At 63.3% G+C, this 55,946-nt stretch carries 53 protein-coding genes (2 of these 53 only partly in view); 27 read left to right on the forward strand and 26 right to left on the reverse strand.

All coding sequences use genetic code 11. The features are described from left to right. From gap (AACZ65_RS11400) to AACZ65_RS11430, 7 genes are all read right to left on the reverse strand, one after another. Window positions 1–965, reverse strand: the 5' portion of a protein-coding gene (gap, locus tag AACZ65_RS11400) for a type I glyceraldehyde-3-phosphate dehydrogenase (RefSeq protein ID WP_339670912.1). It extends 88 nt beyond the left edge of the window; the window shows 965 of its 1,053 coding nt (coding positions 1–965); it begins with the start codon at window positions 963–965; its stop codon lies off the left edge, out of view. A 92-nt stretch (window positions 966–1,057) separates the two neighbouring features. After that, entirely contained in the window at window positions 1,058–1,201 is a 144-nt protein-coding gene (locus tag AACZ65_RS11405) for a hypothetical protein (RefSeq protein WP_037268488.1), read from the reverse strand. Between the two features lie 67 nt (window positions 1,202–1,268). After that, window positions 1,269–1,790 carry a response regulator transcription factor gene (locus tag AACZ65_RS11410; RefSeq protein ID WP_037268490.1) on the reverse strand — a complete coding sequence of 174 codons (522 nt, stop codon included), beginning with the start codon at window positions 1,788–1,790 and terminating at the stop codon, window positions 1,269–1,271. Then, the gene (locus tag AACZ65_RS11415; RefSeq protein ID WP_037268491.1) at window positions 1,787–2,326 is read right to left on the reverse strand and encodes a cytochrome b/b6 domain-containing protein; all 540 of its coding nucleotides are present in this window, start codon (window positions 2,324–2,326) and stop codon (window positions 1,787–1,789) included. The genes AACZ65_RS11410 and AACZ65_RS11415 overlap by 4 nt, the downstream gene beginning before the upstream one ends. Before the next feature lie 70 nt (window positions 2,327–2,396). Beyond that, on the reverse strand, window positions 2,397–2,645 hold the full coding sequence (locus AACZ65_RS11420) for a PepSY domain-containing protein (protein WP_339670916.1): 249 nt from the start codon (window positions 2,643–2,645) through the stop codon (window positions 2,397–2,399). Window positions 2,646–2,849: 204 nt separating this feature from the next. Then, window positions 2,850–3,851: a type I glyceraldehyde-3-phosphate dehydrogenase gene (gap, locus tag AACZ65_RS11425; RefSeq protein ID WP_339670918.1), complete on the reverse strand. Its 1,002-nt coding sequence runs from the start codon at window positions 3,849–3,851 to the stop codon at window positions 2,850–2,852. Window positions 3,852–4,093: 242 nt separating this feature from the next. After that, window positions 4,094–6,904 (reverse strand): nidogen-like domain-containing protein, encoded by a 2,811-nt coding sequence (locus AACZ65_RS11430; RefSeq protein WP_339670920.1) that lies wholly within the window; start codon window positions 6,902–6,904, stop codon window positions 4,094–4,096. A gap of 222 nt (window positions 6,905–7,126) precedes the next feature. Here AACZ65_RS11430 and gatB point away from each other — a divergent pair, with 222 nt between their 5' ends. Continuing rightward, window positions 7,127–8,641: an Asp-tRNA(Asn)/Glu-tRNA(Gln) amidotransferase subunit GatB gene (gatB, locus tag AACZ65_RS11435; RefSeq protein WP_339670922.1), complete on the forward strand. Its 1,515-nt coding sequence runs from the start codon at window positions 7,127–7,129 to the stop codon at window positions 8,639–8,641. A gap of 51 nt (window positions 8,642–8,692) precedes the next feature. Here gatB and AACZ65_RS11440 read toward each other — a convergent pair whose 3' ends face one another. Then, entirely contained in the window at window positions 8,693–9,466 is a 774-nt protein-coding gene (locus AACZ65_RS11440; protein WP_339670924.1) for a 2OG-Fe(II) oxygenase, read from the reverse strand. Between the two features lie 36 nt (window positions 9,467–9,502). Then, window positions 9,503–10,345 (reverse strand): FkbM family methyltransferase, encoded by an 843-nt coding sequence (locus AACZ65_RS11445; RefSeq protein WP_339670926.1) that lies wholly within the window; start codon window positions 10,343–10,345, stop codon window positions 9,503–9,505. A 206-nt stretch (window positions 10,346–10,551) separates the two neighbouring features. Between AACZ65_RS11445 and AACZ65_RS11450 the strand changes: the two genes are divergently transcribed. Further along, on the forward strand, window positions 10,552–12,180 hold the full coding sequence (locus tag AACZ65_RS11450; RefSeq protein WP_339670928.1) for an AMP-binding protein: 1,629 nt from the start codon (window positions 10,552–10,554) through the stop codon (window positions 12,178–12,180). A 99-nt stretch (window positions 12,181–12,279) separates the two neighbouring features. After that, window positions 12,280–13,668 carry a bifunctional enoyl-CoA hydratase/phosphate acetyltransferase gene (locus tag AACZ65_RS11455; protein ID WP_339670930.1) on the forward strand — a complete coding sequence of 463 codons (1,389 nt, stop codon included), beginning with the start codon at window positions 12,280–12,282 and terminating at the stop codon, window positions 13,666–13,668. Window positions 13,669–13,672: 4 nt separating this feature from the next. Here AACZ65_RS11455 and AACZ65_RS11460 read toward each other — a convergent pair whose 3' ends face one another. The 5 genes from AACZ65_RS11460 to AACZ65_RS11480 form a co-directional block, all read right to left on the reverse strand. Next, a complete protein-coding gene (locus AACZ65_RS11460) occupies window positions 13,673–15,637 on the reverse strand; it encodes a cache domain-containing protein (protein ID WP_339670932.1) in 1,965 nt (654 codons plus the stop codon). A gap of 87 nt (window positions 15,638–15,724) precedes the next feature. After that, the gene (locus AACZ65_RS11465; protein WP_339670935.1) at window positions 15,725–16,741 is read right to left on the reverse strand and encodes a Fe(3+) ABC transporter substrate-binding protein; all 1,017 of its coding nucleotides are present in this window, start codon (window positions 16,739–16,741) and stop codon (window positions 15,725–15,727) included. Between the two features lie 87 nt (window positions 16,742–16,828). Beyond that, window positions 16,829–17,638: a metal ABC transporter permease gene (locus tag AACZ65_RS11470; RefSeq protein ID WP_339671059.1), complete on the reverse strand. Its 810-nt coding sequence runs from the start codon at window positions 17,636–17,638 to the stop codon at window positions 16,829–16,831. Next, the gene (locus tag AACZ65_RS11475; protein ID WP_339670937.1) at window positions 17,638–18,405 is read right to left on the reverse strand and encodes a metal ABC transporter ATP-binding protein; all 768 of its coding nucleotides are present in this window, start codon (window positions 18,403–18,405) and stop codon (window positions 17,638–17,640) included. Before AACZ65_RS11475 ends, AACZ65_RS11470 begins: the two co-directional genes overlap by 1 nt. After that, on the reverse strand, window positions 18,396–18,884 hold the full coding sequence (locus tag AACZ65_RS11480) for a transcriptional repressor (protein ID WP_339671061.1): 489 nt from the start codon (window positions 18,882–18,884) through the stop codon (window positions 18,396–18,398). Before AACZ65_RS11480 ends, AACZ65_RS11475 begins: the two co-directional genes overlap by 10 nt. 96 nt (window positions 18,885–18,980) lie before the next feature. On the opposite strand from AACZ65_RS11480, the gene AACZ65_RS11485 reads away from it, so the two are divergent. Then, on the forward strand, window positions 18,981–19,991 hold the full coding sequence (locus AACZ65_RS11485; protein ID WP_339670939.1) for a zinc ABC transporter substrate-binding protein: 1,011 nt from the start codon (window positions 18,981–18,983) through the stop codon (window positions 19,989–19,991). Window positions 19,992–20,124: 133 nt separating this feature from the next. Next, on the forward strand, window positions 20,125–22,008 hold the full coding sequence (locus tag AACZ65_RS11490) for an acyl-CoA synthetase (RefSeq protein ID WP_339670941.1): 1,884 nt from the start codon (window positions 20,125–20,127) through the stop codon (window positions 22,006–22,008). 26 nt (window positions 22,009–22,034) lie between these two features. Here the strand turns inward: AACZ65_RS11490 and AACZ65_RS11495 are convergent, their stop codons facing one another. Continuing rightward, window positions 22,035–22,619: a TetR/AcrR family transcriptional regulator gene (locus tag AACZ65_RS11495; protein WP_339670943.1), complete on the reverse strand. Its 585-nt coding sequence runs from the start codon at window positions 22,617–22,619 to the stop codon at window positions 22,035–22,037. Window positions 22,620–22,686: 67 nt separating this feature from the next. On the opposite strand from AACZ65_RS11495, the gene AACZ65_RS11500 reads away from it, so the two are divergent. Both AACZ65_RS11500 and AACZ65_RS11505 read left to right on the forward strand, forming a co-directional pair. Then, complete coding sequence (locus AACZ65_RS11500; RefSeq protein WP_339670945.1) at window positions 22,687–23,268, forward strand: NAD(P)H-dependent oxidoreductase; 582 nt, start codon at window positions 22,687–22,689, stop codon at window positions 23,266–23,268. 34 nt (window positions 23,269–23,302) lie between these two features. Then, window positions 23,303–23,791 (forward strand): anthrone oxygenase family protein, encoded by a 489-nt coding sequence (locus tag AACZ65_RS11505; protein WP_339670947.1) that lies wholly within the window; start codon window positions 23,303–23,305, stop codon window positions 23,789–23,791. A gap of 49 nt (window positions 23,792–23,840) precedes the next feature. Here the strand turns inward: AACZ65_RS11505 and AACZ65_RS11510 are convergent, their stop codons facing one another. Next, window positions 23,841–25,406 carry a 2-isopropylmalate synthase gene (locus AACZ65_RS11510; protein WP_037268531.1) on the reverse strand — a complete coding sequence of 522 codons (1,566 nt, stop codon included), beginning with the start codon at window positions 25,404–25,406 and terminating at the stop codon, window positions 23,841–23,843. Window positions 25,407–25,667: 261 nt separating this feature from the next. On the opposite strand from AACZ65_RS11510, the gene AACZ65_RS11515 reads away from it, so the two are divergent. Together AACZ65_RS11515 and AACZ65_RS11520 are read left to right on the forward strand one after the other, a co-directional pair. Then, window positions 25,668–26,333 carry an SDR family NAD(P)-dependent oxidoreductase gene (locus AACZ65_RS11515; protein WP_339670950.1) on the forward strand — a complete coding sequence of 222 codons (666 nt, stop codon included), beginning with the start codon at window positions 25,668–25,670 and terminating at the stop codon, window positions 26,331–26,333. Beyond that, complete coding sequence (locus tag AACZ65_RS11520) at window positions 26,327–27,856, forward strand: cryptochrome/photolyase family protein (protein WP_339671063.1); 1,530 nt, start codon at window positions 26,327–26,329, stop codon at window positions 27,854–27,856. Before AACZ65_RS11515 ends, AACZ65_RS11520 begins: the two co-directional genes overlap by 7 nt. Here AACZ65_RS11520 and AACZ65_RS11525 read toward each other — a convergent pair whose 3' ends face one another. Then, window positions 27,857–29,269: a 2-isopropylmalate synthase gene (locus AACZ65_RS11525; RefSeq protein ID WP_339670952.1), complete on the reverse strand. Its 1,413-nt coding sequence runs from the start codon at window positions 29,267–29,269 to the stop codon at window positions 27,857–27,859. 153 nt (window positions 29,270–29,422) lie between these two features. Here AACZ65_RS11525 and AACZ65_RS11530 point away from each other — a divergent pair, with 153 nt between their 5' ends. Next, window positions 29,423–31,090 carry an NAD+ synthase gene (locus AACZ65_RS11530; protein ID WP_339670955.1) on the forward strand — a complete coding sequence of 556 codons (1,668 nt, stop codon included), beginning with the start codon at window positions 29,423–29,425 and terminating at the stop codon, window positions 31,088–31,090. Between the two features lie 5 nt (window positions 31,091–31,095). Here the strand turns inward: AACZ65_RS11530 and AACZ65_RS11535 are convergent, their stop codons facing one another. Both AACZ65_RS11535 and AACZ65_RS11540 read right to left on the reverse strand, forming a co-directional pair. Further along, window positions 31,096–33,228 carry an ATP-binding protein gene (locus tag AACZ65_RS11535; RefSeq protein ID WP_339670957.1) on the reverse strand — a complete coding sequence of 711 codons (2,133 nt, stop codon included), beginning with the start codon at window positions 33,226–33,228 and terminating at the stop codon, window positions 31,096–31,098. Window positions 33,229–33,233: 5 nt separating this feature from the next. Beyond that, window positions 33,234–33,629 carry a hypothetical protein gene (locus AACZ65_RS11540; RefSeq protein ID WP_339670959.1) on the reverse strand — a complete coding sequence of 132 codons (396 nt, stop codon included), beginning with the start codon at window positions 33,627–33,629 and terminating at the stop codon, window positions 33,234–33,236. A 179-nt stretch (window positions 33,630–33,808) separates the two neighbouring features. Between AACZ65_RS11540 and AACZ65_RS11545 the strand changes: the two genes are divergently transcribed. The 3 genes from AACZ65_RS11545 to AACZ65_RS11555 all read left to right on the forward strand — a co-directional run bounded on the left by AACZ65_RS11545 (window position 33,809) and on the right by AACZ65_RS11555 (window position 36,055). Then, window positions 33,809–34,612, forward strand: coding sequence for a prolyl oligopeptidase family serine peptidase (locus AACZ65_RS11545; RefSeq protein ID WP_339670961.1), 804 nt, complete (start codon window positions 33,809–33,811; stop codon window positions 34,610–34,612). 70 nt (window positions 34,613–34,682) lie between these two features. Further along, a complete protein-coding gene (locus AACZ65_RS11550; protein ID WP_339670963.1) occupies window positions 34,683–35,462 on the forward strand; it encodes a methyltransferase domain-containing protein in 780 nt (259 codons plus the stop codon). After that, window positions 35,459–36,055, forward strand: a complete 597-nt coding sequence (locus AACZ65_RS11555; protein ID WP_339670965.1) for a GNAT family N-acetyltransferase — start codon at window positions 35,459–35,461, stop codon at window positions 36,053–36,055. The genes AACZ65_RS11550 and AACZ65_RS11555 overlap by 4 nt, the downstream gene beginning before the upstream one ends. On the opposite strand, the gene AACZ65_RS11560 is transcribed toward AACZ65_RS11555, so the two are convergent. The 5 genes from AACZ65_RS11560 to AACZ65_RS11580 are packed head-to-tail and all read right to left on the reverse strand — an operon-like array spanning window position 36,037 to window position 42,602. Further along, window positions 36,037–36,834, reverse strand: coding sequence for a phytanoyl-CoA dioxygenase family protein (locus AACZ65_RS11560; RefSeq protein ID WP_339670966.1), 798 nt, complete (start codon window positions 36,832–36,834; stop codon window positions 36,037–36,039). The two genes, AACZ65_RS11555 and AACZ65_RS11560, sit on opposite strands and share 19 nt — an antisense overlap. Next, complete coding sequence (locus tag AACZ65_RS11565) at window positions 36,827–38,206, reverse strand: aminotransferase (RefSeq protein ID WP_339670967.1); 1,380 nt, start codon at window positions 38,204–38,206, stop codon at window positions 36,827–36,829. Before AACZ65_RS11565 ends, AACZ65_RS11560 begins: the two co-directional genes overlap by 8 nt. Window positions 38,207–38,239: 33 nt before the next feature. Next, window positions 38,240–39,412, reverse strand: coding sequence for an aminomethyltransferase family protein (locus tag AACZ65_RS11570; protein ID WP_339670968.1), 1,173 nt, complete (start codon window positions 39,410–39,412; stop codon window positions 38,240–38,242). Then, a complete protein-coding gene (locus AACZ65_RS11575; protein WP_339670970.1) occupies window positions 39,409–40,968 on the reverse strand; it encodes an NAD(P)/FAD-dependent oxidoreductase in 1,560 nt (519 codons plus the stop codon). Before AACZ65_RS11575 ends, AACZ65_RS11570 begins: the two co-directional genes overlap by 4 nt. Next, a complete protein-coding gene (locus tag AACZ65_RS11580) occupies window positions 40,965–42,602 on the reverse strand; it encodes an NAD(P)/FAD-dependent oxidoreductase (protein WP_339670972.1) in 1,638 nt (545 codons plus the stop codon). Before AACZ65_RS11580 ends, AACZ65_RS11575 begins: the two co-directional genes overlap by 4 nt. 136 nt (window positions 42,603–42,738) lie before the next feature. On the opposite strand from AACZ65_RS11580, the gene AACZ65_RS11585 reads away from it, so the two are divergent. Beyond that, window positions 42,739–43,380, forward strand: coding sequence for a TetR family transcriptional regulator C-terminal domain-containing protein (locus tag AACZ65_RS11585; protein WP_339670974.1), 642 nt, complete (start codon window positions 42,739–42,741; stop codon window positions 43,378–43,380). A 10-nt stretch (window positions 43,381–43,390) separates the two neighbouring features. On the opposite strand, the gene AACZ65_RS11590 is transcribed toward AACZ65_RS11585, so the two are convergent. Continuing rightward, a complete protein-coding gene (locus AACZ65_RS11590) occupies window positions 43,391–44,143 on the reverse strand; it encodes a cupin domain-containing protein (RefSeq protein WP_339670976.1) in 753 nt (250 codons plus the stop codon). A 267-nt stretch (window positions 44,144–44,410) separates the two neighbouring features. On the opposite strand from AACZ65_RS11590, the gene AACZ65_RS11595 reads away from it, so the two are divergent. The 13 genes from AACZ65_RS11595 (at window position 44,411) to AACZ65_RS11655 (ending at window position 55,004) form a co-directional block, all read left to right on the forward strand. After that, on the forward strand, window positions 44,411–45,535 hold the full coding sequence (locus AACZ65_RS11595; protein WP_339670979.1) for an extracellular solute-binding protein: 1,125 nt from the start codon (window positions 44,411–44,413) through the stop codon (window positions 45,533–45,535). Window positions 45,536–45,606: 71 nt separating this feature from the next. After that, window positions 45,607–46,542 carry an ABC transporter permease gene (locus tag AACZ65_RS11600; protein ID WP_339670981.1) on the forward strand — a complete coding sequence of 312 codons (936 nt, stop codon included), beginning with the start codon at window positions 45,607–45,609 and terminating at the stop codon, window positions 46,540–46,542. Next, complete coding sequence (locus tag AACZ65_RS11605) at window positions 46,539–47,339, forward strand: ABC transporter permease (protein WP_339670983.1); 801 nt, start codon at window positions 46,539–46,541, stop codon at window positions 47,337–47,339. The genes AACZ65_RS11600 and AACZ65_RS11605 overlap by 4 nt, the downstream gene beginning before the upstream one ends. 14 nt (window positions 47,340–47,353) lie before the next feature. After that, complete coding sequence (locus AACZ65_RS11610) at window positions 47,354–48,457, forward strand: ABC transporter ATP-binding protein (protein WP_339670985.1); 1,104 nt, start codon at window positions 47,354–47,356, stop codon at window positions 48,455–48,457. A gap of 15 nt (window positions 48,458–48,472) precedes the next feature. Then, window positions 48,473–49,201 carry a TetR family transcriptional regulator C-terminal domain-containing protein gene (locus AACZ65_RS11615; RefSeq protein ID WP_339670987.1) on the forward strand — a complete coding sequence of 243 codons (729 nt, stop codon included), beginning with the start codon at window positions 48,473–48,475 and terminating at the stop codon, window positions 49,199–49,201. Further along, window positions 49,198–51,285 (forward strand): FAD-dependent oxidoreductase, encoded by a 2,088-nt coding sequence (locus AACZ65_RS11620; protein WP_339670989.1) that lies wholly within the window; start codon window positions 49,198–49,200, stop codon window positions 51,283–51,285. The genes AACZ65_RS11615 and AACZ65_RS11620 overlap by 4 nt, the downstream gene beginning before the upstream one ends. Continuing rightward, the gene (locus tag AACZ65_RS11625) at window positions 51,282–51,764 is read left to right on the forward strand and encodes a hypothetical protein (protein WP_339670991.1); all 483 of its coding nucleotides are present in this window, start codon (window positions 51,282–51,284) and stop codon (window positions 51,762–51,764) included. Before AACZ65_RS11620 ends, AACZ65_RS11625 begins: the two co-directional genes overlap by 4 nt. Beyond that, on the forward strand, window positions 51,761–52,000 hold the full coding sequence (locus tag AACZ65_RS11630) for a hypothetical protein (protein ID WP_339670993.1): 240 nt from the start codon (window positions 51,761–51,763) through the stop codon (window positions 51,998–52,000). The genes AACZ65_RS11625 and AACZ65_RS11630 overlap by 4 nt, the downstream gene beginning before the upstream one ends. Before the next feature lie 282 nt (window positions 52,001–52,282). Next, a complete protein-coding gene (locus tag AACZ65_RS11635; RefSeq protein WP_339670995.1) occupies window positions 52,283–52,720 on the forward strand; it encodes a hypothetical protein in 438 nt (145 codons plus the stop codon). Then, window positions 52,717–53,394, forward strand: coding sequence for a MotA/TolQ/ExbB proton channel family protein (locus AACZ65_RS11640; protein ID WP_339670997.1), 678 nt, complete (start codon window positions 52,717–52,719; stop codon window positions 53,392–53,394). Before AACZ65_RS11635 ends, AACZ65_RS11640 begins: the two co-directional genes overlap by 4 nt. Next, a complete protein-coding gene (locus AACZ65_RS11645; protein ID WP_339670999.1) occupies window positions 53,387–53,764 on the forward strand; it encodes a biopolymer transporter ExbD in 378 nt (125 codons plus the stop codon). The genes AACZ65_RS11640 and AACZ65_RS11645 overlap by 8 nt, the downstream gene beginning before the upstream one ends. Continuing rightward, window positions 53,761–54,141 (forward strand): biopolymer transporter ExbD, encoded by a 381-nt coding sequence (locus tag AACZ65_RS11650; RefSeq protein ID WP_297542097.1) that lies wholly within the window; start codon window positions 53,761–53,763, stop codon window positions 54,139–54,141. Before AACZ65_RS11645 ends, AACZ65_RS11650 begins: the two co-directional genes overlap by 4 nt. After that, on the forward strand, window positions 54,138–55,004 hold the full coding sequence (locus tag AACZ65_RS11655) for a TonB family protein (protein WP_339671002.1): 867 nt from the start codon (window positions 54,138–54,140) through the stop codon (window positions 55,002–55,004). Before AACZ65_RS11650 ends, AACZ65_RS11655 begins: the two co-directional genes overlap by 4 nt. Window positions 55,005–55,038: 34 nt before the next feature. Here AACZ65_RS11655 and AACZ65_RS11660 read toward each other — a convergent pair whose 3' ends face one another. After that, window positions 55,039–55,946: the 3' portion of a serine protease gene (locus tag AACZ65_RS11660; protein ID WP_339671004.1), read on the reverse strand. The gene runs 838 nt beyond the window's last position; the window shows 908 of its 1,746 coding nt (coding positions 839–1,746); its start codon lies off the right edge, out of view; it ends in the stop codon at window positions 55,039–55,041.

Genomic DNA, 55,946 nt, shown 5'->3' on the forward strand with positions numbered 1-55,946 from the left:
ATACGGTTCGAAAATCCCCATTCGTTGTCATACCAACTGAGCACGCGACAGAGCCGTCGCTCCATCACTCGTGTCTGATCGGTGGCAAAGATCGAACTGTGCGGATCGTGGTTGAAGTCCGACGAGACCAGCGGGCGGGTGGTGACATCGAGAACGCCCGAGAGCGCGCCCTTGGCCGCCTGGGTCACGGCGGTGTTGATCTCATCCACGCTGGTGTCGCGCGCGGCCTCGAAGGTCAGGTCCACGACGCTGACATTGGGGGTGGGCACGCGGATGGCGGTGCCGTCGAGCCGCCCGGCTAGATCGGGCAGCACAAGACCCACGGCGCGGGCGGCACCGGTGGTGGTGGGAATGATGTTGAGCGCCGCCGCGCGGGCGCGGTAGAGGTCCTTGTGCATGGTGTCGAGTGTCGGCTGGTCGCCGGTGTAGCTGTGGATCGTGGTCATGAAACCGCGGGTGATGCCGATGCTCTCATGCAGCACCTTTGCCAAGGGGGCGAGGCAATTGGTGGTGCAGGAGGCGTTGGACACGATCACATCCTTGGCGGTCAGGTCTGCGTGATTGACGCCGTAAACCACGGTGCGGTCGGCCCCCGCCGAGGGGGCAGAGACCAGCACGCGCCGCGCTCCATTCTTGAGATGGCGGGCGGCACCGTCGCGGTCTGTAAAGATGCCGGTGCATTCGAGCACGATGTCGACATCTGCCCAAGGCAGCGCCTCGGGGTCGCGCAGGGCGGTGACACGCATCGGCCCGCGCCCGGCGTCGATGCTGTCGGCGGTCGTGGTGATCTGGCCTCGAAAGCGGCCATGCACGCTGTCGAATTCGAGCAGGTGGGCGTTGGTTTCGACCGGGGCGAGGTCGTTGATTGCGACAACGGTGATGTCATCGCGGCCCGAGTCGAGCAGCGCGCGCAGCACGTTGCGGCCGATGCGGCCAAATCCGTTGATGGCAAGTTTCAGGGGCATGGCATCCTCCGAGATCAATGTTAGCGCTAACAATTGAAAGCGAACATAAACGAATTTCGAAACGAGTCAATGCCGGGGGATACACAGGAGGTTTATCGCCAGAAGGCGAGATACTCGATCAGATCAATCAGCTTGCGCCCGAGGAACAGGGTTGCGGTGCTGTCGTTCAGCACGGCATCGGCCCCGAGAGCCAGAAGGATAATCCCCCCAAGGCTGATCGCGAGTGTGTTGGTCATGCCGCGCGCTTTCGCTTCGTCCGTTCAGCATGGGTATGCCGCAGAGCCTGTGTCCATGCAAGGCGGATCAGGGGCGGTCCGGCGTTGCCTCGACCAGCGGACCCGCCAATAACTCATCGACCAGCAGCCCAAGGAGCGCACCCCGACCGGAAACTCCGGCCTTGCGATAAACCGCGTTGAGCTGAGCTTTGACCGTGCCGGGGGCCGAGCCGCGCAACTCGGCCGTTTCGGTGACGGAGAATCCCTTGATCGCGAACATGGCTACATCGCGTTCCGCCGGGGTCAGGGTCCAACGGTCGAAATGCGCAAGAATGATGTCGTGAAAGGCGCCGGTTGCAATCGAGACCTGCTCTTCGAGATGCGCCTTGCGTCGCAGAAGGGCCATGAGATAGCGCGCTTCGAACACGATGGCGGACAACAGCGCCAGAGCCGCCCCCGTCTCGATGGCAAGATGCAGATGGGCCAGAGCGCGCACGCCGTCTGGCGCAAGATCCGAGGCCACATCCCAAAGAAAGAACGCGGCGCAGAAACTCTGCACCGCGATCAAGAGGACGAGCGTGACCGGATGGCTGCTGACGGTTTGCTTCATCGGGCGAGTCGAACGTCGTCGGGCACGGATTTCTTGCCCGTAATCATGGCACGCGGCAGGTTGACGCCCGTTCTCCAGCTCTCAAAGACGACCGCCGCGATATGCAGAACGACCGAGATTTCTGCCCAGACAACGAGCATTTCATGTGCCTCTTCAACCCATTCGACACCCCAGTAGGCATCGGTGGTCATCATATAGCCTGTGACGCCGATGGCCAGCATCACAGCCAGCAGATTGAAAATCATCAAGGCCCCCAGCGGGCTATGGCCCAGATGGGCCCGGCGGCGATGCGTGGCGATATCGCCAATCTGTTCCATGACGGCGGTTTGGCTGGGAAAAAAACTGGCAAACCGGGCGCTGAGCGGGCCGACAAAGCCCCAGAGCAACCGTAGCCCGACAAGTGCCACCACCGCATAGCCCACCCATTCATGGACCTTGCTTTCGTCATCGAGTATCAGGGCGTTGGCCGCGAATCCCGCGACAAGCGACCAGTGAAAGAGCCGGATGAACGGGTCCCAGATCTTGTGATCGGTCATGGGAATTTCCTGTGTTCTAAAGGGGAGAGACCGGGCGCTGACGGCCCGGTCCCGGAGGGACGGTCGCGGATCAATTGTCCTGCTTGGTCTTGACCACTTTGAGCGCCTCGTTGAGGTAGATCTCGTATTTCACGCCGTCCTTGATGGCGTAGGCTTCGTACATGCCGTCTTCGGTCTTGATGTTGCGAACCTCGTAGCCTTGTTCAGTCAGCGTGGCCTTGATCTCTTCGGCTTTGGCGCCATCCACGGCCTTGCCATCGGAGGCATGAGCCATGCCACCCAAAGTGAGGGCAAGGGCAAGAGCGATGATACGTGTCATGGGAAGGGTCCTTTTGCTGTAGCAGACCGGGGCGGGACTGCCTCGGTTGGACCTCATATGCAGGGTGCGATTACGCCGGGCCATTGGACTAGAGGTGCAAAATCGCCCTCTATAACCGGAGTTTAGGGCGCAGATCTGGGGGAGGGGCACAGAAAAACCCCCGGCGCATGGCACCGGGGGCGACTGTTGGCGCGTAGGCTGTGATTACTGCAACCGGCCCATGGCTACCGCGACATCGGCCATGCGGCAGGAAAAGCCCCATTCGTTGTCATACCATGCCAGAACACGCACCAGACGGTTGCCGATCACCTTGGTCTGATCGGGCGCGAAAATCGAGCTTTCCTCGGTGTGGTTGAAGTCGATGCTGACCTTGGGTTCGGGATCATAGCCGAGGATTCCCTTCATCGCGCCTGCGGCGGCCTCGGCCACCACGGCGTTGACATCGGCCTTGGTCACGTCGCGCTTGGCGACAAAAGTCAGGTCCACCGCCGAGACATTGGGGGTGGGCACGCGGATGGCAGAGCCGTCGAGTTTGCCCGCCAGTTCCGGCAGCACCTCGCCCAATGCCTTGGCGGCCCCGGTCGAGGTGGGGATCATCGACATGGCGGCAGCACGGGCGCGATAGAGGTCCTTGTGGCGGCGGTCCAGCGTCGGCTGGTCGCCGGTATAGGCGTGGATCGTGGTCATGATGCCGCTCTCGATGCCGATGCTGTCATTCAGGACCTTAGCCAAGGGGGCGAGGCAATTGGTGGTGCAAGAGCCGTTCGAGATCATCCGCTCGGAGGCCAGGAGAGCATCGTGGTTCACGCCGTAGACCACGGTGCGGTCGACATTCTTTGCCGGGGCCGAGATCAGCACCTTGCGTGCGCCGCGCTCCAGATGCGTCTTGGCCTTGGCGCCGTCGTTGAAATTGCCGGTGCATTCCAGCACGACATCGACCCCGTCCCAGTCGAGTTCGTTCATGTCATAGGTCGAGAACATCTGGATCGGGCCGCGCCCAAGGTCCATGGTGTTGCCCTCGACGGTGATCGGATGGGCAAAGCGGCCATGCACGCTGTCATAGCGCATAAGATGTGCCGCCGTTTCGATGGGGCCGGTCGCGTTCACCTTGACGACCTTGATATCATTGCGCAGGCTCTCGGAAATATGGGCAAGCGTGGCGCGACCGATACGGCCGAAACCGTTGATTCCTACGGTGATGGTCATGGGCGACTCCTGATAGCTGAATTGGCGTCCGTATAGACGCGCCAAAGCGGACCGGAAAGCGGTAAAAGTCGGTTTCCAGTTGAAATACAGGATGTTAGCGTTAACCTTTTGGTCCTGTGTGTGGGCGCGCCGGTGATTGCGCTAACGCAGGATGGCGGGCGTGTGCGGGATGGTGGCGCAAACCTGCCCCTAAAACATAGGGGCACCCGAAGGTGCCCCTGTCGTTGATTGGCGCGTCCGTCTCACAGGAACGTAAAATCATCCACGGTCAGCTGCGCCGCCGTGATGCCCTCGACAAGGATCGTGTTGCCGTTCACGGTCATCTGCGCCCCTGCGTCGGTGTCGATGATGTTCATCGCCGTCACGAACCCGGCAAGGCCGTTGCCGCCGTTGGTGATATTGGTCTCGCCCGTATCCGGGTCTACGCGGCGGATGAAGAAGCTGTCGATGCCATCCTCGAAATCGGTGATTACATCGACCTCACCGTCAAAGAAGGACGAGAAGACGAATTGATCCGCGCCGGTGCCGCCGGTGATCTGGTCATTGCCGGCGCCTGCGTTGATCGTATCATTGCCAGCGCCACCGTCGATGATGTCGTCACGGCCACCGCCGGCGAGGAAGTCGTTGCCGTCGCCGCCAAGGATATTGTCATCGCCTTCGCCGCCACCCACGCTGTCGTCGCCCGCGCCTGCGTCAATGGTATCCTGACCAGTGCCGCCGCCAATGTCGTCATTGCCATCGCCCGCGTCGATCAGGTCATTGCCGAAGCTGCCGGACATGCTGTCGTTGCCATCACCGCCCGAGAGCGTGTCATTATCGGCGCCACCCGCGACCACGTCATTGCCTGCGCCGCCCGAGACCGAGTCGTTGCCAAAGCCACCGCCAAGGATGTCATCGCCCTCGCCGCCGTCGAGCGTGTCATCGCCCAGTCCGCCGCCGATGTTGTCATTGCCGGTGCCGCCAATCGCCAGATCGTTGCCATCCGACGAGGAGATCCGGTCATTGCCATCACCCCCGTCGAGCGTATCATTGCCCTCGCTGCCGCTGAGTTGGTCGTTGCCGCCGCGCCCTTCCAGCCGGTCATCGCCGCCCAGACCGCTGAGCGTGTCGTCAAGAGCTGCGCCGAGCAGGGTATCGTTGCCTTCGGTTCCCGTCAGGTTGAGCGACACCGGATCGGCGGTTGTGACGGTCTCGGTCACGGTTGCGGGCACTTCGGCCGCCGAGTCGAAGAACGAGCTGTCGTTCGTCAGGGCAAAGTCGAGCACGGCGTTCTCGAAATTGGGGGTGCCTTCGATCAGGCCCGCATTGAGCGCCGCAGCGATCGCGGCATCCCGAACCGCGGGGTCGAGCGTGTCGAGGCTGACGATCTCGCCCGGGAATTCCGGCAGATAGAAGCCATCGAGACTTTCGCCTGTGTCATAGGTAAAGAGGCTTTGCGCGTTCGAGGTGACGCGCCAATCCTCGCGGTATTGTCCGTAGAGATCGGCAAAGGCAAAGGGACGCGCCAGTACGCTACCATCCGCGCGCGCGACATCGTTGCTGGCGTCGCCGTCGCCATCGCCCAGCAGACCTTCCAGACGCCCCAGCAACTCCTCGTTGAGGCGCACGTCGATATCGACCCGCCCGTCACGCACGATCACGCGCACCTGGCTGTCGCCATCATTGACCACGTTATCCGTACCCGCATAGACGATGATATAAGTATCGCCTTCTCGGAAGATGCGGTCATTGCCGACCGCGACAGAGCCGAAATCCTCAAGCTCGGTGGCCACGCCGTCGATATGCAGCGGGGTGGCATCATTGGCGTCGATCATCACCGCCGTGCCGCCGAGGTTGGTGGCGATGGCCTGATTGATGCTGACGTTGTCGCCCACCGGCACCATCCGCGCCTGAAGCTCGAAATCGCTGTCAGTGCCGCGCAGCAAGACAAATTCGCCCGCCGCCTGGAAATCATAACCGACCCCGTCGAGTGTCGCCAGATGCGGGTCACCCGCAACCCAGCCGCCCGCGCCGACCGGCGGCAGAAGCGGGACGATGGACTCGACCACGCCGCCGTTGCGCACGGCAAAGTTCCAGATGCCGATCAGACCGGTATTGCCGGGGATCACATCCAGGCTGAGGATTTCATCCTGATTGCCGGATTGCGGCAGTTCAAAGAACGTGCCTTCGACGCCTGTGCCCGAGGTATAGCCTGCGCGTGCCACCGTGCCGCCAAGGCCGTTGGTGCCGCCGCTGGCACCACCTGTGGTCCAGTTCACGTCTTCATAGCGGAACTGAATGTCGAAATCGCCGTTGCCGCGATCTGTCAGGATGAGTTGGAAGGCGTTGAGCAGGTCGGTGCTCCTGCTGAAATACCCCACGTCGTCCCAGGTCACGATCAACTGGTCGCCCAGCGTGTTGAAATCCCAATGCACAAGGTTCGAGCCTTGCGAATTGCCGCCCGGGGTGGGGGTGACTGTGGTCCCGCGCGTATCGACATCGGCGAAGAAGGGCGTGATCTCGGGGTTATTTGATACCCCCGTGATGACGTCGGGTGTGAAGGTACTGCGCGCCGCGCCAAAGGTCACCGAGCCGTTGTTGTTGATCCAGAGACCTTGGTAAACGGTGCCAAAGAAATTGAGCCCGTTCTCGAAGATCGGGGTAATGTCGATCTGACCGGTCGAGCCGTCGTCGTTGCGGTCCAGAAAATCCTCGCCAAATCCGGAGTCGCCGCCCAGACCCCGGATCAGGCCGGGGCTGGTGCCGTCGGGATTGAGCAGGACATCGGTGCTGATGTCGTCGAATTGCAGGCGCTGGATGTTGAGCAGGATGTCGGTGTCGCCGGTCGCCGTCTGGGTGATCGTGCGTTGATTGCTCGCGTTCAATCCCACGGTATAATCGGCGGCATTGCCCACGAAGACTGCCGTGTCGAACCCTGCGCCGCCATCCAACAGATCGTTGCCGCCGCCGCCGGTCAGCGTGTCATCGCCGCTATTCGCGGTGATGGTATCGTCATCGGCTGTGCCGAGGAGGTTATCCGCCTCGGTTGTTCCCGGTATATTAAGGCCTTCCATGATGAAAACTCCCCAGTTTTACAATTGCCACCCCTATCAAACAGCATGCTCACGATTCTGTGAAGTGATTTATATTCGGAGTTTCGCATGCAAGTTTTCCTCTGGCTCGACATTCGGTGTCTAACATGCGTGCCGATCCTCGCTCCTGCCCTTGCGCTTTCTCTTGCCCCCTGTGCGCCCCTGTCCTAGAACGCCCCTGATATGTCAGCCGGAGGCAGTGCCATGCTCGATCTCACCTATGAAGCGCCGAAACCTCGCGTGATTGCGGGGGCCAAGCATGATTGGGAGTTGGTGATCGGGATGGAGGTGCATGCGCAGGTGGCCTCGCGCTCCAAGCTCTTTTCCGGGGCCTCGACGCAATTCGGGGCAGAACCCAATTCCAATGTCGCCTTTGTCGATGCGGCGATGCCGGGCATGTTGCCTGTGATCAACGAATTCTGCGTTGAACAGGCGGTGCGCACGGGGCTGGGCCTCAAGGCCAAGATCAACCTTTGGTCGGCCTTTGATCGCAAGAACTATTTCTATCCTGACTTGCCGCAGGGCTATCAGATCAGCCAGCTTTATCATCCGCTGGTGGGCGAGGGCGAAATTTTGGTTGATATGGCCCCCGGCGTGGCGCGGCTGGTCAGGATCGAGCGCATCCATATGGAGCAGGACGCGGGCAAATCCATTCACGATATGGATCCGGCGATGTCCTTTGTGGATCTCAACCGCACTGGCGTCTGCCTGATGGAGATCGTGAGCCGCCCCGATATTCGCGGCCCCGAGGAGGCCGCCGCCTATGTCACCAAGCTGCGCCAAATCCTGCGTTACTTGGGCACCTGCGACGGCAATATGCAGAATGGCAACCTGCGGGCAGATGTGAACGTGTCGATCTGCCGTCCCGGCCAGTATGAGAAATACATGGAAACGCAGGATTTCAGCCATCTCGGCACGCGGTGTGAGATCAAGAACATGAACTCCATGCGTTTCATCCAGATGGCCATTGAATACGAGGCACGCCGCCAGATCGCGATTGTCGAGGCGGGGGGCACGGTGGTGCAAGAAACGCGCCTCTATGATCCGGACAAGAACGAGACCCGCTCCATGCGCTCCAAGGAAGAGGCGCATGATTACCGCTATTTCCCCGATCCTGATCTCTTGCCGCTCGAGATCGAGCAGGCTTGGGTCGATGAGATCGCGGCCAACCTGCCGGAACTGCCCGACGCCAAGAAGGCGCGGTTCGTGCTGGAGTTTGGCCTGAGTGAATATGACGCCAACGTGCTGACCGCCGATCTGGCCAATGCCGCCTATTTCGAGGCCGTGGCCGAGGGCGCGGGCGATGGCAAACTGGCGGCGAATTGGGTGATCAACGAGCTCTTTGGACGGCTCAAGAAAGAGGATCATGCGATCGAGGATAGCCCGGTCAGCCCGGCGCAACTGGCAGGCATCGTGCGCCTGATCAAGTCCGACGCCATTTCCGGCAAGATCGCCAAGGACCTCTTTGAAATTGTCTATACGGAAGGGGGCGACCCCGAGGCCATCGTCGAGGCGCGCGGCATGAAACAGGTAACGGACACCGGCGCGATTGAGCAGGCCGTGGCCGAGATCATCGCCGCCAACCCCGCACAGGTGGAAAAGGCGAGAGAAAATCCCAAGCTGGCGGGCTGGTTTGTGGGGCAGGTGATGAAAGCCACGGGCGGCAAAGCCAATCCCAAGGCCGTCAATGACATCGTGATGGCGAAGCTGGGGTTGTAAGCGCGCCGGGGGCCCCCGGCGCGGTGTAGAGGCCGCGCGGGGGTTAGTTCTTTAATTCTTCGGGACCTCGATATTGATCGTCAGCGACCGGCGGAACATGTCGGGGCGGGGGGCCTTGATCGGCTCAACGGCATGCCAGGAATTGAAGGTCTTGACGAAGATCATGCATTGGTTCGAGTTGAACTCGTAGCAATCGAGCGTGTCCACCTCTTCGAACGGCAAGAAGGTGTTGCGGAAGTTGAAGCTGCGCGTCTTGTCCTTGGGCCAGACGACCGAAGTGCCGCCGCCATATTCCGGCTTCCATTCGCCCGGCGCGACCATCGAGACGACCACGGTGATCAGCTTGGCGGGCGCGTCGGTGTGGGGCAGGATAGAGCCGCCGTCGCCCGGCATCATCGAGAATTCAAAGCGCGAGCGCAGCGGGATCTTGCGCCGCTCGACCAGGGCCGCGCCGCAGAGCGCCTCGGTCAGGCGAAGGCCAAGGCGCGCGCCGGGCGTGTTTGTCAGCACCATCTTGCGGCCAAGGTCCAGGTCAATGTTGTGGCCGGCCAGAAAATCGACGATGCCGCGCACGAAGCGTTCGCTCTTGACCTCGTCGTGAAAGCGTTTCCAGACCGGGGTCGACTTGATGAAGTCGTGGTATTGTTTGGCGTTGTTCACCTCGGAGAGGGAATATTTGTTGCCCAGCTTGGGCATGAACTGAAACCGTTCGGTGTCGGGCCAGTTGTCCAGCATCTCTTGATAGAGGTCTGCGTCAAACACCGGCTTGGCAAAGGCGATGGGAAAGGGATCGTGGCGGACGTCAGCGCCGTCGAGGTTGAACATCATCGGGTGTCTATCCTTGTTCGGGCGGCAAGGGGTTCAGGCTGCGCTCGGTTTATAGATCGCGTTATGCGCAATCAACACCGGATCGGCGCCGCGTGCAAGTTTGCGCAGGCCGATATCGGTGCGATGCCGCTCATGCGCCCGGTAGCCATGCGTGTCCATGAAGGCATCGAGTTCCGCCTCGTAGTGATGGCTGACCTCGACCTGGATCGAGCGGGGGCGTTTGGCCGAGGTCAACAGAATGCGCATGCCGTCAAGCACCAGAAGTTCGTTGCCGTCGACGTCGATCTTGACCACATCGGGCGGAGGCACGACCCCCTCTGCGACAAGGTGATCGAGGGTAAAGGCGGCCTTGCATTCGCGCAGGACCGGCACGAAGGGGCGTTCGTGCCCATCAAGGGTGCGGTCAAGCTGGCTCATGGCCGAGCCTGCCGTGGCCTCGATGATGTTGAAGTCGAAAAATCCGTTGCGGTCGCCAAGCGCGGCCGAAATCACCTTGGTGCGGCGCGCAAGGCCATTCAACGCGATGTTCTGCATCAGGCTGAGCGCATTGGCGGCATGCGGTTCAAACGACAGGATCTGGCCGGTCTCGCCTACAAGAGGGCCGGAAAACACCGAGTAGAGGCCGATATTGGCCCCGATGTCGCAAAAGGTATCGCCGGGGCGCAGGGTATCGCGCAGCCAGCGGATCGTGCCCTCTTCCTTTTGCAGAAGGGTGACGGCGCGTTTGTATTCGGTATAGCTGCGGCATCGAAAGCGGTAGCGGCCGGCGTCGCTGCGCACCTCTATGGTCATGCCGAGGGCCTGCGCGAGGGCAAAGCGCAAACGAAAGAAACGGCTGGTCAGTATATTCGGGCGGCGCGTGCCGGAAACGATCATTCAAATACCTTTCAAAACCACGCCGCTCCGTGCTGAAATACTGCACACGTCGTTTCGTTCTCATAGTGCTGCGATTTGCAGCGGTAAAGGCAGTTTTTCAGCGTGAAAGCGCGCTCTGGCAGGCTTTTCCGTGCATGTTTGGTAATTGCATCGGTGTCGCAATACTTTATTCCTTGGACAGACCAGAGGACAGGAGGAGCCGCGCGATGGGGTGGATGAAGGATGAGACCGGGTTGGAGAAATGCGCCGCAAATTTCGTGGCGCTGACACCGCTGTCGCATCTGCGGCGCGCGGCGCATCTCTTTCCAACCCGTGAGGCGCTGGTTTATCGGGGCACGCGGCGCACTTACGCGGAGTATCACGCGCGGGTATCGCGGCTGGCTTCGGCCTTGGTCAAGCTGGGGATCGAGCCCGGCGATGTGGTGGCCACCCTGCTGCCCAATATCCCCGCCCATTGCGAGGCGCATTTTGGTGTCCCCGCCTGTGGCGCGGTGCTCAACGCGATCAACACGCGGCTCGAGGCCGATACCATCGCCTATATCCTGGACCATGGCGGGGCGCGTGTCGTGCTCTGTGATCCGCAATTCCTGCCCACGCTGGCGCAGGCGATCGAATTGATGGAGGGGCCGCCGCCGGGCGTGGTCGAGGTGGCCGATGATGCGGCGGGGGTCCATGCCCACGGGCATTATATGGAATACGAGGAACTGCTGGCCTCTGGCGATCCCGATTTTCCGTGGATCATGCCTGAGGATGAATGGGAGAGTTTGGCGCTCAACTACACCTCGGGCACCACGGGTCGGCCCAAGGGGGTGGTCTATCACCATCGCGGCGCGTATCTGATGACCATGGGCACGGTCGTGAGCTGGCAATTGCCGCGCTACCCGACCTATCTGACCATCGTGCCGCTCTTTCATTGCAACAACTGGAACCATGTCTGGCTGATGCCGATGCTTGGCGGGCGGGTCGTGTGCTGCCGCGACGTGACGGCGCGCGCGATTTACGATGCGATTGCAGACGAGGGGGTGACACATTTCGGCGGTGCGCCCATCGTGCTCAACATGATCGTCAACGCCAAGGAGAGCGAGCGGCGCAAGTTCGACCATGTGGTGGATGTCTTCACCGCCGGGGCCCCGCCGCCCGCAGCAACGCTGGCGGCGATCGAGCCGTTAGGCTTTACCGTGATGCAGGTCTATGGCCTGACCGAGACCTATGGCCATGTCACCGAATGTCTGTGGCAAGACGACTGGAATACCCTGCCTGAGGATGAGCGCTATACCATCAAGGCGCGCACCGGCGTTCTTATGCCGATGATGGAGGACATCACCGCGATGGACCCCGAAACCATGGCGCAAATCCCCATGGATGGCGCAAGTCTGGGCGAGATCATGATCCGGGGCAATTCAGTGATGAAAGGCTATCTCAAGAACCCGACCGCCACGGAAGAGGCGTTTCGCGGCGGGTATTTTCATTCGGGCGACATCGCGTTCCAGCATCCCGACGGCTATCTCAAGATTGCGGACCGGGCCAAGGACATCATCATCTCAGGGGGCGAGAATATTTCCTCGGTCGAGGTTGAGGGCGTGTTGATGCGGCATCCCGCTGTTATGCTCTGTGCCGTTGTGGCCAAGCCGGACGAAAAATGGGGCGAGGTGCCTTGCGCCTTTGTCGAGTTGAAGGATGGGGCCACGGCGAGCGAGGCCGAGTTGATCGCCTTTGCCCGAGAGCGGTTGGCGGGGTTCAAGACGCCCAAGGCGGTGGTGTTTCAGGAATTGCCCAAGACATCCACCGGCAAGATCCAGAAATTCGAACTGCGCCAGAGTGCCCGCGCGCTCTGAGCAGGCGGGGCGTGTCATCGCCCTGACATCTGCCCGCGCTTGGATGCGGTGACACGGGGTCTGGGACGCGCGCAGGCTGCACGACAGGAGAGTTGCCGGATGAAGATCGAGAACCGCATCTTTGACGAATTGCAGGTGGGCGACAGCCAGAGCCTCCGGCGGCTCTGCACGCAGGATGATCTGTTGGTGTTTGCCAATGTGTCGGGCAATCACAACCCGATGCATCTGTTCGATCTGGATGGCGACGGCGATGGCCAGCCCGAACCCTATGTGCCGGGGATGTTTCTGGGCTCGTTGATTTCGGCCGTTCTGGGCACGCTGTTGCCGGGGGCGGGCACGCTCTACCGCGCGCAGAGCCTTGTGTTTCACAACCATGCCCATGCGGGCGACGAGGTGGAGAGCCGCGTCACGGTGACGGACCGCAACACGCGCGACATGACCGTGACCTTGGCCACCGAGGTGCGGCGGTTGCGCGACGATGCGCTGATCGTGTCGGGTGTGGCGGTGGTCGAGGCCCCGCGCCGCAAGCTGAACTATTCCAGCCACGATCTGCCGGGTCTGATCGTGCAGCGGCACCGGCATTTCGAAAAGCTGCTCAAGCGGGCCGAGCCATTGGCGGCGCTGGTGACGGCGGTGGTCTGCCCGGAAGAGCCCAATTCGCTGGGGGGCGCGCTGCGGGCGCAAGCGCATACGCTGATCGCACCCATCCTGATTGGGAATCCTGTGCGGATCGCTGCGGCGGCGCAGGCGCTGGGCGCGGATTTGACCGGGATCGAGATCATCGCCGAGCCGGACCCAGAAGCCGCCGCGCGGCGCGCTGTGGCCTTGGTGCAGGCGGGGCGGGCAGGGGCGGTGATGAAGGGGCATCTTCACACCGACCAACTCTTGCGCGCGGTGCTGGACAAGGCGGCGGGGCTGCGCACGGGGCGGCGGCTGAGCCATGTATTCGTGATGGATGTGCCGGGGCTGGCGCATCTCTTGCTGGTGACGGATGCGGCGATCAACATCACGCCGGACCTGCGCGCCAAGGTGGATATTGTGCAAAATGCGATTGATCTGGCGCTCAGCCTTGGGATCGAGTTGCCCAAGGTCGGTGTTCTGTCGGCGGTCGAGACCGTCAACCCTGATTTGCCCTCGTCGATTGATGCGGCTCTCTTGTCCAAGATGGCCGAGCGGGGGCAGATCACTGGCGGGTTGGTGGATGGGCCGCTTGCGATGGATAACGCGGTTGATCTGGCGGCAGCACGGACCAAGGGGCTATCCTCGCCCGTAGCAGGTCGGGCGGATATTCTGGTGGTGCCCAACCTCGATGCAGGCAACATGCTGGCCAAGCAACTGACCTATCTTAGCCATGCCGAAGCGGCGGGCGTGGTTCTGGGGGCGCGGGTGCCGATCATCCTCAATTCGCGGGCGGATGACGATATGGCGCGGCTGGCGTCCTGTGCCGTGGCCGCACTCCACCACGCGCGGCTGAACGGGCGGGGATAAGCGCTTAAACCGTCTGCGCGGGTAGCCAGACGGTAAATTCCGCGCCACCCTCGGCCCGGTTGCGCGCGGTGATGCGACCACCCGCCTGCTGGATCAAGGTTTGACTGACGGAGAGGCCAAGCCCGGTGCCCTCGCCCTGTTTGGTGGTGAAGAAGGGATCGAACACCAGCGACAGCTTGTCCTTGGGGATGCCCGGCCCGGTATCGGCCACAATGAGCACGGCACCGGGGTGCCCGTTGCGCAGCGCGGGGCGGGTGGTCAGGGTGAGATGCCCGTCGGTTTGCATGGCTTGGGCCGCGTTGGTCACGAGGTTGATGATCACCTGCTGCAACTCGCCCGGATTGATCCGCACCGGGGGCGTTTCGGCATGGGTGTCGAGCGTCACCTGATGGCCCGCCTTGGTCACCACATGATCCACCAGAACCAGACAATCGCGCAGGACGGCGGCCAGATCGACATCCTCTTCAAACGTGCCAAAGTCGCCGGGGCGGGCGAATTGCAGCAATTTGCCCACAATGGCGGTGATGCGTCCGATCTGACGATCAATCAAGTCGAGTTCGGTTTTTACCGGTTCGCTCTGCGCGCCGAGCGTCTGGCGGATCACATCGAGATTGCCCTGAATGACCGCCGCGGGGTTGTTGATCTCATGCGCGACACCGGCTGTGATCTCGCCTATGGAGGCGAGTTTCTCGGACATCACCAGTTGCTGATAGGTGGTTTCCAGCTTGGCATTGGCTTCGCGCAGCTCGGCGGTGCGGGTCTCGACGCGGGCATTCAGGTCCTCGTTCCAGGCGCGCAAAGCGCGGTCGCGCTCCTGCACCTGATCGAGGAGCGTATCAAGATGGGCGGCCACTGTGCCGATCTCGTCGCGGGCGGCCACCGGGCCGATACGTGCGGTCATGTCGCCGGCCTCGACCTCTTCCATGGTGCGGGTCATGCGTTCGAGGGGGGCAAAGATATTGCGTGCAAGCCGCAGAAAGAGCGGCGCGCTGACCGCCAGAACCACCAGAAAGGCGGCAAGCACCAAGAGATAGGCCCGCCGCTTGGCGGCATCGAACGGGGCCTGGAGAAACCCCACATAGAGCATGCCCACCCGCTTGCCAAAGCTGTCGGTCAGGGGGCGATAGGCCGAGATATACCAGTCATTGACCACGAATGCGCTGTCGAGCCAGGTCTGGCCCTGATCGAGCACGATCGAGCGCACCGCCGCCGACACCCGCGTCCCAAGCGCCCGCTCGCCCGCAAAAAGGCGGACATTGGTCGAGATGCGCACATCTTCGAGAAAGAGCGTGGCGGTGCCTTGGCGGTCGCCCGCGCGACCGGTGTCTCGGTAAACCAGCGCGTTGATGGTGTCGATGAAATCGAGGTTGCGGTTGAGCAGGAGGCCACCCACCAGCACGCCCTCTGCCCCCGGCGTGGTGACGAGCGTGGCGCTGTGAACGACCATACCGCGATCCTCGGTCTGGCGGGTGGTTGGCTGGGCGGCGCGGGTGGCGACCAAGGCCACACGCGCCCGCATCGCAAGGGCCACGCCGGTATCAGGCAGCGCCAAGAGGTCGCGGGGCGTGAAGATGTCGATCTCGGTCGCGGGTTGGCCACGTGTGGCGGTGGCGATCACCGGCCAGTCATTGCCACGCTTGCGGGCCTCGTTGATCGGCATGAAATACAGGAAATCAAGTCCGAGCGCGCGGCGATTTTGGTCCAGAAAGCTGGGCAGATCGGCGGGGGCTGTGCGTGCCACCTCATCAAACCGCAGCGAGCGCGCAAGGCTTGTGACCTCAGATCCGGTGCTGGTCAGCAGGCGCTGCAGATATTGATCAGCGATACGCAGATCGCTTGCCACATTGGTGATGAGCAGGTTGTCATAATTGGCCGACCAGCGATTGATCGCCACCAGCAACAAGAGCGGCATCAGCACCGCCAGTGGCAAGAGTGCGAGGATCAGCAATCGTAGCCGGACGGATGTCATGAAAAAGCCGGACCCCTGTTGAGGAGCCCGACCTTAGGTCAATCCCGCAGTCCGCGCAATCGCGCAGAGCCGCTGATGGGGGCTGGATCAGTTCCAGCCGACGTCGTTGAATATCGCCTGCGCCTTGGCGGCATTTTCGCCAAAGGAGGCGGTGGGTGTGGTGCTATCCGGCTTGAATTCACCCAGCTTGGCCACGTTCTCGCCAATGTCGACCCCGGCCAGAACCGGGTATTCGTTGTTGCCATTTGCGAATTGCGCCTGCGCGGTTTCGCTGGCAAGGAATTCGAGCAGGGCGAGCGCCTCTTCGGGATTGGGCGCGTTCACGGCGATCCCGGCGGCGACGAGGTTCATATGCGCGCCGCGGTCGTCCTGGTTCGGCCAGACCCAGCCGATGCTGTCGATGTCGCTGCTCAGACCGTCGACGTCCCCGGCAAGGCCACGGGCGAAGTAATAGGTGTTGGACACGGCGATATCACACTCGCCCGACACGATGCCGCGCAACTGGTCGGTATCTCCGCCCTCGGGGGCACGGGCCATGTTGGCGACGACGCCCGCTGCCCAATCCTTGGCCACGTCTTCGCCATGCACTTCGATGATCGAGGCCAGCAGCGATTGGTTGTAGACGTTTGACGAGGAGCGGATGCAGATTTGCCCCTTGTATTTGGGGTCAGCCAGATCTTCGTAGGTCTGGGGCGGGTTCTCGACCCGGTCCTTGGCATAGAAAATGATGCGCGAGCGCTGCGAGAGACCGGTCCAGAGATTGTCCGGGTGGCGCAGGTTGGCCGCGACATTGCTCTCGATCAATTCCGACGAAAAGGGTTGCAACAGGCCCTCATCCACCGCGCGCGAGACATTGCCGACGTCCACGGTCATGAACACATCCGCCGGGCTGTTGGTGCCTTCGGCCTTCATCCGTTCGATCAATTCGGCCTCTTTGCCTTCGATCCGGTTCACCTTGATGCCGGTTTCCTTGGTGAAGGCCTCGTAGAGCGCATCATCCGAATCGTAATGACGGCTGGAGTAGAGATTGACCTCTTGCGCCAAAGCGGGGGCTGTCAGGGCAAGCAGAGCGGTCAGGCTCAGGGCGGCTTTGATCGGGTGCATCGAGGATCCTTTCGAGAAGTCCGAGTGATTTGGTGGGGTATCTCTCGTATTTCCGACAAAAAGAGTCAATAGATTATTCTGACCATTTTAGTCGGATGTCTGGCCGCGGTGCCGCAGCCCGCTGCCAATCAGCGCGGTCGCGGCAAAGATCAGCGCCGCGACGCAGACAATGGTGGGGCCTGTGGGCGTGTCCGCGTGAAAGGAAAGCTGCAAACCGCCCAAGGCAGAGGCCCCGGCGATCAGCGTGGCGATGGCGGCCATGCGTTCGGGCGTCGTGGCAAGAGGCCGCGCGGCGGCGGCGGGCACGATCAGCATGGCGGCAATGAGCAGAACGCCCACCACCTTGATCGCCACTGCCACCACGACCGCGAGCGCCAGGGTGAGCACAAGCTGTTCGCGGCGCGGATCGATCCCTGCGGACCATGCCAGATCGGGGCTGAGAGTCGTGGTCAAGAGCGCCTGCCAACGCCAGGCCAAGAGGCTGAGCACAAGCGCCGCACCGCCCCAGATCACCAGCAGGTCGCCCCGGCTGACCGCCAGAATGTCGCCAAAGAGATAGGCCATGAGATCAATCCGCACGCCCGAAAGAAACGACACCGCGACAAGACCAAAGGCCAGCGCGGAATGCGCCAGAACGCCCAGCATCGTATCCATGGCAAAGCCGCGCCCCGAGAGGGTCGAGACCGTGGTCGCCATGATCAGCGACATGGCCAGCGCGCCGACAAAGACCGATATGGAAAACGCCAGCGCCATCGCGACGCCCAGGATGGCCGCATGGGCCGTGGCGTCACCGAAATAGGCCATGCGCCGCCAGACGACAAAGCTGCCCAAAGGAGCGGCGGCGAGCGCCACACCGAGACCGGCAAGGGCAGCGCGGACCATGAAATCATCCAGCATCATTCGGCGGCCTCGTGGCTGTGTTTGTGGTCGTGGTCATGATCGTGATCGTGATCGTGATCATGGGCGTGGTTGTGTTCATGCCGGTAGAGCGCCAGCGCACCTTGGGTGCCGGTGCCGAAAATCGCGCGGTATTCCTCGGCCTGGGCCACCACCTCGGGGTGGCCTTCGCAGCAGATATGCCCATTGAGACAGATCACCCGGTCCGACGCGCTCATCACGACATGAAGCTCATGGCTGACCATCAGCACGCCGCAGTTCAACTCGCGCCGCACCTCTTCGATGCGGCGGTAAAAGGCGGCAGAGCCGGGTTGATCAAGGCCCTGCGTGGCCTCGTCGAGAATGAGCAGATCCGGCTTTTCCAAAAGCGCACGGGCAAGCAGCACACGCTGAAACTGTCCACCAGAGAGGTCGCCCATCTGCCGGTCGCGCAGGTCAGGCAACCCCGCCTGTTCGAGCGCGGCGCGCGTGGCCTCTTTCGGGTGCCGACGGGGCAGGCTGAGAAAGCGGGTAACGGTCAGCGGCAGCGTCGGGTCGATATGCAGTTTCTGTGGCACATAGCCGATGCGCAGGCCGGGGCGGCGGATGATCTCGCCGCGCGCCGGTTTCTGCGCCCCGATGAGGGCACGCAGAAGCGTGGATTTGCCCGAACCGTTCGGGCCGACGATGGTGACAATCTCGCCCCGGTCAAGCGCAAGGCTGACATTGGAGAGAACGGTGGTGCGGCCAAAGCGGACGCTCAGCCCCTTGGTTTCGATCAGGCGCATGGGTGGACGCTCTCGCGGCATTGCGGGCAGAGGCCCATCGCCTCGACCACCGCTTGTTCGATGACAAAACCCGAGTCGGCGGCGGCGCGCCCCAGCATGCCCTTGGAGGGCTCGGCATGGGCCTCGGCCACCGCGTCGCATTGGCGGCAGATGAGGAAGGCGGGCGTGTGATCCTGTCCCGGATGGGTGCAGGCGATAAAGGCATTGAGGCGCTCGATCTTGTGCACAAAGCCGTTGGACACAAGGAAATCGAGGGCGCGATAGGCGACGGGTGGTTGCGATCCGAGCCCCTCATCGCGCAGGGTGTCGAGTATTTCATAAGCGCCCATGGCGCGATGCTCGCTGAGCAGGATTTCCAGCACGCGGCGGCGGACGGGGGTGAACTGCAGCTTGTGGCGGGTGCAATGCGCCTCGACCGCGGCGAGGGCGGCGCGCATGCAGCCCTTGTGATCATGCGCCTCGAATCCGATTGTATCCATCTGGTCCTCCGCTACGTTCATTTTGGGGTTGATATGTTATAGAGTTACATTTATCAAGCGGCGTTGAGTGTTATGATATTACATATGGAGACTGCTATGCCGATCCGTTTTCTTGCCCCTCTCGGCCTTGGACTGACGCTTGCATCGGGGGCCATGGCCGAGGCGCCACGGGTGGCCACGGATATTGCGCCGGTGCATTCGTTGGTGGCGCGGGTGATGCAGGGGGCGGGTGCGCCCGATGTGCTTGTGCGCCCCGGTGCCTCGCCGCATGGCTATGCGATGCGCCCCTCTGAGGCGGCAGCGCTGGAGGCGGCCGATCTGGTGTTCTGGATGGGGGAGGGGCTGACGCCCTGGCTGGAAGGGGCGATCGATTCGCTCGCGGGAGAGGCGCATGTGGTCGCGTTGCTGGGGGCAGCGGATAGCCGCGTTCTGCCGTTCCGGGAAGGGGTGGAGTTTGCAGCGCATGATCATGGCGACGACCATGGTGAGAAAGAGCACGCGCACGACGACCACGCCGAAAAGGAGGCGGAGCATGAGGCCGATGCCAAAGCACATGACCACGGGCATGAGGACGCGCACGCCCATGATGGTGCCGACCCGCACGCCTGGCTGGACCCGGCCAATGCGATCGTGTGGTTGGGCTTGATTGCCGAGGAACTGGCAGAGCATGACCCGGCCAATGCCGCGCTCTATGCCGCCAATGCCGAGACCGCTGCGGCGGAAATCGCGGCCCTGAGCGCAGAGATTGCCGCGCAACTGGCCCCTGTGCAGGATCGCCCCTTTTTGGTCTTTCACGACGCCTATCAGTATTTCGAGGCGGCCTTTGGCGTGACGGCGGCAGGGGCGATTGCGCTTAGCGATGCGGTGGCACCGGGACCGGCCCGGATTGCCGCATTGCGCGAGATGGCCGAGGCGCGTGGCGTGGCCTGTGTCTTTTCCGAGCCGCAGTTTGATCCCAAGCTGGTCGAGACCGTGTTTGGCGATGTGGCGGTGCACGGCGTGCTTGACCCGATGGGGAGCCAGGTGGCGATGGGGCCGGGGCATTATCCGCAAACGCTGCGCGATATGGCCGGGGCGATGGTGGCTTGTCTGGGCGGGGCAAGCTGAGGCAGCACCGCGCCTGACAAATGTGTCAAAACGCAGCGTAAAACTTGCGCGAACCTGATTTCCCGCACATTCTGACGCGAACGGGAGAAACCCGCGCCGGGAACGCGGGACAAATCAGGGAGGAAATGAACAGATGGCGTTCATGACGCGACAGGATGCGCTCGACATCCAGAACGAAATGCCGTGGGAGGCGCGGGAGCGCCCCCAGACGATCTATCAGATGTTGAGCCAAGTCGCGGGGCGCTTTCCGAACCGGCCAGCGATCAGCTATCAGCTCTTTTCCGGGGCCACCGACAAGGCACAAACCCTGACATGGCAGCAGTTTCACGATCAGTGCTGTCAGGCGGCCAACCTCTTTCGCAGCCTTAAGCTGGGCGAGGGCGATGTGGTGGCTCTGGTATTGCCCAACTGTCTGGAAACGGCGGCGGCAACCATCGGCGGCATGATCGCTGGCATCGTCAACCCGATCAATCCGCTGCTCGAGCCAGAGCAGATCAGCGCCATCCTGCGCGAGACCGGGGCCAAGGTGGTGGTCACGCTCAAGGCATTTCCCAAGACCGACATCGCGCAAAAGACCGCCGAGGCGGTGCGCCATGCCCCCAGCGTGCATACGGTGATTGAGATCGACCTCAACCGCTATCTGACGCCGCCCAAAAGCTGGATCGTGCCCCTCGTGCGGCCCAAGAACCCGGTGCAGCACCATGCCGATTGCATGGATTTCAACAAGGCCATCGCGCGCCAGCCCAAGGCCCTCAGCTTTGCCGACAGCAAGGGCGACCGGGTGGCGGCCTATTTCCACACCGGCGGCACCACCGGCATGCCCAAAGTCGCGCAGCACAAATATTCCGGCATGATCTATAACGGCTGGATCGGTCACACGCTGCTCTTTACCGAGCAGGACAATGTGATGTGCCCGCTGCCGCTGTTTCACGTTTTCGCCTGCCATGTGATCCTGATGGCCATGATCAAATCGGGCGCGCATGTGGTGTTTCCGACGCCAGCGGGCTATCGAGGCGAAGGCGTGTTCGACAATTTCTGGAAGCTGTGCGAGCGCTGGAAAATTTCCTTTATCATCACCGTGCCTACGGCCGTTTCCGCGCTGATGCAGCGCAAGGTGGATGCCGACCTGTCCACGGTCAAGAACGCGTTTTCCGGCTCGGCCCCGATGCCTCTGGAGCTTTTCAACCGGTTCGAATCGGCCACCGGCATCGCTGTGATCGAGGGCTATGGCCTGACCGAGGCGACCTGCCTTGTCTCGGCCAACCCGCCCGAAGGGGAAAAGAAGGTGGGATCGGTGGGGGTGCCGTTCCCCTACACGGATGTGCGGATCATCAAGGGCACGCCCGATGGGCCGATGGATTGCGCAGTGGATGAGGTGGGCGAAATCTGCATCTCGAATCCGGGCGTCTTTGCGGGCCATACCTATACCGAGGGCGACAAGAACCGTGATCTTTTCTATCACAACGAGTACCTGCGCACCGGTGATCTGGGGCGGATTGATACAGATGGCTATCTGTGGATCACGGGGCGCGCCAAGGATCTGATCATCCGGGGCGGGCATAATATCGACCCCGCCGAGATCGAAGAGGCGCTGATGGTGCATAAGGCAGTGGCGATGGCCGGGGCCATCGGCCAGCCGGATGCGCATGCGGGGGAAATTCCCTGCGCCTATGTGGAACTGGTGGCCGGGGCCACGGTGACGGGCGAGGAACTGCTCGAGCATTGCAAACTGCATGTGCATGAGCGGGCGGCGGTGCCGAAACATGTCGAGGTCTTGCCGGAACTGCCGAAAACGGCGGTGGGAAAGGTCTTCAAGCCTGATCTGCGTAAACTGGCGATTACGCGTATCTATAACGGCGCTTTGGAAGAGGCCGGGATCGCCGCCCGTGTGACAAGCGTGGTCGACGACAAGAAACGCGGGCTGGTGGCGAAGGTGTCAGGCTCTGCCGGCGCCGAGGGCGAGGCAGTGGGGCATGTTCTGGGACAGTTCGTGCGGCCCTGGGACTGGGCAGAGTAAAGCCCGGCCGGCCTGACCCTAAAGGATTACGCCCGCCCGCACAGCGCGAGGCGGGCGACGCGCAGGATTTCAATGACATAGCGATCCTGCGGCCAGTCGCAGAGGCGCGTCAGCTGCTCCCATGTGGGGATCGACAACAGGGTCCACAGAAGGTCGGTCGCGTCTTTCTGTTCCTTGATCAAGACGCCATCGCGGGCAAGGGCGGCCACGGCGGCCGCGCATCCTTCGCGCATGTCGGCCATTCTTTCATGCCATGCTCCGGCTGCGTCGGCATCTGTTTCGCTCATGACCATGAGGGTTTTGGCGACGCCGAATATCTTGGGGATGTAATTGCCCCAAGCCGTGACAAAGGCCGCCAGACGGTCCTCACCCGAGGTTGCGGCGCGGCTGGCTGACAACATGTCCTGAACACCAAAGACCTCGTCCTGATGCCTGGTTGTCGCGATGAAAAGCTCTGTCCTGTTGGGGAAATGCAGGTAGAGCGCCTGTCGGCTGACCCCGGCGGCCTTGGCTATGTCGGACATGCGCGCGGCGGTGCCGGGGTTTGAGTCGAGGAGTTTCCACGCGGCGTTGAGGATACGTTCGCGGGTGCTCGGATTTTCTCTTGACACAGTGTAAAGTCTCCGTTTATTGACACGGTGTCAATTTACACAGTGTAAAGTCAATGGAGAATCAGATATGACACGCAAAATATTCATCTGGGTGGCCCATCCCCGCGCCACGTCCTTTTGTTCCGGGCTGGCCGATGCCTATCAGGCAGGGGCCGAAGCGGGCGGTGCCACCGTGCGGCGGATGGACCTGAACGACATGCGGTTCGACCAATATTTCGAAGGCTACGGGGCGGATGTTCCCGCGCTCGAAGCTGATCTGCTCACATGGCAGGAAAACATCGCATGGGCCGATCACCTGATGATCGTGCATCCCTATTGGTGGGGGGCGATGCCCGCGCGGGCCAAGGCGGTGCTCGACCGTGCGCTGACCTCTGGCTTTGCCTTTAAGTATCATTCGCGGGGGATGGGCTGGGACAGGCTGTTGACCGGGCGCACGGCGGATGCGCTGATCACGTCCGATACGCCGACGCTGATCGACACGCTTTTCTATCTCAAACCACCGCGGCGGGTGATCCGCAATCAGGTGCTGAAGTTTTGCGGGATCAAGCCGCGCAAGGTGGTGCAGTTTGGGTCGGTCAAGTTGGCAGAGGAGGCCAAACGCGCCCGCTGGATCGAGCGCGCCCGCACCATGGGCCGCACGGCAGCCTGAGCACGCCCCAACCAGAAAACAGGAGAAGATGACGATGACAAATCTGTTGGAACTGACGATCTTTGGCGGAACTGCCGTGGGAATGGCGCTTGTTTCGGGTGTTTTTCTTGCCTTCTCGGACTTAGTGATGCGGTCGCTGCGACGGGCGAGTCCGACCGTCGGCATTGAGGCCATGCAAATGATCAACCGAGAGGTTTATGGCTCGGCGTTCCTTGTGGCCCTCCTGGGGCTGGTGCCGGTGTCTGGTGTGCTCGCGGTTTATGCGGTGCTGCGCATTGAGGGGCTGGCATCCGACTGGTTTGTCGCTGGGGCCGCGATCTATGGGATTGGGGTCGTGCTGGTGACGATGCTGGGCAATGTGCCAATGAACCGACGGCTTGACCTGATGACGTCCGAGGCAGCGCAGACGCGGGACTATTGGCAGCACTATGCGCGACGTTGGACCCGTCTTAACCATCTGCGCACTCTGGCCTCGGCACTGGCTGCGGCGGCGTTTGTCGCGGGCACGGTGCTGTTGGTCTGAAATGGCATCCCCTCGCCTTGGCACCAAGGCGAGGGGGCAGGCGTCACTGTCAGGAGACGTCCTTGTAGCTGACCTCGCGCGCGTCGCTGCCGGTCTTTTCGCGGCGCACGAGCAGGCGGTTGAGGGCATGGACATAGGCCTTGGCCGAGGCCACGACCGTATCGGTATCCGCCGATTGGCCCATCACGATGCGCCCTGCCTCTTCCATGCGCACGGACACGGTGGCCTGCGCATCCGTGCCCTCGGTCACGGCATGAACCTGATAGAGCTGCAACCGTGCCTCATGCGGAAAGAGCGCCTTGACCGCATTGAACGTGGCATCCACGGGCCCGTCGCCGGTGGCCTCGGTCGAGACCTCGCGCCCGTCGATTTCCATGGTCAACGTCGCTTGCTGCGGGCCTTCGGTGCCGCAGATCACGCGCAAGTGTTTGATCTGCAAGCGATTGTTCTCGGAATCCACACCGGCATTGACGAGGGCCACGAGATCGTCGTCATAGATTTCCTTCTTGCGGTCGGCCAATTCCTTGAACCGGACGAAGACATCGTTGAGCTGATTGTCGGCCAAGTCATAACCCAAATCCTTGAGCTTGGAGCGCAAGGCGGCACGGCCCGAATGTTTGCCCATGACGATATTGGTCTCTGTCAGGCCTACATCCTCGGGGCGCATGATCTCGAAGGTTTCGGCGTTCTTGAGCATGCCGTCCTGATGGATGCCGGATTCATGCGCAAAGGCGTTCTTGCCGACGATGGCCTTGTTGAACTGCACTGGAAAGCCCGAGACGGCGGCCACGCGGCGCGAGATGTTCATCAGCTTTCGGGTGTCGATGCCAGTCTCATAGGGCATGATGTCGCCGCGCACCTTGAGGGCCATCACCACCTCTTCCAGCGCGGTGTTGCCCGCGCGTTCGCCGAGGCCGTTGATCGTGCACTCGATCTGACGCGCGCCGCCCGCGACGGCGGCGAGGGCATTGGCCGTGGCCATGCCCAAATCGTTGTGGCAATGGGTGGCAAAGATCACATCATCCGCCCCCGGCACGGTTTCGATCAGACGGCGGATGAGCGAGGCGGATTCCTCGGGCGCGGTATAGCCCACGGTATCGGGAATATTGATCGTGGTCGCCCCCGCCTTGATCGCGATTTCCACCACGCGGCAGAGGTAATCCCACTCGGTGCGGGTGGCATCCATCGGCGACCATTGCACGTTGTCGCAGAGATTGCGGGCATGTGTCACGGTTTCATGGATACGCTCCGCCATCTGGTCGCGGTCGAGGTTGGGGATCGCACGGTGCAGCGGCGAGGTGCCGATAAAGGTATGGATGCGGGGCTGTGCCGCGTGTTTGACCGCCTCCCAGCAGCGGTCGATATCCTTGAAATTTGCGCGCGCGAGGCCGCAGATCACGGCGTTCTTGGAGTTCTTCGCAATCTCGCTCACGGCGTTGAAATCGCCCTCGGAGGCGATGGGAAAGCCCGCCTCGATGATATCGACGCCCATGTCATCGAGCAGCCCGGCGATTTCGAGCTTTTCGGCATGGGTCATGGTGGCGCCGGGGCTTTGTTCGCCGTCGCGCAAGGTGGTGTCGAAGATCACCACACGGTCTTTGGTGCTGTTGGTCATGTTGGTCTCTTTCAAAAAATCCTAAGCCTGCGGCGCGAAACGGCACATCCTCTGAGCGGTCGCGCCAAGACGGCACGCTCAGAGGCGGCTTAGGCCTAGCAGGACAGCGAAAGCGGCACGCCGAACGGCGTGGGGCAATTGCGTGATATGATCCTGCATCAACATGCGCGAAACTATACGGGGGCTCTGCGGCGATGAAAACCCCGAAATTGCATTGCGCTTCGGGGTTGAAGCGGCACGGGCTTCGGCTAGGTCTGCGCCATGGAAAACGCATTGATCATCGGCTCATCGGGCGGTATCGGGCGGGCCGTGAGCGCCGCCCTTCGGGCCAAGGGCGTTGCGGTTACCGGCTTGTCTCGCAGCGGCGATGGATTGGACGTGACCGATGAGGCGTCGGTTGCGACGACTCTTGGGGCGCTGACAGGGCCGTTTGACCTGATCCTCGTGGCGACAGGGGCGTTGGAAATCGGCGGTGCCGCGCCGGAAAAAGCGCTGCGGCAGGTGAGTGCGCAGGCGATGCTGGATCAATTCGCGCTCAATTGCGTGGGGCCATCGCTTGTGCTCAAGCACAGTGTCCGGCTTTTGCCGCGCGAGGGGCGGGCAGTCTTTGCGGCGCTCTCGGCGCGGGTGGGCTCGATCGGCGACAACGGTTTTGGTGGCTGGTATTCCTATCGCACCGCCAAGGCCGCGCTCAACCAGATGATCCACACCGGCGCGATTGAGCTGGGGCGCAGCCATCGCGCGGCGATTTGCGTGGCGTTGCATCCGGGCACGGTCGAGACCGACTTTACCCGCAAGTATCTGGGGCGGCACCCGGCGGTGCCCGCATCAGAGGCGGCGGAAAACCTGTTGCGCGTCATTCAAGGCTTGCGGCCAGAGGACAGCGGCGGGTTCTTTGATTGGCAGGGGAAACCCGTGCCATGGTGACGCGGCTGGTGTTGGTGCTGGGGGATCAACTCAGCCCGGGTCTCTCCGCGCTCTGTGCAGCGGACAAGGCGCAAGACGTAGTTGTCATGGCGGAGGTGATGGATGAAGGCAGCTATGTGCCGCACCATCCCAAGAAAATCGCGCTGATCCTGTCGGCGATGCGGCATTTCGCAGAAGAGTTGCGCGCGGATGGCTGGCAGGTGGCCTATACGCGGCTGGATGATCCCGAGGCCACGCCGTCGATTGTCGGCGAGTTGATCCGCCGCGCCCAGGAATTTGGCGCGTCCGAGGTGATCGCCACGCATCCCGGCGAGTGGCGGCTGATAAAAGCGCTCGAAGAAGCGCCGTTGACCGTTCGGCAGCTGCCGGATGATCGGTTTATCTGCACGCTGGAAGAGTTCGATCGCTGGGCTGAGGGGCGCAAAGAGCTTCGGATGGAGTATTTTTACCGCGAGATGCGGCGCAAGACCGGGTTCTTGATGGAGGACGGTCAGCCTGCGGGGGGCAAGTGGAATTTTGACCATGACAATCGCAAACGTGCGCAAGCGGACCTGCTGCGTGCAACCCCGCTGCGGTTTGAACCGGATGCAATCACGGCAGAGGTGCTCGATCTGGTCGAGGGGCGATTTGGCAAGAATTTCGGCAGGTTGCGCCCATTCTGGTTTGCGGTGACACGGGCCGGGGCCGCCCAAGCCTTTGACCATTTCGCACGCAATTTGCTGGCCGGGTTTGGCGACACGCAGGATGCGATGCTGGAGGGCGACACGTTCCTGCACCATTCGGTGATTTCGATGTATTTGAACATTGGATTGCTCAATCCTGTGGATATCTGCGCCCGTATTATTGAAGAATGGCAAGCGGGCCGGGTGCCGATCAATGCCGCCGAGGGCTATATCCGGCAGGTCATCGGCTGGCGCGAATATGTCCGGGGTCTCTATTTCCGCGATGGGCCGGACTATGCGACGCGCAATGCGCTGGGTCATGGGCGCGATCTGCCAGCGATGTATTGGGGCGGCAAGACGCGTATGAACTGTGTCTCGCAAGCCGTTGATGTGACAGAAAAAGAGGCCTATGCCCATCATATCCAGCGGTTGATGGTGACGGGCAATTTCGCACTGCTGGCTGGGATCGACCCCGCACAGGTGCATGATTGGTATCTGTCGGTTTATGCCGATGCCTTTGAATGGGTCGAGGCCCCGAATGTGATCGGGATGAGCCAGTTTGCCGATGGTGGCATCATCGCCAGCAAACCCTACGTAAGTTCGGGCAATTACATCGACAAGATGTCGGATTACTGCCGGTCCTGCGCCTATTCGGTCAAGGACAAGACCGGCGATGACGCCTGTCCCTTCAACCTGCTCTATTGGGATTTCCTGATCCGGCACCGCGAGCGGTTTGGCCGCAATCCGCGCATGGGGCCGGTCTATCGCACCTGGGACAGAATGGACGCAGACCGCCGTCAAATGGTACGCGACGGGGCCGCGCGCGTGCTGGGTGATCTTGATGCGGGGCGCATCGTCTGATCACTCGGTTTTGGTCGTTGCCTCAGACAGCGCGCCGTCTTCCCATGTGCCGCTGGCCTCTTGCCCTGTGGCGTAGCGCATCGTGCCTTCACCCTGTCGCTTGCCCGCACGGAACATGCCCTCATAGACATCGCCATTGGTGTAGGTGGCGACGCCACGCCCCGAGATTTCACCGTTCTGCCAGTCGCCTTCGTAGACAAAGCCGTCGGGCATCGTGATCTTGCCCTGTCCGTGGCGCTGCCCGTCGACAAATCCGCCCACATAGATCGTGCCATCGGGATAGGTCGCGGTGCCGCTGCCATGGCGTTGGCCGTCCTGCCATTCCCCCTCATAGCGATAGCCGTCGGGATAGGTCATGACCCCGGTGCCATGGTTGCGGGCGTTCTGGAATTCGCCCTCATAGACAAGGCCGTTGGGATAGGTGGCACGCCCGGTGCCCTCGATCACGCCGCCGACCCATGAGCCCTCATAGGTTGACCCGTCAGGGTAGGTGATGCGCCCCTCGCCATTGGCCAGATCATCGCGGAATTGCCCCTCATAGACCGAGCCATCGGGATAGGTGACGCGCCCCTGACCCGAGATTTTGCCCGCGATCCATTCGCCCTCATAGAGATAACCATCGGTGCCGGTGAATTTGCCCTGACCGTGGCGGCGGTCATCCTTGAAGGCCCCTTCGTAGAGATCGCCATTCTCATAGGTGACGCGGCCCGAGCCCTCGCGCCGACCGGCGACAAGATCGCCCTCATAGACATCACCATTTGGCTGCGTGAGCTTGCCCTTGCCGTCAATCTCTCCGGCGCGCCAGGTGCCCTGATAGATCAGCCCGTCGGGCATGGTAAGCGTGCCCTCTCCCTCGCGCGCGCCGCGCGCCACGGCGCCTTCGTAGACCGCACCATCGGGATAGGTGATCTTGGCCGTGCCCTCCTTGACGCCATTCATCCAATCGCCGTCATAGATATAGCCACCCGGGCTTTGCATCCGGCCGCGCCCGTGGTGCATGGCATTGAGAAACCCGCCCTCGTAGCGCACCCCGTTGGCGTAGATCGCAACACCTTGGCCGGTGATCTTGCCATCCTCCCATGCCCCCTCGTAGGTGCCGCCATCGGTGAACACGATCTTGCCGATGCCATTGGGTTTGCCGCGCGCGAATTCGCCCTCGTAGACCGAGCCATTGGGAAAACGCGCGACACCCTTGCCGCGGATTTCCCCCTCGACCCATTCGCCGGTATATTGATAGCCATTGGGCAGGGTATAGGTGCCGGTGCCATGTTGCAGCCCGTCCTTGAAGGTGCCCTCATAGATGCCGCCATCGTCATATTGCTTGGTCTGCACCTCTGCATCCTGCGCGGCGGCCAGGCTGGCCGTGCCGAGCGCGATGCTCAGAAGGATGGGTCTTGTGCGCGAAAAGTTCATATCTGCCCCGATGCCCGATCCCGCCCGATGATACGGCGGCTGCGTCAAATCTAGAGGACGGGGCAGGGGCTGACAACGGGTTTTGGGCAAATCGGCTTTTCCTCCGGCGGCGATCTGCTACATCGGGGGCGTGGATATGCAGAGGGCACGCGCATGGCTGACCGGTTTCGCCTGACTTTGGCGCAGTTGAACCCCACGGTGGGGGATCTGGCGGGCAATGCGCGCATGGCGCGCGCAGCATGGGAAGAGGGGCGCGCGGCGGGCGCCGATCTGGTGGCGCTGCCCGAGATGTTCATCACCGGCTACAACACGCAGGACCTGGTGCAGAAGCCGGCCTTTCATCAGGCGGCGATTGCCGCGATCGAGGCGCTGGCGCGCGACTGCGCCGAGGGGCCGGCACTGGCCATCGGAGGCCCGGCGCTGGAGGGTATCGGCCTCTATAATGCCTATTACATCTTGCAGGGCGGCGTGGTGCGCGCCCGCGTGCTCAAGCATCATCTGCCCAATGAGACGGTTTTTGACGAGGTCCGGCTATATGAAAGCGGGCCGGTGGCGGGGCCCTATATGGTGGCGGGCGTGCGGATCGGCAGCCCGATCTGCGAGGATGCCTGGCACGAGGATGTGGCCGAGACATTGGCCGAAACCGGGGCGGAAATCCTGCTCGTGCCCAATGGATCGCCGCATTACCGCGACAAGATGGATCTGCGCCAAAACATGATGGTGGCACGGGTGATCGAAACTGGTTTGCCTCTGGTCTATCTCAACATGGTGGGCGGGCAGGACGATCAGATGTTCGATGGCGGCTCTTTCGTGCTCAATCCCGGCGGGGCGCTCGCGGTGCAATTGCCGATGTTTCAAGAGGCGGTGACGCATGTCGATCTGGAGCGCGGGCCGGAGGGCTGGCGCGCGGTGCCGGGGGATTTGGCGCATCTGCCGGATGATATGGAGCAGGATTATACCGCGATGGTGCTCAGTTTCCGCGATTACCTGCGCAAATCGGGGTTTTCAAAGGTCTTGCTGGGGCTTTCGGGCGGTGTGGACAGTGCCATTGTGGCCTCCATTGCCGTTGATGCGGTGGGGGCCGAGAATGTGCGCTGCGTGATGTTGCCGTCGGAATATACCTCGCCCGAGTCGCTCGAGGATGCCAAGGCGGTCGCGGAAAATCTGGGGTGCCGGTATGATTTCGTGCCGATTGACGCCGGGCGCGCGGCGATCACGGCGACGCTGGCACCGTTGTTTGAGGGCACCAAGCCGGACCTGACCGAGGAGAATATCCAGTCACGGCTGCGCGGTCTGTTGCTGATGGCGCTCAGCAACAAGTTTGGCGAAATGCTGCTGACCACCGGCAACAAATCCGAAGTGGCGGTGGGTTATGCCACGATCTATGGCGATATGGCGGGGGGCTATAACCCGATCAAGGATCTCTACAAGACGCGGGTGTTCGAGATTTGCCGTTGGCGTAATGCCCAGCATCGCGGCTGGATGATGGGGCCAGAGGGGGCGGTGATCCCCGAGCGGGTCATCGCCAAGCCGCCCAGTGCCGAATTGCGCGCCGATCAGAAGGACAGCGATTCGTTGCCCGATTATCCGGTGCTGGACGGGATATTGACCATTCTGGTGGATCAGGATGGCTCGATTTCCGATTGCGTCGCGGCGGGCTATGACCGCGCCGATGCCAAGCGGGTGGAACATCTGCTTTATATCAGCGAATACAAGCGGTTCCAGGCGGCCCCCGGCACGCGGCTGAGCAAGCGGGCGTTCTGGCTGGATCGGCGGTATCCGATTGTGAACCGGTGGCGGGACGGGTCCGGCGAGGGCTGATCCGTCTATTCGGCGGCAGGGCGGTGTGCCGCAGGGCGCGGCACCAAGTCGCCGCTTTCCAGCAGGCGGGCGATATAGGCGACCAGATCCGCCTTGCGCAGCGGCTTGCCAAGAAAGCCGTCCATTCCCGCCAGATGCGCCTCTTGCCGGTGTTGTTCCAGAACATTGGCGGTGACGGCCACGACATGCGCGGGCGGCAGATCCTGTGCGGCCTCTTGCGTGCGGATGAGGCCAGTGGCCTGATAACCGTCCATGCCTGGCATGGAGACATCCATCAGCACCAGATCAGCGGGTGCCGCGCTATACAGCGCCACCGCTTCGGCCCCGTTGGCGGCAAGGCGCAGCAGCGCGCCGGAGCGGGCAAAATAGCGCTCCAGAAGTAAGCGATTGGTGGCATTGTCGTCGACGGCAAGGATTTGCAGCCCCTCGGCCCAAGCCTCGGTGCGGCGGGCGTCCGCAGGTTCGGACGGGGGTGCTGTCAGATGGCCATTGAGGGCGGCGCGCGCGGCCTCGATCAAGAGCGCATGGCGCAGGGGTTTGCGCAGCACGTTGCGCAGTGCGCCTCCGGTGGGTGCCGCCCGGTCCGATAGCAGGATTTGCGGGATCGCGGCGGGCAGACCCTCTTCGGTCACGCGGTCATCGCGCAGGATGAGGGCGGGCGTGGTCGCACGGGACATGTCCGCGATTGTGCTCCCCTCGATCACGCGGGTGCCAAGATGGGTGAGCAGAGAGGCAAGCCCGACGCGTCGGTCGGCGCACGCGTCCAACAGCCAGATCACCGGCGCATCCTGACCGGGCTGCGCCAGAGGCGCGGCGCGCAGGCCCCGCCCGCTTGTCTCTTGCGGGATGAGGGGCAGGGTGATGTCGAAGCGCGTGCCAGCGCCCTCGCGCGACTGGAGCGTCAGCGTGCCCCCCATCAACGTCACCAACTGGCGGCTGACCGCGAGGCCGAGACCGGTGCCGCCAAAACTGCGGGTGGCGGTGTTGTCCACCTGCTCGAAGGCGGTAAAGACCTTGTCCTGCTGATCCGCAGGGATGCCCACCCCGCTGTCATGAACCGTGATCACGATCTGGCCGGGGCCAGCGGCGCTGGCGCGCAGGGCGACATGCCCCTCCAGCGTGAATTTCACGGCATTGCCCGCGATATTCACGAGGATCTGGCGCAGGCGCCCGGCATCGCCCAGCAGGATCTCGGGCAGGTCGGGGGCGACATCGGCATAGAGCATCAGCCCCTTGCGCGCCGCCAGCGGTGCCAGAAGCTGCGTGACATCCTCGACCAGTTCGCGCAGGCGATAGGGCTCAGAGGCCAGCGTGAGCTTGCCAGCCTCGATCTTGGAGAAATCGAGGATGTCGTTGATGATGGTCAGAAGGGCGTCGCCCGAGCGGACCATGGTGCTGACGTAGCTCTCTTGCTCCGGGGTCAGGTCGGTTTCCGAGAGCATGTCGGCCATGCCGATGATGCCGTTCATCGGCGTGCGGATCTCATGGCTCATTTTTGCGAGGAAGTCGGATTTTGCCTCATTGGCGATCACCGCCACCTCGCGCGCCTCTTCCAGCCGGGTGATGAGGCGGCGCAGCGGGCGTCCGACGATCACCCTGAACGAGAGCCAGTTGCCAAGAGCGGCAATCAGAATGCCGCCCGCCAGAAGCATCAGCAGGAAATCGCGCTGATAGCGTTTGACGGTGGCGATCTCGCGTTCGTCAAAGCGGGTGACAAGCTCGGTTATAGGCCAGGAAAATACCTCGTAGGGCAGCGAGAGCGCGGTATCGGCCCCCTGACAGCCCAGCCCCTCGGGCACCACCGCCAGCAAGGCGCGGCTGGCCGGGTCCACCAGTTCCACACAGCGAATTGCGGGATCGCCCAGCAGCGTCTGCATGAGGTCGGTCACGTAGGGGCTGGCCCAGTTGACCGCGCCATCGCTCTGGTCGCTGAACCGTTCCAGCGCGCCACCCAGCCGAGCGGTGGCATTGCCGATGCGCATGGCCATCGCCTCTTCGCTGCGCAACAGGTTCTTTTCGCTGAGCCACAAGAGGCCGGAGGCGGCGAAAAGCAAAAAGGTCGGCACCATCACTGCCGTCAGCTTGAGGTACAGCCCCAGCGTCGGCGTGCGCAGCGCGGCCCCGTCGGTCGTGGTCATCGGGGTCACTCCAGCCGGGTGGCGCGGCCCGCGTCCATCAGCGCCTTGAGCGGGGTGCGGTTGTCGATCTCGGTCCGGATCACGCCATAGCGCCCGCCACTCTGCGAGATGTAGTAATCCACCGGCACCTCCCTGCCATCGGGGCCAAGGAGCGTGGCGCACATCACATAGACCTCGTCCATCTTGAGGATGATCTCGTGATTCTCGGTCGGGTAGAATCTGGTCAGTTGCCCGGTGGTCAGGTCGAGATGTGGCAGCGCACCATCGACCATGGCGCGGCTCAGGCTGCGTTGCAGTGCGGCCTGAAGCTGCGTGCGCACCTCGGTCAGGGATTGCGCCTGAGCATTGGTCCCAAGAGCAAGGCCGAGCATCAGCAGGGCAAAGAGGGTGAATCGTGTCATGTGCCATCTCCGTCTTGGGCGGTCGGAACAATCCAAACCCAAGAGCGTTAGCAAAGAGTTGATCCGCGCAAAGGATTTCGATCAAATCCGCGTTATTAGAGGCGGTATGACACGCGCTTGTGATCCCGATCCGTCACCATTTCGCTTAGGTCGGTCCATGTCGAAGCAAGGAGAGTGCGATGCGAGTCTTGGCAATTTTTCTGACAACCGGGGTGCTTGCGGGGCCGGCACTGGCCTGCGGGCCGGATACAGATTGCATGCTGGGCGACCGGCATTACCGCATCGCCATGCCCGAGGGGCAGAGCACAGACCCTGTGGGCGCCGTGGTCTTTGCCCATGGCTATCGCGGGTCGGCGGCGGCGGTGATGCAGAATCAGAACCTACGGAAGGTGGTATCCGACATGGGGCTGGCATTGATCGCGCTCAAATCCGCTGATGACGACTGGGTGATTCCCTATGCGCCGCGCCATATGGACAGCGATGGATCGGTTGAATTCCGCTATGTCGAGGCGGTGATCGAGGATGCCGCGCGCCGGTTTCCGATTGATCCCAAGCGCATGATGGCGGCGGGATTTTCCGCGGGCGGCATGATGGTCTGGAACCTCGCCTGCACCATGCCCGAGCGGTTCGCGGGCTTTGCTGCAATCGCCGGCACTTTCTGGATGAAGCCGCCCGAGACCTGCGCCACGCCTGCGGCAAGCCTTGTGCATATTCACGGCACGACAGACCCCACCGTGCCTCTGGCTGGCCGGGCCATTCTGGACACGCATCAGGGCGATGTCGGCGAGGCGCTTGACATGTATCAGGCGCTGGGTGGGTTCAGCCCGAGCGGCGAGACGGAATTCGAGGACCTCGAATGTCAGAACAGCCGCAATACCAAGGGTGAAGTTCTCGATTTTTGCCTGCACCCGGGCGGTCACAGCTTTCGCAGCAGTTATTTGCGCTTTGCTTGGCAGCAGTTGCAGGCGGCGGGGCAGCTCTGAGGCGGGACTTGTTTGATGTCTCTGTTCGCGGAATACTCCGCTGAATGGATATTCAGTCGGGGGGCATCGCATGTCGGAGGATATTCTTTACGATCAAAGCCATATCGGCTTTCTTGAGGAGCTTTGGGGCGAGGGGTTTCTCTCGCCCGGTGGCCCGGAGGAAGTAGCGCGGGTGCTGGACGGGGTTGATCTGGCGGGGGCGCAGGTGCTCGATATTGGCTGTGGGTCCGGTGCTATTGCGGTTTTGATGGTGCGCGACCATGGCGCTGCGCATGTGACGGGGATAGATGTAGAAGAACCGGTTTGCGCCGCCGCGCACGCCCGCGCGGATGCGGCGGGGCTGGCGGGAAAGATCACCATCGACAAGGTCACTCCGGGGCCGTTTCCCTATGCGGATCAAAGCTTTGACGTGGTGTTCTCCAAGGATTCCATCATCCACATTCCCGACAAGGAGGCGCTGGCGGCCGAGGTGTTTCGGGTGCTCAAACCGGGTGGTATCTTTGCCGCCTCGGATTGGTTGCGCGCGCATGACGGCGCGCCCTCGCCCGAAATGGCGCATTATATCGCCCTTGAGGCGCTTGATTTTGCCATGGCCTCGCCCGCGCGGTATCGCGCGGCGCTGACGGCGGCGGGGTTTGTCGATGTAGCGCTCCTCGACCGCAGCCCGTGGTATTCGCAAGTTGCGGCGGCGGAGCTGGAGGAGCTGTCCGGCCCCCGCCGCGCGAAATGGGAGGCGCGGCATGGTGCGGAGTTTATCGCGCATCAGATCGAGACCTGGACAGCCATGGTGCCGGTTTTGTGCTCGGGCGAGCATTGCCCACACCATATCCGGGGCCGCAAGCCGTTATGATCAGGCCCCTCGCGCAACGGGCGCTGGTGCTCGATACTCCTCGTCTGCGCTTGCGGCCCTGGGCTGCGGAGGACGAGGATCTGTGTCTCGATCTGCTGTGCGATCCCGAGGTGATGCGATTTGTGGGGCAGGCGCTGACCGAAGCGGAGGCGCGCGCCCACATGCCTAACGCACTCCGGCGTGGTGCTGGCGGGCGATTGGGCATCTGGTGCGTTCTGGATCGTGCGACCGGCGAAAAGATCGGCGATGGCGTGCTGACACCAGTTCCCATCGAGACCGAAGACCCGGATTGGGCGCAACTGGTGCCCGATGCTTACCCCGAGGCAGAAATCGAGGTGGGATACCTGCTCAAGCCCGGCGCGTGGGGGCAGGGCTTTGCCACCGAAATCTGTGACCGATTGCTGCGTTTTGCCTTTCAACAGACGGCCTTGGCGCAGGTTGTGGCCTGCACCGACCCGGACAATCGCGCCTCGCAAAACGTGCTGCGTAAATGCGGGATGCGCGATTGCGGCCCGGCGCGCGCCTATGCCAGTGATGTGGCGTGGTTCGAGATCACCCGCGCCGAATGGCGCGCTCAGGCGTCGAACCAATAGCCGTCGGGGTCGCCGGGATAGACGCCCAGATTGCGCCCGTGACCTTGATACCCCATCAACCGGCGCACGGCGTCGGGGTATTGATCCGCCTTGGTCTTCGGCACCGAGAGATACATGTTTTCTTCCTGCCGGAGCCAGCCCAGCGAATAGGTGGTGATCAGCCCCTTGCGCGGGGCGGAGGCACGGTTGGCCCCGCCCGCATGCACCGTGGCGCCAAGGTAGAACAGCACCGAACCGCGCGGCATCACGGCCTGCGTGATCTGATCCTCGGTGATGCTCTTGATCGGGCGCAGGTCCTGAGAGCCGGGAACAACCCGCGTCGCGCCATTCTCGGCGGTGAAATCGTCCAGCGCCCACATCGCGGAAATCTGGAACTCCACGCCGGGAATCCGGATCGGGTAGAAATCGTCGTCGCGGTGCAGCACCTGTGCCTTTTCCCCCGGTAGAATTTCGATCGCGGTGGACGACCCGATGCGATAGCTGATGCAATGGCGTTTGAGCACGCGGTCGGCCACCTCCATCACCAGCGGATGCGCAAGAACATCTGCTGCGGCCTCTGAAATCTTGAGGATGCTGCCCAGACGGCGCGTTTTGTAGCCGTTGAAATCATTGGCGAACTTGTGCCCTTGCTCGTCGAACGGGCCGCGCAGATCATCCGTGATGCGATCGAGCAGCGCGGAGTCTGCCACCGCTTCGACGACAACCCCGCCCTCGCCTAGCAGGGCCTTGGCGATCGTGCCCGGATCGGCATCCGCCCTCAGGCGCGCGACCTCAACCATTGTATTCGGCGCTGAGTTGGGTCAGCCCCGCCTCCATGATATCGAACATTTCATCTATCTCCTCTGTGGTGATGATCAGCGGCGGCGAGAACACCGCCATATTGCCGTAAGGGCGCAGCAAGAGGCCCCGCGCCTCGCAGGCGGCATCGAGTTTGGCCCCGAATTGCAGATGTTTGGCATAGCTTTCGTCGCTGAGGTCTGGCCGACATTCGAGACAGCCCAAGAGACCCATGCCGCGCGCGTCGCCGACGATGTCGAACCTCTCGCCGATGCTGCGCAACCGCGCCTGAAATTGCGGGGTGATGCGGCGGACATGCGCGAGAATATTCTCGCGCTCCATGATCTCGATATTCTTGAGCGCGGCGGCGCAGGCCACGGGATGTCCGCAATAAGTATAGCCGTTGTAGAACACGTCATCGCCCTCGACCCCGGCCAGCCGTTCCATCAGCCGGTCCGACAGGATGCAGGCCCCGAGCGGCACATAGCCAGAGGTCAGCCCCTTGGCGCAGGTGATGATGTCGGGGGTGACGCCAAAGACCTCTTCGGAGGCGAACCAATGGCCCAGCCTGCCAAAGCCGGTCACGACCTCGTCCGAGATATAGAGGATGTCGTGCTGGCGGCAGATTTCGGCGGTGCGTTGGTGATAGCCGGGGGGCGGCACGACAACGCCGCCGGAACACAGGATCGGTTCGGCGATAAAGGCACCGATGCGCTCGGGGCCAACATCGGCGATCATCTGCTCGAACTCCGCGATCTTGGCCTCGCCCCAATCCGCCACGCTCATGCCTGCGGGACGGCGGTAGGGGTTCACATCGGGCAGGAACCGCACCAGATCATCGGCCTTGTCAAAGCGCGTCTTGAACCGCTCTTTGCCAGTGACGGTCGCGGCCAGATAGGTCGAGCCATGATAGGCCTTTTCGCGCGAGAGCACGATTTTCTTGTCCGGGCGGCCCAGCCGGTTGTTGAGGAATTGCACGACCCTTAGGGCGGTATCGACAGCGGTCGAGCCGCCGGTGGTGAAATGCACGGTGTTGAGATCGCCGGGGGTCAATTCCGCCAGTTTGCGCGCCAGAAGCGCGGCGGGTTCGGTGGTGAAGGACCAAGGCGAGGCATAGGGCATGGCCATGGCCTGCGCCGCAATCGCCTCGGCCATCTCGGCCCGGCCATAGCCGATCTGAACACACCACATGCCCCCCGGCCCGTCGATATGGCGCTTGCCGTTGCTGTCCCAGATATGGATGCCCTCGGCGGTGTTGACCCGCAGGAGATCCGTTTTGCGCCAGTCGCGGATGCCGGTCCAGGGGTGCAGGTTATGGGTGCGATCCCAGAGGGTCAGGTCGTCGGGGGCAGGGGTGTTGGCGTGGGTGTTCATTGTCTTCTCCGTCTGAAGTCAGGTCTGGTCAGATCAGGTCTGGCCGGGCGGGGTGGCGCGGGCGCGGGGCGGGCGGAAAAAGGCCGATCTGACCGGCGTTAGCCGTGCCATCCGGCGGTCCCATTTTCCTTCTTCCAGCGTGTAGATCTCGGCCCAGAGGTCGCTCGGGTGCCGCGCGGCAAAGGGCATCTGCACATGGGCGAGGGCGATGTTGCGCTTTGCGGTGGGCGACCAGACGCCCGAGGTGACATGCCCCACCTCGCGCCGCCTGGCGTGATAGATCAGCGCGCCTTGGGCGGGTTTGAACCCCTCGACATCGAGCCGCATCAAGAGGCTGCGGGGCTTGGCCGCCAGGAGCGCGCGGCGGCCGTTGAAATGCCCCTTGGTGAAATCGACCATGGGGCCAAGCCCCAATTCAAGCGGCGTATGCGCGCGGTGCAGGCGCTCGGTGGCATGGGCGGGCTGGAAATCGACGCCAGCGACCATGAACCCCGCCTCGATCCGGGCGATGTTCACCGCCTCGTAGCCGATGGCGCGCAGGCCCAAGTTTTCGCCCGCGCGCCAGAGCCGATCCCAGAGGGGCAGGGCATCGCCCCACGCGGTCCAAAGCTCGTATCCGAGATCGCCGGTAAAGCCGGTACGCGAGATCATGAGGCCCGGCTCCGCCTGCGCAAGCTCGAAAGGGCGCAGATGCCCCATGTTGAGCCCCGCCGCGCATAGCACCGCAAAGGCGGTCGGCCCTTGCAGCGCCAGCGCGGCCATCTCTCGGCTCTCGTCGTGGACGTCGGCGTCAAATCCCCATGCCGCCTCCAAGAGCCATGTCAGCATCGGTTCCTGACAGCAGAGGCGCCAATCCTCGGGCCCGAGGTGAAAGAGCGTGCCGTCGTCAATCACCCTGCCCTCTTCGTCGCACCAGACCGCGTAGCCGACCCGGCCTGTCGCAATTCTGGTCACGTCGCGGGTGACAAGGCGGTTGAGCACGCGCGCCGCATCCGGCCCGGTGATGCGGTATTTGTGCAGCGGCGAGATATCGAAGAGCGCGGCCTGATTGCGCAGGGCGAAATATTCGAACTCCACCGAGTCGAGCATCGAGGGTGCCGCATAGCCGGCCCAGCCATACCAGCCCCGCGCCCGGTTGAGCGCGGCAAGCCGGGGATGCACGGGCCCGTCGATGAGACCCAGCTTGGGATCGGTGGCGATGCTCATGGCGCGCCTCTGAGGGCCGCCAGCGCCGCATTGCGCCCCGCCAGCCCCATCAGATCGCCGCCGGGATGGGCGGAGGCCCCGCAGAGATACAGCCCCGATGGTCCCATTGCATAACGTCCCATGCCGATGGCGGGGCGCAGGGTGAGAAGCTGATCGAGGCTCATTTCCGCATGATGCCAATGTCCGCCGGGCGCGCCGGTCTCGGCCTCGATCCAGTCGGGCGGGATCACCTCGGCTCCGGTCACAAGCTGGGGCAGGCCGGGGGCGTAGCGGGTGAGCGTTTTGAGGGTGGTCTGGAGCAAGGTATCGCGTGCGGCTGCGTTCCAGCCGCCCGCCAGATCAACCGGCGCGTAGCTTACGATCAGCGACAGGGCATGGCCCCTCGCCCCGCGCTGGGCCGGGTCCGTCTGACCGGGCAAGAGCGCCTCGATCACCGGATTGGGCGACATCTCGCGGTATTTCGAGGGGTTGAAGGCGTCTTCGACATAAGTGGCGGAGGGCGCAATCATAAGGCGGGCCGAGAGCAGATCATCGGGCAGGCCGGGGATCGCGGGCAGGGCGTTGAGCGTCAGGTTGATCTTGGCCACCGTGCCACGGGCGCGGATATGGCGCAGGCGACGGGTGGTTTCGATGTCGAAATGCGCAAGCCCCGTCATCTCTGCGGTGATCCGCGCGCCGCCGCTGCTCAGGACGCGGGCGGTATGGAGTGTCTCGCCCCGGTCGGTGATCACGCCGGTCACGCGGTCCTGATCCGTGAGGATGCGGGCCACGCCGCAGCCTGTCTCGATCACCGCGCCAGCCCGCCCGGCTGCCCCGGCGAAAGCGTCGATCACCGCCGCCATGCCGCCCCTGGGCAGGCTTGCGCCGCCGCCATGCCCCATGCGGTAAAGAAGGCCAAAAACCGTGCCGGGGGCGCGTGGCCCCGCCGCCGCCCCGCGCACCGCATCCGCCGCCAATAGGCCCGCAAGGGGGCCATCGGGAATGTCGTCGAGGATGAGGTCATAGGCGTTCGAGAGCAGGGTTTGCAGGAAACGTCGCATCTCGGGCTTGCCCATGCGGCGCAGGCCAAGGCCCATGCGGCCCAGGCGCCATATCTCCTTGATCCGGTCCGGCGAGAGCAGGGGTGCCGCGCCCCCCGGCGGGGCGGCTTCGGCGAGGTGGCGCAAGAGCGCGGCATGGGTGGTGAGGCGTTCGTGGAACGCCGCAAAACCCGCCGCATCGGGGTGTGTGCCTCCATCGGCAAAGCGGACGCTTGCACCTTGCGTGACCACATGGCGGCCATCTTCGGAGAGCGCCACCGTGGGTAAAGCCACAGTTTCGAACGGCCAATCGCGGGCACCCAAGCCCAACTCGCGCCGCACCAAGGGGCTGAGATTATAGAGCAGATGTGCCATGCGCGGTGCGCCGCTGGCATCGGGGGCGGCCATGCCGCCCAGATGCGCCGCGCGTTCCAGCAGGCAAACCGATTGCCCCGCCCGCGCCAGCACCCCCGCTGCCACGAGCCCGTTCAGCCCGCCTCCGATCACGACGCTGTCAAAGCTGCGGGTGGTGCTCATGCGGCATAGCCCTTGCGCGGGGCGCGGGGCCATTCGCGCCGCAGGATGGCGCGGGCGGCGTTGGCCCCCGGTGCCGCCATCACCCCGCCGCCCGGATGGGCAGACGAGCCGCAGAGATAGAGCCCGCCGATGGGCGAGCCATAGCCGGAATAGCCGGGCACGGGACGGTTGAAGAAAAGCTGATCAAAGGTCAACTCGCCCTGAAAGATATTGCCCTCGGTCAGACCCACTTCGGTCTCCAACTCCAGGGGCGAGCGGACCTCCATATGCTGGATGCGGTCGCGGATATCCGGGCAGGCGATGGCGATTTGATCGAGCACGGTCTCTGCCAGCGCCTGGCGTGCGGTATCCGTCCAGTTCTGGCCGCTGCGCTGGCCGTTGGTCGCCAGATCATAGGGCGCGTATTGCACAAAGACCGTCATCATATGGCTGCCCGGCGGGGCCATGGTCGGGTCGATCTGACTGGGGATCAGCATGTCGATATAGGGGCGCGCCGACCAGCGCCCGGCCTTCCAGTCGTCATAGGCGCGCTCCAACTCCCATAGGCTTTGCGAGACATGCAGATCGCCGCGCAGAAAGCTGGCATGCGAGGGCGCGGCGGGAAAGGCGGGCAGCCGGTCGAGCGCGATGTTGAGCTTGGCGGACGAGCCGCGGATCTTGAACCGCTCCACCGCGCGGGTGAACTCCTCGGGCAGGGCGGCGCGGTCCACGTGTCTGAGGAATGTGCGTTTCACATCCATGTTCGACGCCACGACCGGCGCGTGAAACTCGGTGCCATCCTCCAGCGCCACGCCAGTCACGCGCCCCTCCTTGACGAGGATTTGCGCCACGCCTGCGCCAACATGAATGGTGCCGCCCGCCGCCTCAAAGGCCGCGCCGAGCGCGTTGGAAATCGCCCCCATGCCACCACGCGCAAAGCCCCAAGCCCCGATGCCGCCGTCAATATCGCCCATGTAATGATGCAAGAGCACATAGGCGGTGCCCGGCGAATAGACGCCGAGCCCCGTGCCGATGATGCCCGACCCGGCCAGATGCGCCTTGATCAGATCGTTCTCGAAATGCTCGTCCAGAAGATCGCCGATGGACATGGTCCAAAAGCGCAGGGTTTCGGCAAGCTCCTTGCGCCCCAGCCCATGCGCCTGTTTCACCATATAGGCCATTTCGCCCAGATCGCGCGGGCGCAGCGAGGCGGGATCAGGCGCGTCGCGCAACAGAAACGGGCGGATGAACCGGCATTGCCGCAGGATCATCTGCGCATAGCGCGGATAGGCATCGGCATCGCGGGGCGAATGGCGCGCCATTTCGCGCTGAAGCGCGTGATGATCCGAGTAATACGCGAAATAATCGCCGTCCGGCGTAAAGCTGGCCCCGCCCTCATAGGGAATCACCTGTAGGCCGTATTTCGGCAGGTCGAGATCGCGCACAATCTCGCGCCGCAAGAGCGAGCAGACATAAGAGCAGTTGGAATAGGTCCACCCTTCGTGCAGCGAGCGGCTCACCGCCGCGCCGCCGATCCAGTCGTTCTTTTCCACAACCAGCACCTGACGGCCAGCGCGCGCGAGATAGGCGGCGGCGGTCAGGCCGTTATGGCCCGCGCCGATGATGATGGCGTCAAATGAGGATTGGGACCGCATGGCGTTGCTCCTGTCGTCATCCTAGCCAAGTCGGATTTCGTCGTAAAGTTTTTTGAGCGCTCAAATAAATTTTTATGGGCTGACGTGCTGCGCGACCTGTGGCATGGATGGTGAAACCAGTTGAAAAGGGCCGGACGTGGGCGGGGTGACGACCAGAAAACCGCGAAAAGAGCGCAAAGAGAACGCCGAACGTCGCCGCAGGCAGCTCTTGGATGCGGCGCGGCGGTCGATCCTGACGCATGGTCTGGCACGCACCACGCTGGCCACCGTCGCCGATGAGGCAGGGCTGTCGCAGGGCGTGGCGGTGTTCTATTTCACCTCGAAAGGTGGGCTGCTGACCGAGACGCTGCGCGACCTATATGAAGGCTATGAGAGCCTGTGGATGCGGGCGCTGGAGGGGGCGGGCGATGCGCCAATGGACCGGCTGATAGCCCTTCTTGCGGCGGATTTCAGCGCCGAGGCCTGTGGCCCCGATGTCCTGCCGCTCTGGTTCGCGTTCTGGGGTGAATTGCGGTTTACGGGACACTACGCCGAGGTCGCGGCAGAGTTCGACACGCGGCGCCATGCGGCGCTGTCGGGCATCTGGGCGGCGCTTTTGCCTCAATCTAGCCAAACGGAGGCGGAGCAATTGGCCGAGTGGATGGAATCCCTCACCGATGGCTATTGGCAACGCCTGCATCTCGCACCCGAAAGCTATGACCGCGCCCGCGCCTTGGCGGCGAGCAAAGTGTGCCTGTCGCGGCTGGTGCCGGACCTGCTGCGCGCGCCCACAACCTGACGCGGCGCGATTAGCCCTGGGGGCGGTTTGCGGGATCGAGGGCTGCGTAGAATTTGCGCAGGTACTTGGGCACATGCCAGATGCAGGGCGTGCCAGCCGGGATAAAGAACACGTCGCCCGCCGTGAAATGGTGCCGGGTGCCGTCCGCTTCGGTCAGATACAGCTCGCCCTCCAGAACCTGCGCCATTTCGTGATAGGGGAAGGGTTCCAATTCGGTATTCAGCACCTGGGTATCCCATAGGCCGATGTCGAAATTGCCCAGATCGCTGCTGAAGAGGATGCGGTCGCGTTGTGGCGTGCTGGTGTCCTCCATCAGTTCGGCATCGGTCAACGTCATCTCGGGCGAGAGCACGACCAAGCCGCCCTCTGCCGTCAGGTCTTGTGGCGCTGCGGCGCGGGGATCGTTGTAGGTCATGAAGAATTTTCGGACAGTGTCCTCCTGCTGCCAGCTGACCGGGATGCCGTTGCGGATGGCGGCACATTGCCCCGCCCGCGCCCCCATGCCCGCGCCTGAGGCGTCGCGCAGGTTGAACGCGCCTTCCTGCAGGACGATGAACTCGTCCCCTGGAAAGGGACCGAAGGCCTCTTGCATCGGGGTCGAGTGCCAGACGCCGACAGTGAGGCCAAGGTCGGCATCGGAAAAGTAGACATGCAGGGTCTGTGCCTCGGGCGGGGTGTCGAATTCTGCCGGGTCGATGGACACGTGTGTCAGCCCCGCAGGCCCGTTCGGGTTCAGGCGGATGATGCCGGAATTGTCGCGCATGTCGTGTCTCCTTTGACCTGTTTTTTGCGCCCAAGCTGCGCGATCCTTGATCATTCCGACGCCAGCACATGTCCCCGCCGCAGCGGGGTCGAGCAAAGTCCTTGACTCGATTCCCATATGGCTGAGATGATTGAACGACCATTCAATGACATGCCCGAGCGACGGAAAATGTCAACTGTCCTGAGCTGTGGCGCATGAACCATAACGATTGCGTGACGGGACCCACCGCAAAAGTGGGCCTGCGCCAACAGGGGAGACTGGGACCACATGGACATTCTGGACCAACTCGGCGCTGTGCGCCAAGGCAAGCTGAGCCGACGGAAATTTACCAAAGGATTGCTCGCGGCGGGGGTGGCACTGACCACCGTGCCACTGCCTGCGCGCCGTGCCCTCGCCGCTGGGGGCGATCAGGCCACCTATTTCACTTGGGGGGGCTATGACATCCCCGAACTTTTTGGCCCCTATCAGGAAAAGAACGGCGCTCTGCCGAATTTCGCCATTTTCGGCGGCTCGGAAGAGGCGCTGACCAAGATGCGTGGCGGTTTTGTCGTCGATGTCTCGCACCCCTGCAACCAGTCGATGCCGCGCTGGGTGCAGACGGGGCTGTTCCAGCCGATTGACACCAGCCGCGTCGGCAACTGGGGCGATGTGATCCCGGAACTGGTCGATCTGCCGGGCAATGATGCCGAGGCGGGCAAGGTCTGGATGGCGCCGTTTGATTGGGGGCAAACCTCTGTCACCTATCGCACAGACCTTGTGGATCTGGAGGGCGAGGAAAGCTGGGACATCCTGTGGGATGAGCGGTATTCCGGGCGGCTGGGGTCGCTGGCCTCGGGTGGCGATGCCTGGTGGTGCGGGGCGATCAAGGCCGGCGTTGATTTCGCCAATATCGACACGCCCGAAGCCTTTGACAAGATCGCCGCCGTGATGCGGGAACAACGCCCGCTGATCCGCCTTTATACCGACGACACGACCACGCTGGAGCAGGCGCTCTCGGCGGGGGAAATGGTGGCCTCGATGACCTGGAACAGCTCTGCTGTGCTGCTTCAGGCCGAGGGCATACCTGTAAAATTCGCGCGGCCCAAGGAAGGCGCGCTGACATGGGTCTGCGGCGTGATGATCCACAAGGACGCGCCCAATCTCGACCGGGCCTATGACGTGATCGACTCGCTGCTCAGCGTCGAGACCGGGCATTTCATGATCAACGACTGGGGCTATGGCCATTCCAACAGCAAGGCCTTCGACAAGTTCGACGAAGAGACGCTGGCGGGGCTTGGCCTGAGCAAGAAGCCGGTCGAGATCCTGAACGCGGGGCATTTCCAGCAGCCGCAAACGCAGGAATGGGAAACCCAGATGAACGAGCTCTTCGAGCAGATCAAGGCCGGGTTCTGACCCCGCCCGCACCGCCCGTCCGCCCCGGCGGGCGGGCCTATTGATCCAGCCTCTGAGGAGTGCGCGCAGGAATGGCCGAAACCTCTTTGCCGAAACGCCGCACAGCGGACGGGCCGCCTCGCGCGTCTGGGTCGCGCATTTTACGCTTGTTTCACCGCAGCGAGAGCGCGCGGGGCTATCTGATGATGGCCCCCACGCTCACGATCATGACCTTTGGCATTGTGCTGCCCTTTGTCATTCTCATTGTGATCAGCCTCTGGACCCGGCAGGGCTTTGGCTTTGACACCACGCTGACAATGGCCAACTACGCCCGAAGCTGGAGTGAGCCGATTTATGGCACCCTGATGTTGCGGTCGTTCTGGATGTCGGGCGTGGCCACCGTGGTTACGGTGCTGCTCTGCTATCCCATGGCCTATTTTGTGGCCTTTCATGTCCATAGAAACAAGATGATGTGGATCATCTTGATGACCCTGCCATTCTGGACCAGCTATCTCTTGCGGGTCTTTGCGTGGAAGGTGATCCTTGGCTATGAGGGCGTGATCAATTCGGGGCTGATGTCGGCGGGGTTGATCGAGGCGCCGCTCAGTTTCCTGCTCTATAGCCCCACCGCGGTGATCATCACGCTGGCGCATGCCTGGGCGGCCTTTGCCATTCTGCCTCTCTATGTGTCGCTGGAAAAGATCGACCGCTCTCTTCTTGAGGCCGCGACCGATCTGGGCGATGGGCCGATGGCACGGTTTTTCCGTGTGACATTGCCCCTGTCGATGCCGGGGGTGATCGCGGCCTCGTTCCTGATCTTTATCCCCACCACCGGCGATTACATCACACCTGCGCTCTTGGGCGGGCCGGATGGGGCGATGATCGGCAATCTCATCCAGTTGCAATTCGGGGCGGTCAACAACTGGCCGATGGGGGCCACGCTGTCGATTGTCCTGATGCTCTGGATTGCGGCGCTGGCGCTGGTGTTTTTGCTTGTCACGCGCAAGGTGCAGGTGCGCATCACATGAGCAGTTATATCAAGCGCCCGAACCGCGCGCTGCAACTCTACGCGGTGCTGTTCCTGATCGTGCTCTATGTGCCGGTGCTTTTCATCCCGCTCTTCAGTTTCAACGATTCAATCTATGTCCGCTTTCCACTTCAGGGCGTAACCCTGAAGTGGTATGGCGAGCTTTGGACCCGCGAGCCGGTTTGGAATGCGCTCTGGAACAGCGTCAAGGTGGGGCTGGTGGTCTCTGTCATCTCGACGGTACTGGGGGTGATGGCAGCGCGCGCGATCACCCGCACGCGGATGCGGGGCAAGGGGGCGCTTGTGACCTTCATCATGATGCCACTGGTCATTCCCGGCATCATCTTTGGCGTGGCGCTCCTGGTGCTGCTCAGCCGGATGGGTGTGCCGCTTTCGCTTTACACGGTCGGGCTTGGGCATCTCATCATCTGTCTGCCCTTTGCCGTGGCCACGCTCTTGCCGCGCTTTGAGGGGTTCGATCCCTTGATGGAAGAAGCCTCGGCCGATCTGGGCGAAAACGGCTGGTGGACATTTTGGCGCGTGACCTTTCCGATGGTCATGCCGGGGATCGTGGCGAGCCTCTTGTTGACCTTCACCATCTCGTTTGACGAATTCATCATGGCGTTCTTTCTGACCGGCACCGATCCGACGCTGCCGATGTATATCTGGGGGCAGTTGCGCTTTCCCAAGGAGTTCCCTTCGGTGCTGGCCATGGCCGCGCTGATCCTTTTCGTGTCTTTCGCCCTTGTCTTTGTCGCCCAATGGATCGGGCGCAAAGGCCTGGAGGAACAAGAGTGAAGGCCCCCTCATCCATGACCCCCTCGGACCGTTTCATCTCTATCCGCAGTGTCAGCAAACGCTTTGGGGCCTTTACCGCCATCGAAGAGATATCGATGGACATTGGGCAGGGCGAGTTCTTTTCCCTGCTCGGGGCGTCGGGCTGTGGCAAGACAACGCTTTTGCGGATGCTGGCGGGGTTCGAGGCCCCGTCGAAGGGCGAGATTTTCATCGACGATCAACCGATGTCGGACGTGCCGCCGCATCACCGCCCGGTCAACATGGTGTTCCAGAGCTATGCGATTTTCCCGCATCTCAACGTGCGAGACAATATCGCCTATGGCCTTCGCAAGCAAAAGCTGGCCGCCACCCGCCGTGCCGAGATGGTCGAAGAGATGCTCGATCTGATCAAGCTGCCGGGCTATGGCAACCGCAAGGCCAATGAGCTGTCGGGTGGCCAGCGCCAACGCATCGCCCTGGCGCGCGCCCTCATCTTGCGACCCAAGGTGCTGTTGCTCGATGAACCTTTGGGGGCGCTCGACAAACAGTTGCGCGAGCAGATGCAGCTGGAATTGCGCGCCCTGCAACGGCAGGTCGGCATCACCTTTGTCTTTGTCACCCACGATCAGGAAGAGGCGCTGACCCTATCGGACCGGATCGCGGTCATGTCCGGGGGCAAGGTGTTGCAGGTGGATACGCCGGCTGGCCTCTACGAGACCCCGAGAACGCGCGCCGTCGCCAGCTTTATCGGGACCATGAATTTCTTTCGCGGCACCGTGCGGCGCAATGGCTCTGTCATGGCCGCCATTGAGGCCGAGGGGCTGGGCACCATCCCCATGACCACGGCACAGCTGACGAAACCCGACGGGGCCCCGGTGCAAATCGCCCTCAGGCCCGAGAAATTCAGCCTCTCGCCCAAGAGGCCAGAGGGGGGGCTTGCGGTCGAGGGGCGCTTGCGCACAGCCGCTTATATGGGCGAACGCAGCCAATATTACCTAAGCATTCCCGGCAAGGCAGAGCCGGTCGCGGTCTCTGCCCCCAACACCCATCGGTTGATGGGGGGTCATGATCTGTCCGAGGGTCAGGCACTCTGGCTCTCATGGTCGCCCGAGTCCATTGTCATGCTCGATATCGATTAATCAAAGGAGAGGGGTATGCGGTGCCAGAGCGCCAGCCCCGACAAACCCATGCAAGAGACCGCTACGCCAACCTCCGTTACCGGCAAGCCCCGCCGCACCGAGCCCAAAACCGTCCGGCGCAGGCAATTGATCGAGGCCACCATCGACTCTATCGCCCAATACGGCATCGCGGGCACCACGATGTCCACGGTCACGGAAATTGCCGGGCTATCGCTTGGCCTCGCCAACTTTCATTTCCAGAGCAAGCAGAACCTGCTGGAGGAAACGCTCAAGTTTCTGGCGCGCGAACACCATGACCATTGGCGGCGCGCCTATGGGAATGCAGGGCTGAGCGCGCGGGACAAGTTGATGGCGATCGTCGACTCGCATTTCGAGCCCAAGATCTGCACGCCCCGGAAGCTGGCGGTCTGGTATGCATTCTTTGGCGAGGGCGGGCGGCGCACGGTTTATCGCGCGCTGGTCGATGCCCTCGACGACGAACGCTTTGCCCTCTCGAAACGCCTGTGCAGCGAGATTGCACGCGAGGGCGGCTATCCCGGCCCGCCGGTCGATACCATCGCGCATACGCTTGAAGGGCTTTATGATGGGCTCTGGCTGAATATCCTGATGTATCCGGACACGTTTGATCGCGATGCGGCGCGCGCCAAGGTGCAGGCCTATCTGGCCATGGCCTTTCCTTTGCATTTCGAGATGCCGAAAGAGGCGCGCGCCGAGGCCGCTTGCCGCGCGGAGAAGCTTGGATGACTCGCAACCCAAGTCACGATATTCTGTTCGAGCCGGTCCGTATTGGCCCCGTCACCGCGCCCAACCGCTTCTATCAGGTGCCGCATTGCACCGGCATGGGCTGGATGCGGCCGCGCACACTTGCGGCCATGCGGGGCGTCAAGGCCGAGGGTGGCTGGGGTGTGGTCTGCACCGAATACAATTCCATCCACCCGACATCTGATGACCTGCCGCATCCGTCGGCCTCGCTCTGGGATGTGAGCGACGTGCGCGCCCATGCCCTGATGACCGAGGCCGTGCATGAACATGGGGCGCTTGCGGGGGCCGAGCTTTGGTATGGGGGCGCGCGCACGCCCAACATGATGACGCGGCTGCCGCCGATGGATTTGGGGTCGGTGCCCAATCTCGCGGGTCATCCCTATCAGACGCGCGCCATGGACAAATCCGATATCCGCCAGTTCCGCCACTGGCACAAACGCGCCGCCCTGCGCGCGCGCGATGCAGGCTTTGACATCGTTTATGTCTATGCCACGCATGGCTATCTGATCTCGAATTTTCTCAACCCGCGCATCAACACGCGGGGCGATGAATATGGCGGCAGCCTTGAAAACCGGGTGCGACTGGTGCGCGAACTGATAGACGAGACGAAGGACGCGGTCGGCGACCGCTGCGCCGTGGCGGTGCGGTTCGCAGCGGATGAAGAGGGAGATCGCGACGGGCATCCCGTCTGGGGAGAGCGGCGTGAGATGTTCGCGATGCTGGCCGAACTGCCCGATCTCTGGGATATCAACATCGCCGATTATTCACTGGAAATGGGCGTGTCGCGCTTTGTCAAGGAGGGTGCGCTGGAGCCTTACATGACATGGGTGAAATCGGTCACGACCAAGCCGGTTGTCACCGTCGGCCGCTTCACCTCGCCCGATACGATGGCCGCTCAGGTGCGGCGCGGCATCGTGGATTTCATTGGGGCCGCGCGCCCGTCGATTGCCGACCCGTTTCTGCCGCGCAAGATCGCCGAGGGCAGGCTTGGGGCCATCCGGGAATGTATCGGCTGCAACGTCTGTTATTCCGGCGACAGCCTCGGCGTGCCGATCCGCTGCACGCAAAACCCCACCATGGGCGAGGAATGGAGACGCGGCTGGCATCCCGAACGCATCGCGCCACAGGGCAGCGCGGCGCATGTGCTCGTCGTCGGGGCCGGACCGGCGGGGCTGGAGGCGGCGCGCGCCCTGGGGGCACGCGGCTATCGCGTGACGCTGGCCGAGGCCACGCGCGAATTGGGCGGGCGCGTTCTGCGCGAGGCCGCCTTGCCGGGCTTGCGCGAATATATCCGGGTGCGCGACTACCGCGAGCAGGCCCTGCGCGACATGCCCAATGTCGGGATTTTCCGCGAAAGCCGCCTGACGGCGCAGGATGTTCTGGACGTGGGTGCCGATCATGTGGCCATCGCCACCGGCGCGCATTGGCGCAAGGACGTCTTTGATGGCGAGGTGTTCTATCCCGTGGCCAAGGGCGCGGCTGAGGCGCATATCCTCACGCCCGACGATATCATGGCCGGTCGCCTGCCCGATGGGCCGACCGTGGTTTATGACGGCGATGGCTATTACATGGGCGGCGTCGTGGCCGAGCGTCTGCGCGCGGCGGGGCTCGACGTGACCTTGGCCACCCCCGACGACAGCCTATCGCGCTGGGCGGGCCATACCGCCGAACGCTGGCGGGTGCGCCGCCACCTGCAAGGCCTTGGTGTCCGGTTCGAACCTGCGCGCGAGATTGCGGGCTTTGACGGGCGCGCGGTCGTGCTGCCTTGCGCCTATGGCGGGGCAGAGTTGACCCTGCCTGCGACCCATCTCGTGATGGTCAGCGCGCGGCGTCCCGAGGATGGGCTATACCAAGATCTGCGCGCCTTGGCCGGTCCGCTGCCCTTTAGCCTCACGCGCATCGGTGATTGCGAGGCCCCGGCGATCATCGCGGCGGCGGTTCATGCCGGGCACCGCTATGCGCAGGAACTGGACGCTCCGGTTGATCCGGACCTGCCGATGAAACACGACCGGATCGACGTGGGCGCGCCCGTCGGTGCCGCAGAGACAAGAGGAGAGCCGACATGAGCCAACCGGACCAGACCTATCTCGCCAAACTCTTGCTCTATTACGAGGAAGAGATCGAGGGGGAGGCCTATTTCCAAGGCCTCGCTCGCCGCTTTCCCGACCCTGCGCAGCACAAGCGCCTGACGCTCTTGGCCCAGGTCGAACGCCACGCGGCGGCGGGTGTTGCCCCGCTTATCGCGCAATATGCCCTGTCGCCCCGGTCGGTCGAGAGCCTGACCGCAAGCGGTCACGAACAGGCGCGCCGTGCGCCGGGGACATGGGCGGGGCTTCTGGATGAGATGAACCGCACATACCCCGCCTATCTTGCGGCCTTCGAGGCGCTCGAGGCGATGGGGCCCGAGGCGGATCAGCCGCGCCTGCGGTTCCTGACCGGGCATGAGGTGGCCGCACTCGAGTATCTGGCCCTTGAAAATGCCGGCGACGCGCAGTCCTACGCGCCGCTGGAGCGTTACCTTGCCTCAGCGCCCGTGCCGGCATGAAAGCAGGGCTGCTGCTCGCGGTCCTGCTCTGCGCGGCCTCTGTCGAGGCCGCCCAAGAGGCGTCTGTTGCGCCAAAAGTGGACTGCGACACCTGTCAGGCCCGGCACCGCGGGCTGCAATCGCTTCAGGCGGCGCGGGCTGGGGCCGGGCAGCAAGAGCAGGCGGTGGCAGGTCAGCCGCCGCAGGGCCAACCCGCGCCAACGGGGTCGCAGAGTAAAGACCAGACCAAGGAGTGACACGCCTGCCAGAGCGGGTGGTGTCCGCTCGGGGGCCATCGCCCCGGCCCCCGAGCCGGGGCCTCGCGGCTGCCTCGGCAAGGTCCCGGGTCAAGCCCGGGACGTGTGTGGGTTCGACGGGGCGCAACACGACTTGAAGTAAACTTGACTCTTTCAGTCAACTCAGCCAGAAACACCGCATCCCTCGCGCCGGTCCGGCGCGATTCACCTTATCCCCGTGCCAGCCCCGTGCCAGCCATGCGGTTCCCATGCCCTCGAACGACAGAGGGAAAGGAGCATTCCATGACGGCATCTTGCGGCCTGCGTCCCTGCCTTGTTGCAGCCTTTTTTGGCGCGATGACCCCGGCGCTGGCGGAGGAGCGCACGGCCCCTGCGCTTTCGCTCACCCTCAACAGCACAAGGACCAACGAGGCGGGCGGCTGCCGCCTGACCTTCGTGCTGCAGAATGATCTGGGCGCAGCGCTGGAACAGCTGGTGGCCGAGGCGGTTCTTTTTGACGCGGCGGGGCGTGTGGCCAGCCTGACGCTCTTTGATTTCGGCGCGCTGCCCGAGGGGCGCCCGCGCGTGCGGCAATTCGATCTGGCGGGGCAGGGCTGTGACAGGATCGGGGCCGTGCTGATCAACGGCATCGGCACCTGTGACGGGGCGGGGATAACCCCCGGTGCCTGTCTCGCGGCGCTGCGCCTCTCCTCAGAGACCCGCATCGAGGTGACAGGATGAACGGGGCCGGGGCCATGATCGCGCGGCTTGAGGGTTTGATCGCAATGGGCGGGCCGGTGATTGCCCTTATCGCCGTGCTTTCGGTCGGCACGCTGGCGGTCATTCTCTACAAACTCTGGCAATTCCGCGCCTCTGGCGTGGGGCGGCACCGCGCGCTGCGCGCCGCCGTGGCCGAATGGGACCGGGGTGCAGCCCCTGCCGCGCGCCAGACGCTTGCCACCTCGCAGAGCTATCTGGCCCCGGTCATGGCCCGCGCCTTTGCCGCCGATCCGCAGGATGGCGCGGCCACGCGGCGGCTGATGGCCGAGGCCGAGGCGCGCTTTGCCCGGCTCGAGCGCGGTTTTCGCTTTCTCGATACCGTGGCGCAGGTGGCGCCGCTCTTGGGCCTTTTCGGCACGGTGTTGGGGATGATCGAGGCGTTTCAGGCGCTGCAATCGGCGGGGGCGCAGGTCGATCCGTCGCTCTTGGCGGGAGGGATATGGGTGGCGCTCTTGACCACCGCCGCCGGTTTGGCGGTGGCAATGCCCGCCTCGGTCGTGCTGTCATGGTTCGAAGCGCGGATGGCGGAAGAGCGCGCGCTGGCCGATCACGCGCTGAGCGTTGTGTTGGGCCCTGATGGGCGGGCCGCGCCAGAGGGCTCGCCCCAGGCTCGGGCGGTGCCCGCACATGCCTAGGGCCGGGTTCCAGCGGCGCAAGCTGTCGCTCACCTCGCTGATCGACGTGATTTTCCTGCTGCTTCTGTTCTTCATGCTTTCCTCGACCTTTGCGCAATTCTCAGAGGTGGATCTGGCCACGGCGGGGCAGGGGCAGGCGGTGTCCGAGGCGCGCCCTATCTTCCTGCAACTGCGCGCGGAGGAGCTGCGGATCAATGCGCGCGCGGTGCCGCTCGATGGGTTGGGCGCGGCGATTGCGCCGCTGGCCGAGGGCGCTACCCGCGTGCTGATCAGCACCGATGCGGGTGTCAGCGCACAGCGTCTGACCGATCTGCTGGTGGCGCTGCGCGCCCTTCCCGGTCTGTCAGTGCAGGTTCTGGTGCCGTCATGAAGAGGAACCTTTCCCGCCGCGAGCCGACGATCGCGCTCATCAACATCGTGTTCCTGATGCTGATCTTTTTCATGGCTGCCGCCACGCTGGCCCCGCCGCTGGACGGCGATCTGAGGTTGGTGCGCACCGAGGAGCTGGAGGGGCGCGCGCCACCCGATGCGCTGGTGGTGCATGCCGATGGGCGGCTGGTTTACCGTGGCCAGCCTCTGCCGGATGCCGCCGCCTATGTCGCCGCGTTGCCCGAAGAGGCGCGCGCCACCCTGCGCCTTGTGCCTGACGCGGCGCTGCCTGCGGCGGATCTGCTGCGGCTGGGCGAGGCGCTGCGCCGGGCAGGGGCGGGGCGGGTGGTGATGGTCACGCAACGGGGGCTGCCATGATCCGTAGCTCGCGATTTGTGCTGTCGGTTTGCGCGGTCACGGCGCTGGGGCTGCATGGCGCGGGGATATGGGCCTCTGCGCCGCCGATGCGGGCAGAGGTCGAAGGAGGCGTGGGCGTGGCCGAGGTCATGCTGGGTTCGAGCTTTGCCGATATGGTGGCTGGGGCGGCGCGGCCCGTGTCAGAGGCCAGTGTCACACCGACCGTGAGGGCAGAAGACACCCTGCGCCCGACACGGCCCGAGATCGCAGAGCCATCAGCGCCGCAGAACGTCACTGAGGCCGCCAGCGCTCTGCCGGTTGCGGCGGCCCCGGCGGAAGATGTGGCGCTCGCCGCCTCCCCGCAACTGCCGCAGACCACCGCTCAAGCCAATGCCGAAACCGGTCTTCAGGTCTCGCGCCGCCCCATGGCGCGCCCCGCTGATGCCGCGGCCCGCGAAGTGCGACGCGCTGAGCCAGAGGACAAGGCCAAGGCCAGGGTGCGGCGCACCTCCGGCAGCAACGCCGATCAGACCACCACCCGCGGCAGCATGACCGGCCACGAGACCGCCACAGCCGCGCGGCAAGGGCGCGACCGCTCAAGCCAGAGCGCGGCCCAGGGCAATGCCGCCGCCAGCACCTATCCCGGTCAGGTGATGCGTCATCTTGCGCGGGTGCCTCGGCCCCGCGCCGACACGCGCGGCGCGGCGCTGGTGCAATTCTCGATCAGTGAGGGCGGGCGTCTGGCCTCGGTCCGCGTCGCGCGCTCCTCGGGCTCGACTCGACTTGACCGTGCGGCCCTGACCGTGGTCGAGCGCGCCGCGCCGTTTCCCGCCCCGCCCTCGGGGGCGCAGCGCAGTTTCTCGGTGCAGATCAAGGGGGAGTAGGGGCCGGGTGATCCCGCCCCGCCTCACCGTTTGGTCATTCCCAGCAACTGACCAGAACCGTCATGTCGCCGGCCCGGTCCGTCAATGCTTCTGCCGACAGACGTCCCTGATCCGAGGTCAGGCGCGGGGTGATGCCGCCCCGCGTCAGCACGTCTTGCAGCGCGCCATTGGTGGCCGCAAAGCTGACCTCTTCGGGCAGGGCGCGGCCATCCTGTGCCCGTGTCAGCAACATGCCCAGCACTGCCCCTCCGGCATCGAGCACGGGACCCCCGGCATCGCCGTCGAGCGCTGCAAGGGCAAGCCGCTTGAGATGGGTTTCGCCGTTCAACCCCTCCAATTCGGCCAGTTGGCCAAAGGTCACGGTGGGCGCACCCAGAAGGCCGCCATAGGAATAGCCCGCCACCGCCACATCGCTCAGCAAGCGCGGTGTCACCTCTTGAAACGCCGCCACGCGCAGCGGTGCCAGCGGCATCCGGGGGCGCAGGATCGCTACACCCAAGGCGGCATCGCTCAGCACGACGTCGGCCTCATAGCTTTCGTCAATGGTGATCCGTCCGCATCCTTCCACCGCCTCAGCGGTGGTCAGCACGGCACCGCTTGCATCGACATAAAATCCGGAGCGCGCCTGTTTCGGCTTGCGGATTTCCAGTCCCGAGACCAGGTCGATATCCTGCGCCCCGCTGCCTTCGGCGGGATCGAGCGTGCCGGGCAACCACTCAAAGCTGTCCTGCATCCGCCCCAAAAGACGGCTGCGACGGGCCTCGTCCCCGGCGGGCCAGACAAGGGTGAAGCCCTTGAGCGCGCCATCGCGCAGCCAGACCTGCGTGTGTGAAATCTGCAGCGCCCCTTCGCCAATCAGGGTGAAGCTGTCGGCCTCAAGGCTGCGCGGCCCGCTCTCGGGCACGATCTCCAGCGTCTGCATGATGTCATAGAGCCCCGCCA

Origin of the sequence: uncultured Roseovarius sp., from assembly GCF_963972555.1 — a bacterium.
Lineage (GTDB): Bacteria > Pseudomonadota > Alphaproteobacteria > Rhodobacterales > Rhodobacteraceae > Roseovarius > Roseovarius mucosus.

Coding starts and splice junctions, on each gene's coding strand:
- AACZ65_RS11480 (WP_339671061.1), bottom strand. CDS start 18,884: ATGGATACAATCGGATTCGAGGCGCATGATCACAAGGGCTGCATGCGC.
- AACZ65_RS11565 (WP_339670967.1), bottom strand. CDS start 38,206: ATGAACACCCACGCCAACACCCCTGCCCCCGACGACCTGACCCTCTGG.
- AACZ65_RS11600 (WP_339670981.1), top strand. CDS start 45,607: ATGGCCGAAACCTCTTTGCCGAAACGCCGCACAGCGGACGGGCCGCCT.
- AACZ65_RS11505 (WP_339670947.1), top strand. CDS start 23,303: ATGACAAATCTGTTGGAACTGACGATCTTTGGCGGAACTGCCGTGGGA.
- AACZ65_RS11615 (WP_339670987.1), top strand. CDS start 48,473: ATGCGGTGCCAGAGCGCCAGCCCCGACAAACCCATGCAAGAGACCGCT.
- AACZ65_RS11525 (WP_339670952.1), bottom strand. CDS start 29,269: ATGAACTTTTCGCGCACAAGACCCATCCTTCTGAGCATCGCGCTCGGC.
- AACZ65_RS11460 (WP_339670932.1), bottom strand. CDS start 15,637: ATGACATCCGTCCGGCTACGATTGCTGATCCTCGCACTCTTGCCACTG.
- AACZ65_RS11430 (WP_339670920.1), bottom strand. CDS start 6,904: ATGGAAGGCCTTAATATACCGGGAACAACCGAGGCGGATAACCTCCTC.
- AACZ65_RS11415 (WP_037268491.1), bottom strand. CDS start 2,326: ATGACCGATCACAAGATCTGGGACCCGTTCATCCGGCTCTTTCACTGG.
- AACZ65_RS11450 (WP_339670928.1), top strand. CDS start 10,552: ATGGGGTGGATGAAGGATGAGACCGGGTTGGAGAAATGCGCCGCAAAT.
- AACZ65_RS11470 (WP_339671059.1), bottom strand. CDS start 17,638: ATGCTGGATGATTTCATGGTCCGCGCTGCCCTTGCCGGTCTCGGTGTG.
- AACZ65_RS11530 (WP_339670955.1), top strand. CDS start 29,423: ATGGCTGACCGGTTTCGCCTGACTTTGGCGCAGTTGAACCCCACGGTG.
- AACZ65_RS11640 (WP_339670997.1), top strand. CDS start 52,717: ATGAACGGGGCCGGGGCCATGATCGCGCGGCTTGAGGGTTTGATCGCA.
- AACZ65_RS11580 (WP_339670972.1), bottom strand. CDS start 42,602: ATGCGGTCCCAATCCTCATTTGACGCCATCATCATCGGCGCGGGCCAT.
- AACZ65_RS11550 (WP_339670963.1), top strand. CDS start 34,683: ATGTCGGAGGATATTCTTTACGATCAAAGCCATATCGGCTTTCTTGAG.
- AACZ65_RS11520 (WP_339671063.1), top strand. CDS start 26,327: ATGGTGACGCGGCTGGTGTTGGTGCTGGGGGATCAACTCAGCCCGGGT.
- AACZ65_RS11485 (WP_339670939.1), top strand. CDS start 18,981: ATGCCGATCCGTTTTCTTGCCCCTCTCGGCCTTGGACTGACGCTTGCA.
- AACZ65_RS11630 (WP_339670993.1), top strand. CDS start 51,761: ATGAAAGCAGGGCTGCTGCTCGCGGTCCTGCTCTGCGCGGCCTCTGTC.
- AACZ65_RS11650 (WP_297542097.1), top strand. CDS start 53,761: ATGAAGAGGAACCTTTCCCGCCGCGAGCCGACGATCGCGCTCATCAAC.
- AACZ65_RS11510 (WP_037268531.1), bottom strand. CDS start 25,406: ATGACCAACAGCACCAAAGACCGTGTGGTGATCTTCGACACCACCTTG.
- AACZ65_RS11605 (WP_339670983.1), top strand. CDS start 46,539: ATGAGCAGTTATATCAAGCGCCCGAACCGCGCGCTGCAACTCTACGCG.
- AACZ65_RS11445 (WP_339670926.1), bottom strand. CDS start 10,345: ATGATCGTTTCCGGCACGCGCCGCCCGAATATACTGACCAGCCGTTTC.
- AACZ65_RS11570 (WP_339670968.1), bottom strand. CDS start 39,412: ATGAGCATCGCCACCGATCCCAAGCTGGGTCTCATCGACGGGCCCGTG.
- AACZ65_RS11535 (WP_339670957.1), bottom strand. CDS start 33,228: ATGACCACGACCGACGGGGCCGCGCTGCGCACGCCGACGCTGGGGCTG.
- AACZ65_RS11405 (WP_037268488.1), bottom strand. CDS start 1,201: ATGACCAACACACTCGCGATCAGCCTTGGGGGGATTATCCTTCTGGCT.
- AACZ65_RS11655 (WP_339671002.1), top strand. CDS start 54,138: ATGATCCGTAGCTCGCGATTTGTGCTGTCGGTTTGCGCGGTCACGGCG.
- AACZ65_RS11500 (WP_339670945.1), top strand. CDS start 22,687: ATGACACGCAAAATATTCATCTGGGTGGCCCATCCCCGCGCCACGTCC.
- AACZ65_RS11595 (WP_339670979.1), top strand. CDS start 44,411: ATGGACATTCTGGACCAACTCGGCGCTGTGCGCCAAGGCAAGCTGAGC.
- AACZ65_RS11610 (WP_339670985.1), top strand. CDS start 47,354: ATGACCCCCTCGGACCGTTTCATCTCTATCCGCAGTGTCAGCAAACGC.
- gap (WP_339670918.1), bottom strand. CDS start 3,851: ATGACCATCACCGTAGGAATCAACGGTTTCGGCCGTATCGGTCGCGCC.
- AACZ65_RS11560 (WP_339670966.1), bottom strand. CDS start 36,834: ATGGTTGAGGTCGCGCGCCTGAGGGCGGATGCCGATCCGGGCACGATC.
- AACZ65_RS11515 (WP_339670950.1), top strand. CDS start 25,668: ATGGAAAACGCATTGATCATCGGCTCATCGGGCGGTATCGGGCGGGCC.
- AACZ65_RS11490 (WP_339670941.1), top strand. CDS start 20,125: ATGGCGTTCATGACGCGACAGGATGCGCTCGACATCCAGAACGAAATG.
- AACZ65_RS11635 (WP_339670995.1), top strand. CDS start 52,283: ATGACGGCATCTTGCGGCCTGCGTCCCTGCCTTGTTGCAGCCTTTTTT.
- AACZ65_RS11465 (WP_339670935.1), bottom strand. CDS start 16,741: ATGCACCCGATCAAAGCCGCCCTGAGCCTGACCGCTCTGCTTGCCCTG.
- AACZ65_RS11645 (WP_339670999.1), top strand. CDS start 53,387: ATGCCTAGGGCCGGGTTCCAGCGGCGCAAGCTGTCGCTCACCTCGCTG.
- AACZ65_RS11540 (WP_339670959.1), bottom strand. CDS start 33,629: ATGACACGATTCACCCTCTTTGCCCTGCTGATGCTCGGCCTTGCTCTT.
- AACZ65_RS11620 (WP_339670989.1), top strand. CDS start 49,198: ATGACTCGCAACCCAAGTCACGATATTCTGTTCGAGCCGGTCCGTATT.
- AACZ65_RS11590 (WP_339670976.1), bottom strand. CDS start 44,143: ATGCGCGACAATTCCGGCATCATCCGCCTGAACCCGAACGGGCCTGCG.
- AACZ65_RS11545 (WP_339670961.1), top strand. CDS start 33,809: ATGCGAGTCTTGGCAATTTTTCTGACAACCGGGGTGCTTGCGGGGCCG.
- AACZ65_RS11625 (WP_339670991.1), top strand. CDS start 51,282: ATGAGCCAACCGGACCAGACCTATCTCGCCAAACTCTTGCTCTATTAC.
- AACZ65_RS11440 (WP_339670924.1), bottom strand. CDS start 9,466: ATGTTCAACCTCGACGGCGCTGACGTCCGCCACGATCCCTTTCCCATC.
- AACZ65_RS11455 (WP_339670930.1), top strand. CDS start 12,280: ATGAAGATCGAGAACCGCATCTTTGACGAATTGCAGGTGGGCGACAGC.
- gatB (WP_339670922.1), top strand. CDS start 7,127: ATGCTCGATCTCACCTATGAAGCGCCGAAACCTCGCGTGATTGCGGGG.
- AACZ65_RS11475 (WP_339670937.1), bottom strand. CDS start 18,405: ATGCGCCTGATCGAAACCAAGGGGCTGAGCGTCCGCTTTGGCCGCACC.
- AACZ65_RS11410 (WP_037268490.1), bottom strand. CDS start 1,790: ATGAAGCAAACCGTCAGCAGCCATCCGGTCACGCTCGTCCTCTTGATC.
- AACZ65_RS11555 (WP_339670965.1), top strand. CDS start 35,459: ATGATCAGGCCCCTCGCGCAACGGGCGCTGGTGCTCGATACTCCTCGT.
- AACZ65_RS11575 (WP_339670970.1), bottom strand. CDS start 40,968: ATGAGCACCACCCGCAGCTTTGACAGCGTCGTGATCGGAGGCGGGCTG.
- AACZ65_RS11420 (WP_339670916.1), bottom strand. CDS start 2,645: ATGACACGTATCATCGCTCTTGCCCTTGCCCTCACTTTGGGTGGCATG.